Raw genomic sequence first — 53912 nt, 5'->3', positions numbered from 1 at the left:
CAGCCGGACAATCTCGTGCCCGCCGGCCAGCGCGGCCTGGGCGAACAGCAGGGCCCGGCGCGAGGAGGGCGCATGGGCAGCAGAAAACAGCGCAATGGCGAACTTCATGATGGACTCGATCAGCGAAACTGCGGCCATGATAAAGCTTTATTACGCCAGCCGCGAAACCCGGGTTTCACGCAGATACCTTTGTTGGAGCTGCCGAAGGCTGCGATCTTTTGATCTTGAAGAGCAAAATCCAAAGATCGCAGCCTTCGGCAGCTCCTGCATCAATTCGGAGTAATGCCGTAGAGATCGCAATACTCGATCCAGTCCATCCCCGCCATTTCCGCGACTTCCCGATGCACCTCAAGCCGTTGCGCCTGATAGTCCTCTGGCGATTCAGCGGTTAGCTGCAGCGTCAGCTCCCAGGCAAACAATCCCTGGCTTTCCGCCTCAGCCTCAAATGCTTCGTGCAAGCGCTCTTCGCGATACTGCGCCTGGGTTTCGCCCTTGGCCTGGGCCAGTAGCGGGTTGAGATGATCGAGGGTTTCACGCAATTCGGGTCGCGCCTCGAGAAACAGTTTCAGAGCCTGTTCATGTCGCTGGTCGCTAGGCGCCATGTAATTTCCTTGTGTGACGGATGACGGTAGGGTGCCGCAGCTGCTCGCGCGTGTCGCGCATAAAAACAGTAAAGCAGAACGATTTGCCGCGTTGCGGTGCTACAGTCCGCTTTTTTCACGATGAGCAAATGCAATGCGAATGCTGATGGTAGCGCTGGCGGCGGCCTTGTTGGCCGGGTGCGCCGGTTCGGTGATGAACGATGCTCGCACCAAGAGCCCTGACAAGGTCCTGACCTCCGACAAACCCGAAAAAGACGTCGCCCGCTGTGTGCAATTCGCCTGGCAGGACGAAGCGGTGTTCGGCGTCGACGCGGCAGCCTATCTGGAATCGCGCAAGTCTGGCGGCACGACGGTTTACACGCGTTCGGCGGAGTCGTTTGTCGATGTGATCACCGAAACGTCGGGCACGACGTTGAATTATTACGCGCAGCAAAATGATTTCGTCGCGATGCGGCGGATGGCCGCGATGGCGACCTGCCTCTGATTTTGCGTCGAAATGGCCAGTATTTTCGACAGGAGGCTCGCTCCCACATTGGAACGAAGTTCGACTTGTGGGAACGAGCTTGGTCGCGAAGACGGCGGCACATTCAATCGATCAGGCGCTTCTGAAAGTAGTGCCGCTTGTGCCCTGGTGGGTAATCAACGATTTCCCCAAACTGGCTGAAACCCAGCTTCTTGTAAAATTCCGGCGCCTGAAAATCGAAGGTGTCGAGCCAGAGGCCGTAGCAATTCTTTTCCTTGGCCAGGGCTTGCGCTTGAGCCATCAATTTCGAGCCGATCCCCTGTCCGCGACACTGTTCCGGCACTGACAGCAGTTCGATGAACATCCAGCGAAAAATCATTCGTCCATACAAGCCACCCAATATCGCGCCATTTTCGTCTTTGACCATCAAGGCGAACGGCTCGGATTTCGAGCCGCCGGTTTGTGCATCGTTGTACTCGATCAGCGGCTGCAGAATGGCCTGCCGCTGTTCCTCGGTAGGGTTCTGCGTCAACTCGATACGCAAATTCATGCATGACTTCCTTGTGTAATCGGACCGCCAGCCTAACGCGTCCGGGCAAGCGCCTCCAAGCCCTTCGACCAAACAAGCGGAACCGTCGATCAAGCGCTGGGGTCTAGGCTTTATCGCGTCTTTCCCTGAGCGCGATTGATGAGGAAATCCCGTGAATATTTTTGAAGCCCTGCGCGAAAGCCACGAGCGCCAGCGCACTTACGCCAAAGCTCTGATCGCGACCAGCGGTGACAGCCCTGAGCGGGTCGAGGCCTACAAGCAGCTCAAAGCAGAACTGCAAGCGCATGAAACCGCCGAAGAGCGGCACTTCTACATCCCGTTGATGGAAATCGACGAAGGCGTTGATCTGAGCCGCCACGCCATCGCCGAGCACCACGAAATGGACGAGATGATGGAAGAACTCGACGAGACGGAAATGTCCAGTCCGGCCTGGCTGGCCACAGCGAAAAAACTTTCGGACAAGGTTCATCACCACCTCGAAGAAGAAGAGCACAAGTTCTTCCAGATGGCCGGCAAGCTGCTCGACGACAAACAGAAAACACAGCTCGCCGGACAGTACGAAAAGGAGTATCAGGCGCAATTGTCTTGATCGGCCAAGGGCAGCACGTCATGTGCTGATGTGGATCGTCGCCAACACCGGCAACGCGTTTTACCAGGCCTTCGACGTCGACTTCCAGTAACAGCGGCGACTGAACCAGCCCGGTAGCGCTGCCGGGCTTTTTTTGTCGGTGCATTTGTTCGACCATGGCGGTCCACCCATGAAGACAGGATCAGATGCGATGTCCAACACAGCCGCACGGGTCAACATCGTCGACACTCAGGTGTTGTCCCACGATTGGTATCTGCTGAAGAAAATCACTTTTGATTACCACCGCAACAACGGCGAGTGGCAACGCCAGACCCGTGAGGTCTACGACCGGGGCAACGGCGCGGCGATTCTGCTGTTCAACCGCGAAAAGCGCACGGTGGTATTGACCCGCCAATTCCGCTTGCCGGTGTTCGTCAACGGCCACGATGGACTGCTGATCGAAGTGGCGGCGGGACTGTTGGAAGGTGCCGCACCTGAACAGCGCATTCGTGACGAAGCCGAGGAGGAAACCGGTTACCGCGTGCACGACGTGAAGAAAGTATTCGAGGCGTACATGAGCCCCGGTTCGGTGACCGAAAAGTTGCACTTCTTTATCGCCGAATACGATGCCGCCTCCAAGGTCAGCGACGGTGGCGGCCTGGAAGAGGAAACCGAAGAACTGGAAGTGCTCGAATGGAGATTCGATGAGGCGCTGGCAGCGTTTCAGCGCGGCGAAATCTGCGATGCCAAGACCATCATGCTGTTGCAATACGCGGCGATGAATAACCTGTTCGGTTGATGAAGGATCGCAGGCTTTAACGCATTTTCATGTGGGAGCTGCCGAAGGCTGCGATCTTTTGATCTTTCTGCCTAGAAAAGATCGCCGGTTTTACCGATCTGCGCCCACCGGCCGCCTTCAAGTATCAGCAAGCGTTCTTTGGCTTCAAGCCCTCCGGCAAACCCGGTGAGTTTTCCCGAAGCGCCGATCACTCTATGACACGGCGCAACAATGGAAATCGGGTTGCGCCCGTTTGCGGCGCCGACCGCTCGAACCGCCGCCGGATGGCCAATCTGCAAGGCGATCTGGCTGTAGGTGCGTGTCTCGCCAAACGGAATCGTCAGAAGGGCGGCCCAGACTTTTTTCTGAAATTCGCTGCCGACAAAGTCCAGCTCGAGATCGAAGCGATTCCGTGTCCCGGCGAAATACTCTTCAAGCTGGCGCGCGGTCCGCAACAGGATCGCACTGTCCGGCGCTTCGCTCAGCGGGCCGAGCCTTACCCGATTCGGTCTGTCGTTTTCCCAGAGGATGGCCGTGAGTCGACTGCCGTTCGCGACCAGCTTCAACTCACCCACGGGTGAGGGCAAGGTGATGAACGTGTAAGACATGACGGCGACTCCGGCTCAAGGCGATGACGTGGCTCAGCATACTGGCTGAACGGGGAGGCGCGATACGCAAAGCCGACCATACTGCTTGTTGCTCCTGAAGCGTTGCCTGCGTTTGGCGCAGCCCCCAACAACAAAAAAAGAGATCGACTCATGAAGTACGAACCTTTGGCCAGATCGCTCATTGCGACCACCCTGGCGCTCAGCTGTCTCATGGCTCACGCGGCGTCAGTGGCGCCGGTTGCGGCGCAAAACGGCATGGTGGTCACCGCGCAACATCTGGCGACCCACGTGGGTGTCGATGTGTTGAAGAGCGGCGGCAATGCCGTGGATGCAGCCGTGGCCGTGGGCTATGCGCTGGCAGTGGTCTATCCGGCTGCGGGCAACCTTGGCGGTGGCGGTTTCATGACCATTCAGCTGGCGGACGGGCGCAAGACCTTCCTCGACTTCCGCGAGAAAGCGCCTTTGGCAGCAACCGCCAACATGTACCTGGACAAAGAAGGTAACGTCATTCCAGACCTGAGCACGCGCGGTCACCTGGCGGTCGGCGTACCGGGCACTGTGTCCGGTATGGAGCTGGCCCTGAGCAAATACGGCACCAAACAGCGCAAGGAGATGATTGCCCCGGCAATCAAACTGGCTGAAGACGGGTTCGAGCTGCAGCAGGGCGATGTCGAACTGTTGGAATACGCGACGGATGTGTTCAAAAAGGACATGCGCGACTCGGGCTCGATCTTCCTCAGCAACGGCGAGCCGATGCAGGTCGGGCAGAAACTGGTGCAAAAGGATCTGGCGAAAACCCTGCGGACGATTTCCGACAAGGGCGCCGACGGCTTCTACAAAGGCTGGGTTGCCGATGCCATCGTCACCTCCAGCCAGGCCAACAACGGCATCATCACTCAGGCTGACCTCGACACATACAAGACTCGCGAACTGGCTCCGGTGGAGTGCGATTATCGCGGCTACCACGTGGTCTCGGCGCCACCGCCAAGCTCCGGCGGGGTGGTGATCTGCCAGATCATGAATATTCTCGAAGGTTATCCAATGAAAGACCTGGGCTTCCATTCCGCTCAGGGTATGCATTATCAGATCGAAGCCATGCGCCATGCGTATGTTGATCGCAACAGCTATCTCGGCGATCCGGATTTCGTGAAGAATCCGATCGAGCATCTGCTGGACAAGAATTACGCGACCAAACTACGCGACGCCATCCAGCCGCAAAAGGCCGGCGTATCGGCCGAACTCAAACCCGGTGTGGCGCCCCATGAGGGCAGCAACACCACGCATTATTCGATCGTCGACAAGTGGGGCAATGCCGTTTCGGTCACCTACACCCTCAACGACTGGTTCGGCGCGGGCGTTATGGCGAGCAAGACCGGGGTGATTCTCAACGACGAAATGGACGACTTCACCTCCAAGGTCGGCGTGCCGAACATGTACGGGCTGGTTCAGGGTGAAGCGAATGCCATCGCGCCGGGCAAGGCGCCGCTGTCGTCGATGAGTCCGACCATCGTCACCAGGGACGGCAAAGTGGTGATGGTGGTCGGCACGCCGGGTGGCAGCCGGATCATCACCGCGACCTTGCTGACCATGCTTAACGTCATCGATTACGGCATGGGCCTGCAGGAAGCGGTCGACGCACCACGCTTCCATCAGCAGTGGATGCCGGAAGAAACCAACCTGGAGGATTTTGCCGCCAGCCCGGATACGAAAAAGATCCTGGAAAGCTGGGGCCACAAGTTTGCCGGTCCGCAGGATCCCAACCACATTGCCGCGATTCTGGTCGGCGCGCCGTCACTGGGTGGCAAACCGGTTGGCAAGAACCGCTTCTACGGCGCCAATGATCCACGGCGCAACACTGGCTTGTCATTGGGTTACTGAGCGGAGTAAAAAGGGGCGGGCTCAAGCCCGCCCGATTCTCAAGGATTGATCAAGGAAGGCTCGACATGACCACCGCGTTACTGATCATCGACGTCCAGCAAGCACTGTGTGCTGGTGAATATGAATGCTTTGAAATCGCCCGCGTGATCGCCACGATCAATGATCTGAGCCAGCGCGCCCGCGATGCCGGCGTTCCGGTGGTGCTGATTCAACACGAAGAGCAGGACGGTCCATTCGTGCGCGGCGCTGACGGTTGGCAATTGGCCAAAGGTCTGCTGACTTCGACGACAGACTTGCGGGTAAATAAAACCACCGGGAATTCTTTCTACCAGACCGATCTCGGCAAGCTGCTGCCCAGCGAAGATTTTGAGCGGCTGATCATCTGCGGTCTGCAAACCGATTATTGCGTCAATGCCACCGTGCGCAGCGCGCATGAGCTGGGCTACGACGTCGTTGTTGCAGGAGATGCACATTCGACAGTCGATAACGGCACCATGAGCGCCGAAGACATCATTGCCCAACACAACAAGGATTTCGCGGCGCTCACTGGCTCCGTGGCGCGAGTCGACGTCAAACCCGCTGCCGACATCACCTTCTGATACGCACGCCGACAAGGATTGGGATCGGCCCAAATCCAGGAACACCTGAGATTTGGGCCGAGCGTACTGGCATACTTGCCGCCGTCTCAAGAATGGAATCTCCCGATGTTCGCCGTTTCCCTGCGTCACGCCGTGGCGCTGACATCTCTCGTATTCGCATGTTCTGCCCACGCCACCAGTTTCGATTGCAGCAGCGCCGCCAGCAAAACCGAAAAAGCCATCTGCGCGGATCCCTATCTCTCCAGGCTGGACGATAAACTCGCCGACCAATGGCGGATCACGCTGGGCAATGTTGCCGATCCCCAAATCCTCAAAACGGATCAACGCCAGTGGCTGAAAAACCGCAACGCCTGCGGCGGCCTGAGTGCGTGTCTGCGTCGCGAATACCTGATGCGCGTCACCGAACTCGAACATGCGGTCAAGCCGTTCAGTTGGGACGCTACCTGGCAACTGATCCCGCCCGGCACCTCGACCTCGGCGACGCTCGTCACCCAACGTCGAGATGCCACGCATATCGACATCGATATGTCAGCAGGCGAGGGCGCCAATTCCGGGGACCTGACCGGCGTAGCCATACTCAAGGATGGAACAGCCGTTTACGCCAGGGACGCCTGCACACTCACCTTCACGCCAATCAATGGCGTACTGAACGTCACGCAAACCGGTGCCGATTTCGATTGCGGCGGTGGCATGGGCGTGTATTACGCCGGCCGGTATGTCGCCTCCGTACAACCGCTGCAGCTGAACTACGATCTGCTCAGCCTGGGCCTGGCCCGCACCCCCGCAGAAGATCAGGCACTGCGTTCGCTGCTCAAAACCGACTACCAAAAACTGGTCGAGACGTCCGGCTCCTTGCAGGTCGGCGAGGCCTCAAAAGATGTGCCTGATGCTCAGGTTTCAGAAATGTGGATGCGCGGCCTCGGTGGTATCGGCATCCTGATGAGTACGGCCGACGCGCAAGTCTGGTTGATCTTCAAAAGCTACGATGACCGGGGCAAGGAACATCTTCGTTACTACACCAATGCGAAGCAGTGGAAGCGGCAGCTCCCTGACGTTCTGCAAGCCTGGTACGAGCGCTTCAAAAGCAATCAAACGCTGGAACTGGAATTCATGCCCTGACCAGACTGGAATCTTCGCACTCACTATTTTTCCCGTTCAGTCTTTCCATTATCCATTGCTGTCTCTAGAATTCGCCCGCTTCTGCGATGGAGGCGTATTGCCATCATCTGGTATTTCTTTAAGGGACGGACATCATGCAATTCGGGAAAATACTGGCGCTGGGGCTGGTTCTTGCGCTGGGTGGTTGTGCCAGCTTCACCAAAGACGAAGTGGCGCCGGTAACCCTGCCGTCGATGGCCAACTACGCCAACAAGCCAAACGTTTATGTCGATTTCGACTTCTACCAGGGCGAGCCAAAAAGTGCGTCCGCTGTAGAAGTGCCGCAAGCGCGCGACCAACTGAAACCACAGCTGCAGAAAATTCTTACCGACTCCGGCCTGTTTGGTCGGGTCACGCTGGATGAATTCCAGAAACAGCCGGGCGACTACAGCCTGCGCCTGAAAATGTACAACCATCCGCCGAATGCCGGTTCCATGGTGCTGGCCTTCATCAGTGGTTTCAGCATGATGATCATCCCGGCCTATGGCAGCGATCAGTACACCCTGAGCCTGGAAGCGCTGGATGGGCAGGGTCAGGCTGTAACGACGGCGAGCAACCACGACGCCATCGGTACGTGGATCGGCATCTGGTTCATTCCGCTGATGGCCAACACGCCGAAAGACGCCGTGAACGACACCTTCACCCGTCAGGTCAATGCGCTGCTCAAACAAATGGTTGATAACAACAACCTGAAGTACTCGGCGCTGGACGCCGGTATTCCCCGGGCGTGAAACAAAAAGAGCCGCCATCGCGGCTCTTTTTTTTGTGAGTTATTTCAGCGCCTGAATGAATTTCGGGTCGCTGTACAGTTCTTTGAGCAGATCACGCAGCATCGGGTTGTAGGCATTGACCGCGTTCGGGATCGCAATGAAACCGAAGAAGCTGCTGCTCCACTGGCTGCTGACATCTTTGGTCGCGTCATACACCACATCACTGCCGTTGAGCAGAGTGAAGCGTGCAGCGAGCTGGCCGTCGCCTGTGCCCATACCGGCGGACAGGTTGCTTTTCACCACGAGAACCTTCAATTGGCGCTCAGCCTGGGGGTCGAGCAGACCGGCCTTGCGCAGTTCTTCAGTGATGGCGTCCTGAATGTGCGCCGGGATGCTGCCGGACGGCGAGCGGACCGGGTTGGCGCGAACCACCAGCGAGCCTTCGCCTGATTCGGCGGTGACCTGCGGATGGCCGATAGCGTGCAGCGGCGGGGTCTGCTTGAGCTTCTGAACATTTTCATAGCTCGGCTCGTAGCGAGTCATGGTCATGCCACAACCTTGCAGCAGCAGCGCCAGCATCGGGATCAACAGCAGAGACTTCTTCACGGCAATACCTTGCACAGAACATAAAGGGGCGCGAATTATGGGCAGAGTGCCATCATTGAGCAACTGGGTTTTCCATTTCTGGCGCGAGCCAATCCACGTCAGCGTTTCACTGGCCCGAGGCCAAACAATTCCGTAACATTCGCCTCCCTCTTTTTTCGCGAAAACAGCGGCCGTGCTCGATGCCGCTCAATCAGGTAAGCCATGAAACCAATTCGTCTGCGCGCCGATGTCCTCGCCGGACTCACCACCTCGTTCGCCCTGTTGCCCGAATGCATTGCCTTCGCCCTGGTCGCGCATCTCAATCCGCTGATGGGCCTGTACGGCGCTTTCATCATTTGCACGCTGACGGCGTTGTTTGGCGGTCGACCGGGCATGGTCTCCGGCGCGGCGGGTTCGATGGCGGTGGTAATCGTCGCGCTGGTGGTGCAACACGGCGTGCAATATTTGCTGGCGACGGTGCTGCTCGGCGGTCTGATCATGATGGCGTTCGGGCTGTTGCGCCTGGGCAAACTGGTGCGCATGGTGCCGCATCCGGTGATGCTCGGTTTCGTCAACGGCCTGGCGATCATCATTGCTCTGGCGCAACTGGAGCATTTCAAAAGCGGCGAAGACTGGCTCAGCGGTACGCCGTTGTACCTGATGACCGGGCTGGTGCTGCTGACCATGGGCATCGTTTACCTCCTGCCGCGCCTGACCAAAGCGGTGCCGCCGGCACTGGTAGCGATCCTTGGCGTCGGCCTGCTGGTTTACCTGTTCGGCCTGCCGACCCGCACCCTCGGTGACATGGCGCACATCGCTGGCGGTTTGCCGACTTTCGCTGTGCCGGACATTTCGTGGAGTTTCGAAACGCTGCGCATCATCGCCCCGTACGCGATCCTGATGGCGATGGTCGGTCTGCTCGAAACCTTGCTGACGCTGAACCTGACCGACGAGATCACCGAAACCCGTGGTTACCCGGACCGTGAGTGCGTGGCGCTTGGCGCGGCGAATATGGTGTCCGGTGCGTTCGGCGGCATGGGCGGTTGCGCGATGATCGGTCAGACGGTGATCAACCTCAGCTCCGGCGGACGCGGGCGGTTGTCCGGCGTGGTTGCCGGTGTGCTGATTCTGTTGTTCATTCTGTTTCTGTCACCGCTGATCGAGCGTATTCCGCTCGCCGCGCTGGTGGGGGTGATGTTCGTGGTGTCGCAGCAGACCTTTGCCTGGGCTTCATTGCGGGTGATCAACAAGGTGCCGCTGCACGACGTCCTGGTAATCATCGCCGTGACCACCATCACCGTGTTCACCGATCTGGCCACGGCGGTGCTGTGCGGGATCATCATCGCCGCGCTCAATTTCGCCTGGCAGCAAGCGCGCGAGTTGTACGCCGATGAACATCTGGAGGCCGATGGCAGCAAACTCTATCGCCTGCACGGCACACTGTTTTTCGCCTCGACCACGCCGTTTCTCAACCAGTTCGACCCGGCCAACGACCCGGCCAGGGTCATTCTCGACTGCCGGCATCTGAGCTTTGTCGATTATTCGGCAATTGCCGCGTTGAAAACCCTGCGTGAACGCTACGCCAAGGCTGGCAAGCATTTACAGGTGTTTCATCTGTCGGAACGCTGCAAGAAATTACTCAAGCGCGCTGGCGTTGATCACGACTGACGCCGCTGGCGTGGCGTCCTTGAGCCAGGTCTTGCCGAGAATGCGTGAGACCTGTTCGGCGGAGTAGGGTTTGGCGAGAAACTCAAACCCTTCGTAACCGCTACGCGCCAGTTCTTCGCTGTAGCCGGAGGTCAGAATCACCGGCAGATCGGGACGGCGCTGGCGCAGCTCTTTGGCCAAAGCGACACCGGTAATGCCCGGCATGACCACGTCGGAAAACACCGCATCGAACGCCATGGCATCGCTGCCCGCCAGTTGCAGGGCTTCTTCGGCAGTGGTCGCCCATGCGGTTTCGTAGCCCAGATCCTGGAGGATCTGATTGGCGAAACGGCCGACGTCCAAATTGTCCTCGACCACCAGCACCCGGCGCTTTTCGCACGCCGGCTGCACCTCGCCATCGTCCTCTGTCTCGTCCACTTCTGCCTCGCCCGCCGGTACCTGCGGCAAGTACAAGGTGAACTCGGTGCCTTGGCCGAGCACGCTGGAAACATCGACATTGCCGCCCGATTGCTTGGCGAAGCCAAATACCTGCGACAACCCCAGGCCCGTACCCTTGCCGACCGCTTTGGTGGTAAAGAACGGTTCGAAAATGTGTTCGAGGGTGTGTGCGTCGATGCCAGCGCCGGTGTCGGCCAAGGCAATCGACACAAAGTGACTGCTGGAACCGGCGTGGCCGCGAATCGACGGCAGTGGTTTGTGGCATTCCAGGCGCAATTTCAATTCGCCCTGACCATTCATGGCATCGCGAGCGTTCAGCGCGATGTTGATCAACGCGGTTTCAAACTGGCTGAGGTCGACACGGATGTAGCAAGGATGATCCGGCCGCTCGACGCACACATGAATCTGCGCGCCAGTGACCGACTCGAGCATCTCGCCGATGTTGGCCAGACGTTCCCCGGCATCGACCACTTGCGGATTGAGCGGTTGGCGACGAGCGAAGGCGAGCAACTGGCTGGTCAGTTTGGAGGCACGCTCGACCGTGTCGGAAACCGCACGCATGTAGCGCTCACGCCGCTCCTGCGACAGGTTGGGCTGACGCAGAAAATCCACCGACGAGCGAATGATCGTCAGCAGATTGTTGAAGTCATGGGCGACGCCGCCGGTCAACTGCCCGATGGCTTCGAGCTTTTGTGACTGGCGCAACGCCGATTCGGCTTGAGCCAGACGCAGGCTGCGTTCCTCGACTCGTTGCTCCAGCGTGGCATTGAGTTCCGCCAGCGCGAGCAAGCCTTCGCGCACGTTGGCGTCGGCCCGCACCCGCTCGATGTGCGCCCAGCAACGTTCGGTGACTTCACTCAGCAGGGCCTGTTCGAAGCTCGACCAGATGCGCGGCTCTTTGTCATGGATGGCCATTAACGCGGTAAGGCGGCCTTGTTTGATCAGCGGCACACAAATGGTGGCGGTGATGCCGATGGCCTGGAACGTGGCGGATTCTTCAGGTGGTAGTTCGCTGCGATTGTCGTGGATAACCAGCGGCTCACCGGCGCGCAGCAGACGCACAGCCTTCTCACCGAAATCGCGCAACTGATAATGGCCGACGATGCTTTGCGAACCCGGCGCTGCATAGTCGCCGCGAATGGTAAAACCATCTTCATCGGCGTCCATGTCGGCGTAGGCGCAGTTGGACAGACGCAGTTGCTCAACCATCAGCCGCGTGCTCGCTGCCAGGATTGCCTGCGCATCGGTGGCATTGGTGACTGCGTTGCCAATCGCATCGAGGACGGCCAGTCGCCGGTTCAGGTAAACCGTCTGGGTCGTCTCGGTGACAGTGTCGATCATGCCGACGACTTGGCCTCGAGAATCACGAACAGGGCTATAGCAAAAGGTAAAGAACGCCTGTTCCGGGCCATTGCCGCGCTCGATCTGCAAGGCGAAGTTTTCGATGTAAGTGGCTTGGCCCGCGTACGCCGCATCGGCAATCGGACTGATTTCGTGCCACGCCTCTTGCCATATATCGCTGAACGGACGCCCCAGGGCGTGCGGCTTGTCGCCGAGAATCGGCACGAAGGCGTCGTTATAAAGGGTGATCAACTGCGGGCCCCAGACGATCGCCTGAGGGAAATGAGACGCGAGGCTGAGCGAGACGGTGGTCTTGAGTACATCGGGCCAGTCTTGCAACGGGCCGAGGGGCGAATTCGCCCAGTCGTGACGGCGGATCTGCCCGGCCATCTCGCCGTTGTCTTGCAACCAGTCTGTCATGAGGTTCGTGTTTTTCCGGGCGTCTGTCTGAGACAGAGACCTTCGCGCAGGGTGTTTGGTTTCAGCACACCAGGCACTTGTTTGCGCAGCAGATTCTCTGGACGGCCATCATGGCAGCAAAACCGATGGCTGGCGCAAAAGCCTGCTCTTGCGCCAGCGGATTTATCACGGTTTTTTGAACCACTGCTCAGGCATCGATTGCCGGGAAGTCGATATCGGTGAGTGCGGTGTTGTTCAGGTAGTTGGTCAGCGTCTGTAAGGCCACCAAGGCAATCACTTCGATGATCTTGCGGTCATCGATACCGGCGCCATGGGCAGCAGCGAGTTGTTCGTCGCTCAAGTGCCCGCGGGTTTCGGTCAATTGACGGGCCAGGGCGGCGTAGGCATTCAGTTCGCCGTGACGTGCCGCAACGATGTCCTGTGCCGAAAGCCCGGCCTTGTCGGCAAATACAGTGTGTGCGGACAGGCAGTAGTCGCAACCGTTGACCTGCGAAGTGGCGAGGTAAATCGCTTCTTTTTCCTTTGCGTTCAGTGAGGTCTTGCCGAGGATGGCCGAAGCTTGCAGATAAGTGTCGAGTGCCACCGGTGCCTGGGCGAGGGTGGTGAAGACGTTGGGCAGGAAACCGATTTTTTTCTTCACGCCTTCCAGTGCAGGACGGGTGACATCGGTGGCGGTGTCGAGGCTGATTGCAGGGATGCGGCTCATGATGATTCTCCTCAGTTGCGCTGCGAAGTGCAGCGGCGATGGAGAGATCTTAAAGACGGCCCATGGCGTGTTGGCGGCAAATCGTCGAGGATATGCGGCAGATCGTCCAGATATGCTTTTGGGAGTCAGCCATGGATCGCCTTTCCACACTACTCGGTCATTTCGGCGTGAACGCCGGCACTTTTCATAGCGGCGCGTTTTGCGGCGTCAGTGTTCACCAGGGCGAGCCGGTTGGGCATGTGCATGTTCTGCAGGCCGGGGCGTTGCTGCTCAAACCGGGCAACGAGCGGGAGATCCGTCTGGAAGAGCCGTCGCTGATTTTCTTTCCCCGCCCGTTCACCCACCGCATGTTTGCCGACGAGGCCATGGCCAGCCGGGTGGTGTGCGCCTCGCTGACCTTCGATGGCGGTTCGGGCAATGCCCTGGCAGCCTCCTTGCCCGACTATCTGGTATTGAAACTCACCGACATACCGCAATTGCGCAGCACTCTTGACTGGTTGTTCAACGAGGCGTTTGAAGGGCATTGCGGGCGAGTGGCGGTGATGGATCGCCTGTTCGAATTGCTGGTAATCCTGCTGCTGCGCCATCTCATCGGCAGTCGCGATCAGCAGCCGGGCATGATGGCCGGGCTGGCTGACCCGCGCTTGTCCAAGGCTTTGAACCTGATCCATGAACAACCGCACAAGCCGTGGAGCGTCGCCGACCTGGCTGCGGCCGCGAACCAGTCCCGCGCCGGTTTTGCCGAGCAGTTTCGTCGCGTGGTCGGGCAAACGCCGGCCAATTATCTGTTGAGCTGGCGGGTCAGCCTGGCCCAGAAACGTCTGCGCGAAGGCCGGCCGATTGCGCTGATTGCCGAGGAGGTCGGTTACGAAAGTCCGTCGGCGCTGGCCCGGGCCTTTCGGCGCAAGACCGGGCTCAGTCCTCGGCAATGGAAAACCGAACACTGAGTCCTATTTGGCAAATTTCTTTGCCCCAGCCACACACAAAATCACTCCTAGCGTCACGCCCAGCATGCTGGCGCTGACTTGCTCGCGCAACAACGTCGCCGCCAGTGCCAGACCGAAAAACGGTTGCAGCAGTTGCAACTGCCCGACCGCGGCGATCCCGCCCTGGGCGAGGCCGCGGTACCAGAACACGAAGCCGATCAGCATGCTGAAAAGCGACACGTAACCCAGGCACATCCACGCCGACAGGCTGATGTTGGCGAACGAGGCGGGCGCCAGCCACAGACTCAAGAGCACCATCAACGGAAAGGACAACACCAAAGCCCAGCAGATCACTTGCCAGCCGCCGAGGCTGCGCGACAGCTTCGCACCTTCGGCGTAACCGAGGCCGCAGGCCAGAATCGCCGCTAGCATCAGCAAGTCCCCCGTCGGTGAAGCGCTCAGCCCTTGGGACAAAGCGAAGCCCACCACCAGCGCGCTGCCCAGAATCGAAAAAATCCAGAACACCGGCCGTGGTCGTTCACCGCCGCGCAATACGCCAAATATTGCTGTGGCCAACGGCAGCAATCCTACAAACACGATCGAATGCGCCGACGTCACGTGCTGCAATGCCAATGCGGTTAATAGCGGAAAACCTACGACTACGCCCAACGACACAATCAACAACGACAGCCACTGCTCGCGAGCCGGTCGCCGCTGTTTGAACAGCAGCAAGAGCCCCACGGCCAACCCTCCGGCAATCGCAGCTCGCGCCACGGTCAGAAATGCCGGCTCGAACTCCAGCACCGCCAACCGTGTGGCCGGCAGCGAGCCGCTGAAAATCAGCACGCCGATGAAACCGTTGATCCAGCCACTGGTTTTTTCCAGAGCCGGGTTGGCCGCAGTCGATGTTGTGTGCATGTCGGTGGCGCTCAAAAGTGGCTTGTATTGCTGCGATGCTAGAGCCGAGAATCAGCACAATCAAAAAATTGTCATGGATACAGCCGGCATGCCCCGTTCTCGTTACAAGACATTGGTTGACCGATATGCGGCGGACATTCGCTGCGGCCGTCTGGCGCCGGGCATGCGATTGCCAACGCATCGGCAACTGGCCGCGCAGGAAGGACTGGCGCTGGCCACCGCATCACGGGTGTACGCCGAGCTCGAGGCGATGGGCCTGGTCAGCGGCGAAGCCGGGCGCGGCACCTTCGTCCGTGAAACATCGTTGGCGCCGGGGCAGGGCATCGATCAGAAAGACGTGGCGGTCGGCATGATCGACCTGAATTTCAACTATCCAGCGTTGCCCGGTCAGGCCGAATTGTTGCGCGTGGCGTTGCGCCAACTGGCGTTGTCCGGTGATCTGGAAGCGCTGCTGCGTTATCAGCCCCACGGAGGACGTGCCCACGAACGTGCTTCGGTCGCGCGGCATTTATCGGCACGCGGCGTGACGGTCGAAACGGGCCAAGTGCTGTTCGTCAATGGCGCTCAGCAAGGTTTGGCGGTGACCCTGATGGCCCTGCTCAAACCCGGCGACGTGATCGCCGCCGATGCGCTGACCTATTCCGGTTTCAAGGTGCTGGCCGAAGCGCTGCACCTGGAAGTGCTGGCGATACCGATGACGGAACATGGCCCGGATTTGCCGGCACTCGACAAGCTCTGTCGCCAGCGTGCGGTACGCGCCGTGTACAGCATGCCGACACTGCACAATCCGCTGGGCTGGGTCATGCCACTGGAACAGCGCGAGCGATTGGTCGCGATTGCCCGCAGGTATGATCTGACGCTCATTGAAGATGCCGCCTACGCGTTTCTGGTTGAGAACCCGCCGCGAACCTTGATCGATCTGGCACCGGAACGGACGTTTTACGTCTCGGGTCTGTCGAAAAGTATCGCCACTGGTTTGCGGGTCGGCTTCATCGCGGCGCCTCTCGCTCAGGTGCCTGCACTGGAGCGGGTCATTCGCGCGACAACGTGGAACACGCCCGGGGTCATGACCGCGATTGCGTGCGGCTGGCTCGATGACGGCACCGTCACGGTGCTCGAACAGCAAAAACGTGAGGATGCCATGGCGCGACAGGCCCTGGCGGCCGAGGTGCTGAAAGGGCTGCGCCGCATTGCTCATCCGGCCTCGTATTTTCTGTGGCTGCCGTTGCCAGAAGACGTGCGCGCCGATCAGATCGTGGTCGAGTTGATGCAGCAGCAGATTTCCGTGACTACCGCCGAGCCGTTTTCGCTGTCGACCAGCACGCCCCATGCGATTCGTCTGGCGTTGGGCTCGGTAGACATGCAGGTGCTGCGTCAGGCGTTGACCACCGTCAGAACGATCGTCGGCGCTTATCTGTAAACTGCGCCTACGCCATGAAAAGCCAGGTTTGGACTGTTCAATGAAATTCATCACAACACTGCTTCTCGCCTTGATCTGCAGCGCCAGCGCCCAGGCTGAGGGCGACCCTGCAGCCGGGGCGAAAATCTTTCCGCGTCTGTGCGGCGGTTGCCATCAGGTCGGTGACTCGGCCCGCCCGGGTTTTGGCCCGCAGCTCAACGGCATCATTGGTCGGGCTGCGGGGACTTCGGCCAATTATGTTTATTCCGATGCGATGAAAAATTCCGGGATTACCTGGGATCGGGCAACGTTGAAGGCTTATCTGGAGGATCCGAAAGGGGTTGTACCCGGCACGCGAATGATTTTCTGGGGGCTGAGTGATGAGGAGAAGCTGGAGAATCTGCTGGCTTATCTGCAGAAGTTCAGTGCTGAATAACTACGGGAACGCGCTGTTCCAGGGTGTTTGGGTAGTTTTGACCGGGTACATATCCATTGCTGCGGTAACGGCTGCTTAGGGTTTCGCCCTCACGGCGACTCACTTTTTTTACAAGCGCCCGGAATGCCGGCCCAGTAAAAAAATAAAGCAAAAAACGCTTGCTTCTGCGTTCGGCCCTCGCAGGCTCGGGTTCCTTCGCTGCGGGATCGATCCGCTCAGCCTTCCGAAGTCGCCCGTGGATCAAGATCAAGAGCAGGCGAGCTGACACTCGCCCTGATGGTTGACGCGATCTCTGTAGGAGCTGCCGAAGGCTGCGATCTTTTGCTCTCGCTCTTGTAGGAGTGAGCCTGCTCGCGATACAGGTTGACTCAATCCCTGTGGGAGCAGGCCTGCCAGCGATGGCGGCCGGCGAGCCGACCTGCCTCTGGCTGATATACGAAGTATCAGTGGGCATGAAACGCCACCTGATTGCGCCCCGCAGCCTTCGCCTGATACAGCTGCTGATCGGCGCGTTTGATCAGGGCTGTGTGGTTGTTGTCTGCCGGGTCTGCCAGCGCCAGGCCAACGCTCACCGTGACTTTTCCTGCGCCGGGAAAGTCCGCTTCGGCCACCGCCGCGCGGATCTTCTCGGCGACGACTTCCGGGGTGTCGGGTTGTGCCACTTCCGGCAGCAGCACGGCGAACTCTTCGCCACCGTAACGCGCGACGAAATCGGTACTGCGCACGCTGTTTTGAATCAACGTCGCCAGTTGCTGCAGGACCTCATCACCCACCGCGTGGCCGTGGCTGTCATTGATGCGTTTGAAGTGGTCGGCATCGATCAGCAGCAGGGCATATGGGCGCCCGGTGCGTCGGGAGAGCAGCGAATACTCAGTGATTTTTTCGTCAAAGCGACGGCGGTTGTAAACCCCGGTCAAGCCGTCGTGTGTCGCCAGACTCAGCAGCTCGGCGTTGGCCTGGGTGAGTGCGGCGGTGCGTTGCGCCACGGTGTCTTCCAGGGAAGCGTTGGCCTCCTGCAGTTCGCGTTCCTTGCCGAGCAGTGATTGCGTCATCGCATCGATGGACTGGCCGAGCTGAGCGATTTCCAGCACCGGATGCTGGAGCTGGAATTGCGCGCCGGCCTGATTGTTTTGCACTTGTTTGGCCGAGCGCGCGAGTTGTTCGATCGGGCGGCTCAGATACAGCGCCAGGTAATAAGCCACCAGCCCGAAAACGATGGCGGCGAATACGCCGAGTATCAGCAATTCGTATTGCAGCGTCCGCGCCGGTTGCAGGGCGGTCTCCAGTGGTTGACGAATAGCGATCGACCACGACAGCGCCGTACCCGATGGCGTCGGCACGGTGACCATGCTGGTCAGGAAACCGTTGGCCGCCGTCCAGCCCGGCAATACCGAATCGTTCATTGCCAGCTGCTGACCCATCAGCGCTTCGGGGTAGAGCACCTTGCCATCGTGGTCGACGATCAGCGCCTGTATATCCGGCGCCGAGTGTTTATGGGAAAACGCTGCGGATTCGACGATGCGGGTCACCCAGCTCCAGTGCGCATGTGCGCCCAGCACGCCGATCACTTGTCCTTCGGCGTTGTGAATCGGCGCGGCAAAGTCGATGAAGCGCAGCGGCTCACCATTGGGCAGGCCCGGCAACAACTTCGCCAGTAACACAGCTTCGTGCGGATCGCCTGTGTATTGCCGGCGCAAGCCGATCTGGAACCATGGGCGTTTTTGCACGGATTGCCCGACCAGCAAATCGTTGACCGCCTGACGGACGTTGCCTTCGGCATCGGTGACGCCCATCCACGCATACTCGGCGCGCGCCTGTGTACGCAGTTGCATCGACTTGAGAATGTTCGGGTTGTCCAGATCGCCACGCTCCAGATGCGGCGCGCGACTGAGCAGGTAGACCTCCAGTTGCCGCTCGCGCAATTGTTCGCCCAATAACGTCGCCGCCGCGCGCGCGGTATTCAGCAAGGCATTGCCGCTGGCCTGCTTCATTTGTTCGGTAGCGATGTGACCGACGTAAAAGCCCACACTCAATAATGTCAGCAGGGACAAACCGCCGAACCACAGGGTGAGATGGCTACGCAGACTGGCTTTGAACATGGGGGCGGGTGTCTGTCTTTATTGAAGTGGCGCCATGGTATGCGACATCGCCGACAGCCGGCCAGCGAACGGGTTCATGGAAACACAAAGAACATTGATGCTAATGCGCCATCATTTGCTAAGATGCGCGCCGCCCGCGAGACGGATCCCGGGCGTTCCCCCATGGAGTTTTACTGTGAAATACCTCAGCAAAGTAGTCGCTGCCGCACTGTTCGGTGTGGTCCTGGCAGGTTGCACCGGCGCCCCGATGAAAACCGCACATTACGACAGCAACCAGTACACCGTGGTTGGCCATAGCGAAGCCTCGGCTACCGGCCTGCTGTTGTTTGGCGTTATCCCGATCCGCCAGAACAGCCGCTTCGTGCGCGCACAAGACGCGGCCATCAAAGCCAAGGGCGGCGATGCGATGATCAACACGCAAGTTCAGGAAAACTGGTTCTGGGCCTGGGTGCTGACCGGCTATACCACCACAATCTCCGGCGATGTGGTCAAGCTGAAAACCGCGCAGTAAGCGCCGTTTGAATGCAAAAAAGCCCGGCTGATCAGGCCGGGCTTTTTCATGGGTGTTGCGGTAACGCGAATTGATTCAAGCCACGCGGCGTTCGATCAGACGATCCGAGCCACCTTCAGCCACACGGCGTTCGATCAGACGATCCGAACCACCTTCAGCCACACGGCGTTCGATCAGACGATCCGAGCCGCCTTCAGCCACGCGGCGTTCGATCAGACGATCCGAGCCGCCCTCAGCCACACGGCGTTCGATCAGACGATCCGAGCCGCCTTCAGCCACGCGGCGTTCGATCAGACGATCCGAGCCGCCTTCAGCCACGCGGCGTTCGATCAGACGATCCGAACCACCTTCCGCCACGCGGCGTTCGATCAGACGATCCGAACCACCTTCAGCCACGCGGCGTTCGATCAGCTTGTCCGAGCCGCCTTCTGCGACCAGGGTATGAACAGGGGCTGCTGCAAAAGCGTTAGCTGCGAGAACCGAGAAAGCGATGCCGAAGAGGGTTTGGCGTTTCATGATCGTGTGCTCCAGAAGGTTGTTTGTTTGTCTGGAGCCGATGTTACGCCGCGCAGCTTTTATGAGAACTTCATTGAGGTGATGATGAACATCGACGCCGATGATGTCTGCCAGCACCCCCTGTTCAGAGCGGTTTGGCCCGGATGCACAACTCGCCGCTGGCACGAATGAGTGCCAGATCATGTAGCGCATCGGCGGCCAGTCCGCTGCGGACATTGGCCAGCCAGGACGGGCAATTCGGGTCTCGCCGATAGGGCGCGAATTCGGCGTATTGCTGTAACAGATGCTTTTGCAGCTCATCCAGGCGCGGGCGGATCTGCCTGCCGAGGTCCGGACGCGGTGTCTCCGGTGCCGCACCTGCCGCTTGCCATTGTGCGAGCAGACCGTATTGCACCAGTTTGTTCGCCTCCATTTGCGCGGCGATCAGCTGTTCGACGTCATGCGGGTCGAGTTTGTTTTCGGCGGCCAGGGTTCGGGCATTGGCGATGACCTGCGCCTCACGCGGGCTGTCCTGGATCGGCTTGCCGCTGTCCCATTTGGTCAGCGCAACCGCATCACCAATGTTCAGACGTTCATTCAAAGTGGCCAATAGCTGTTTCAATGAAGAAGGCGCCGCAGTGGTTGCGCCTGCCTGGGCGCTGGCGGCGAGCAAGACGAGGAGTGAGCCAAACAGAAAATTTGCAACGTTACGCATGGACCGAGCCTCAATAGTACGTGTCGAGAGAAACGCTGATTTACCACAGCCGCACGTTGATACAAAGCCAAGCGTGCCACTTACACAAATGCAAAACTGAGGATCAGCACCAACTGGAAATGTTGATTGCACGCTGCACGCAACTCACCGAAGCTATCGTCAACCAGGCCTCCCGCCGTCGAGATGGACCTCCATTCAATGCAAAGCGCCACCTTCGCCAAACCCCTCTGGCAAACCTATCTACTGTTTCTCGCGCCGATGGTGGTGTCCAATTTCCTGCAGTCGATGTCCGGCACGGTCAACAGCATCTACATCGGCCAGATGCTCGGCACTCAGGCGCTGGCGGCAGTGTCCGGCATGTTTCCCGTCGTGTTTTTTTTCATCGCCCTGGTCATCGGCCTCGGTGCCGGCGCGGGCGTGTTGATCGGGCAGGCGTGGGGGGCACGCGAAACGCACAGAGTGAAAGCGATTGCCGGGGCGACGTTGCTGCTGGGGGTGTTGATCGGTCTGGTCGCGGCGGTGCTGGGCACCGTGTTTGCACGACAGGCACTGACGGGGCTGGGCACGCCGATCGATGTGCTTGACGATGCGGTGGATTATGCCCACGTCATGTTATGGATCCTGCCGTCGCTGCTGGTATTCGTGCTGTTCACCCAGTTGCTGCGCGGGGTCAGCGATACGCTGTCGCCCTTGCTCGCGCTGATCGTCTCTACCGCCGTAGGGCTGGCGCTGACGCCGGCGTTGATTCGCGGCTGGCTCGGTTTGCCGTCACTTGGCATTCAGAGCGCGGCTTATGCCGGGCTGGCCGGTAATCTGGCAGCGATGGCATGGTTGGCGTGGCGGCTGATCCGCAAGAGCCATCCACTTGCGCCCGATCGAGAATTCTTCGCTGCGTTGCGACTGGACCGGGTGATCCTCGGCAAGGTGTTGCGCATCGGCCTGCCGACCGGGGTGCAGATGATCGTACTGTCATTGTCGGAGCTGGTGATTCTGGCGCTGGTCAACCAGCACGGCTCGCAAGCGACGGCGGCGTATGGCGCGGTGACCCAGATCGTCAATTATGTGCAGTTTCCGGCACTGTCGATTGCGATCACCGCATCGATTCTCGGCGCACAGGCGATCGGCGCCGGACATCTGCAACGCATGGGTCCGATTCTGCGCACAGGGTTGCTGATCAACGTGTGTCTGACCGGTGGCCTGATTGTGCTGGGTTATCTGCTGTCGCACTGGTTGCTGGGCCTGTTCCTGACCGAAGACTCGACCCGGGCGATGGCCGAGCATCTGCTGCACATCATGCTCTGGAGCCTGCTGGTGTTCGGCTTCCAGGCCATTATCGGGGGGATCATGCGCGCCAGCGGCACGGTGTTGGTGCCGGTGGTCATTTCGATTATCTGCGTGGTCGGCGTGCAATTGCCGGCGGCGTATTGGCTAAACGGACAGTTCGGTTTGCAGGGCGTTTGGATGGCGTTCCCGGTCGCTTACCTGGGAATGCTGGCCCTGCAGACTCTGTATTACAAACTGGTCTGGAAACATCAGAAAATCGAGCGGTTGATATAGGCCCTGGCATAACGGCAGGTTGTTTGCTTAAGTCACCCAAGGCCCTTGACGGCGCGCGCCACCCGGAGAACTCCATGTCGATGCGATTGCTGCTGGTTGCCGCGTTTCATCTGTTCGCCACGACCGTCGCTCAAGCCGCTGAATACACTCGCGTGAACACCAGCGCCAGCCAGATCAGCTTCACCTACAACCAGATGGGCTCGCGAATGTATGGGACGTTCGGCAAGTTCGAGGCGACGCTGGACTTCGATACCGACAACCTTGCCAACGCCCGCACCACGTTGCATATCGATCTAAGCAGCATCGATGCCGGCAGTGAAGACGCCAATTCCGAGCTGGTGAAGCCGGCCTGGTTCGACACCGAGACATTCCCCCTCGCGGTATTCGAGTCCAGCCGCTTCACTCAGGTGGCCGAACACCGTTACCAGATCGCCGGTCATCTCACGCTCAAGGGCATCACTCGCGAGGTCGAGGTTGCGGTGCAGTTGAAACCGGACGACGCCGTCGGCATTTTCGACGGCGAACTGGTGCTCAACCGCGACGAGTTCGGCCTCGGGGCAGGGGAGTGGGCGGACAGCGTGGTGTCGCGAGACATCAACATCAAATTTCGGGTGGTCGCGCCGCAACAGTGACAGTTCAGTTGATCCTTGCAAGGTATGATGTCGCGGTTCGTCGACGGCTCTGATCATCGGCAACGTTTTTTATCGCCGGAGTTCGCCCATGCCACGCATCACCCATTACACCTCCCCATGTCCTGAAAGCGTCAACAGCCAGATCCTGCAAATGGTCGTCGACTACCTGACTGACATCAGCGCGGTAGGCCTCGGTCCGAGCAATCTGCTGTACAACGTCTATCAGTACGCAGTCGGTTACGAGGTGCATCTGTATCTTGAGGCGTTGAACGGCCAGAAGGGTACCGAAGTGGAATTGCTGGTAGCCACTGACGATGAAAATCCGGAGCAGGTGATCGGTTTTCTCATTTATCTGCCGGTGCAGGGCGATTGGGAGGCGTGCAGCGTCGCCTACATGGCGGTGCGCGAAGGCCATCGGCGTCAGGGTGTGGCGAGGGCGCTGCTCGCGGACATGGTCGGGCGCTATCCGCATGCGGAACTGGCCTGCAGCATCGGCAAGGTGCCGTACTTCGAGGCGCTGGGTTTTGAGGTGATCGGCCAGCGCGAGACTCAGGTGCTGATGAGCACGCGGCATTACCGCAGCAACGGCTTGCGCGGGTTTATCGACACGACGCCTATCTATCGCTCGCTGGAAGTGCAGCAGATTCACACCTATCTGCTGCAGAAGAATGGCAAGCGCGCGATGCTCGATGCAGAAAAACAACGCGACCGGCATCTTGACCAGACCAGTCGCCACGTAGAGGAATTTGTCCGTCAGCGCCTTACCCTGCATTGACCCCGTCTATACAAAGCCCTTGCTGTGCACTGCACAGCAAGGGCTTTTTTGTGCCTGCAATCTCAACCGAGCTTGACGTTCATGGTGATGCGCGCGGTGAAGACTTTCTTGCCCTCGGTATCGTGAATGTCGACATTGACGACCTTGTCGCCATCGCTTTGCCAATCCACACCTTCTGCGCTGGCCACGGCGGTGACGTCGGTTTTTGCCTTGGCCAGATATTCCACGGTCATGCCCTTTGGAATCCAGCGTGCGCCGGCGGGGATCGAGACGTCGGTCATCATTCCGCCGGCCAGTTCCGCCGCGTTGCACATGGCGATGGCATGCACTGTGCCGAGGTGATTGGTGATTTCCTTGCGAAACGGCACTTGCACGGTGGCGGCGTTCGGACGCAATTCGCTGATCAATGGATTTATGCTGCTGAAATACGGGGCGAACTGGCAGGCCATCTTGCTGAAAGCGTCCGGACCGACGCTGTTGAACATGCTCAGAGATTGACTCATGGGAAGCCTCAATGGAGTTTGCAGAATGATGTTCCGTTACAGAATTATGTTCTGTAACGGAACGGTATTCTGTTAGCGGCAAATCTGTCAACCTAGGCGCAATTTATCCACGGGCAAACTTCGCCTTGTTCAAACCCTTTTCGGACCCGAATCAGCATGGACACCACCGATCTACTGGAACGCAGCTACCCCGGCCGCCGCGCCGAGCTCAAGCGCGATATCTTTCGCAAGTCCTTGAACCTGTTCAACGAGCAGGGAATTGAGGCGACCACCATCGAAATGATTCGCGCCGAATGCGACACCAGCGTCGGCGCGATCTACCACCATTTCGGCAACAAGGAAGGATTGGTCGCGGCGCTTTTTTTCACCGCACTGGAGGATCAGGCGCGTTTGCGTGATGCGTATCTGGACGCCGCCGGTACCACCGAAGAAGGCGTGCAGGCGCTGGTCTTCAGTTATGTCGACTGGGTCGAGCAACAGCCGCAGTGGGCGCGTTTCCAGTATCACGCCAGGTTCGCCGTGACCAAAGGCCCGTTCAAGGAAGAGCTGGCCGAACGCAACAAGACGCGCAATCTGCGTTTGCGCCAGTGGCTGGCCGAATCAGGGCGCGCCGCCGAGCTCAAGGATTTGCCTGCTGAACTGCTGCCATCGCTGATCATCGGTCAGGCCGACAGCTATTGCCGCGCCTGGCTGGCAGGGCGGGTGAAAGGCAGCCCGACCGGCTATCGCGAAGTCCTCGCGCAAGCGGCGTGGTGTTCGATTCGCGCTGAGGCGTGAGTTACTCGAAATCTGTCGGGCATCCGCTGGTGCGCTGGAAAACCAGGGCCTTCAGGCCACTCTCCTGATCGACATCGGGAAACTCCGGCGGATTGTCCAGCCGATGATCGAAGCGCAGGCTTGGCGCTTCCTGTGTCACACCATCAATCAGAAAGTCCGAACCGAACGAGGGGTCGTTCATGCACGCCAGTACCGTGCCTTGCGCGGTCAGCAGTTCCGGCAAGCGGCGCAACACGCGTTGATAGTCCTTGGTCAGCAAAAAGCTGCCTTTCTGAAAAGATGGCGGGTCGATGATCACTAGATCGTACGGGCCGCTGCTGATCACCTTGCCCCAGGACTTGAAGAGGTCGTGGCCGAGGAAGCTGACCTTGCTCAGGTCGTGGCCGTTCAGACGATGGTTGTCGCGACCACGGCTCAAGGCCGCGCGGGACATGTCGAGATTGACCACGTGGCTGGCGCCGCCCTCGATCGCCGCTATGGAAAAGCCGCAGGTGTAGGCGAACAGGTTCAATACCCGTTTGCCCGCCGCTTGTTCGCGCACCCACTTGCGCCCGTAACGCATGTCGAGAAACAGCCCGGTGTTTTGCTTGCGACCCAGGTCGATGCGGTACTGCAAGCCACCCTCGATGATGGTCATTTCCTCGATTTCCTCGCCGATCAGCCATTCTGCCGTGCTCTGCGCCAGGTAACGGTGCTGAATCAGCAAAGTGTGCGCACCCGACTGTTGCCATTCGATCGAGGCGGCGAGTTGTAGCAGTGAATCCTTCAGACCTTGCAGTTGCTCAGGCGCCGGCTCCTTGAACAGCGACACCAGCACCACGCCCTGCAACCAGTCCACGGTCAGTTGTTCCAGCCCTTGCCAGCAGCGTCCGCGGCCGTGGAACAAGCGGCGGGTTTCGTTGGGTGCCGCTGCCAGCGCAGGCAGCAAATGGGCGTGGAGGGTGGCGAGGGCTTCAGGGGTCATGGATCAGAATCGGCCGGGCAAAGGGCGCGCATTTTAACCACAAATGAGCATTCTGGATGGGGACTGTGGCCCGAAAAACAATGCCTTGGCGAAATCTGCTGTATCAAAAGTGAATTTCTGCAAGGCGCGCTGCTCATACCTGATAAGCAGCGGTTTCAAACCGCTATTCGAAAATGTAATTCGGGGGAGTGCTGTTCATGTGCCCTACACCTACGTCGAGCGCGCACCTTCCTGGCGGGTTGATTCTGGTTGTCGAGGACGATCCGTTGATTCTGGAGTTTCTTTGCGAAATTCTCCAGGAGGAAGGGTTCAAGGTCGAACCGCAAACCAGCGCTGACGCCGCATCGCAATACCTGGAGCAACACGCGGCAGACGTTGCGCTGTTGCTGACCGACATCACCATGCCCGGCATGCTCAACGGCGCCGACCTGGCCAATCTGGTCGGCGACCGCTGGCCGGAAAAACCGGTGATGGTCATGTCCGGCTATGAGACGCCTGAGACCTCCGGGGTCAAGCATTCGGTGGCGTTCATCAAAAAGCCGTGGGCGATCGGTCAGTTGCTCGACTGTGTGGAAAGTGCGTTCAAATCCAAGGCCCCGCAGCTGCACTGACAAGTGCTACATTGCCGGGCCAGGCTGCCCGGCCATCTGTCAGAGGATTTGCTCTCTTGTCTGCACAAGCATCGGTTTTTGATCGCGCGTTCGGCGCTTTTCTGTTCGACATGGACGGCACCGTCCTCAATTCCATCGCCGCCGCCGAGCGCATCTGGTCCGCGTGGGCGGTGCGCCATGGCGTTGATGTCGAGACGTTTTTGCCGACCATCCACGGCGCGCGGGCGATTGACACGATCACCCGGCTGAATCTGCCGGGCGTGGATGCCGAGCAACAAGCGGCGTTCATCACCGCTGCGGAAATCGAAGACGTTGAAGGCATTGTCGAGATCCCCGCTGCGGCAGCGTTTCTCAACGCACTGCCGAAAAATCGTTGGGCGATGGTGACGTCGGCGCCGCGCGATCTGGCGCTGCGGCGGATGGCGGCGGCGGGGATTCCCGAGCCTGCGGTGATGATCACGGCTGAAGATGTAAAGGCTGGCAAGCCTGATCCGTCGGGTTATCTGCTAGCGGCGCGAAAGCTCGGTGTCGAGCCAGCAGACTGCCTGATTTTTGAAGATGCGGCTGTCGGCATTCAGGCTGCCGAAGCGGCGGGCGCAGCGCTGATGATCATCACCACAACGCATCAGCATCCGATCCAAACGGCTCACGCTACGCTGGCCAGTTACGATGCGATCAGCGTTGACGTCGACAACGATGGTTGGCTTCGCTTGAGAGAAATCTGATCTGCGGCAAAGATCGCTGATCGCTGTCACCGGTCGGCAGCTTATTCACTGACGCAACATCGCGACTACGCTGATCCATGCCTTGAAATCGTCGCCAGCGTCGAGCCTCTTAAAGGCATCGACCACCCGGCGATCCCTTGCCAACCGACGAGGTAAACGCATGAAGATCGATCTGAGTGGAAAACTGGCCATCGTCAGCGGCAGTACTGACGCGGATGTCGCGGAAGTGGCGCATCTGGTCACTTACATCGCTTCGCCGCTGTCCTCGGCCACCACGGGCGCAGCCTTGCGCGTTGATGGCGGTGTGGTCGACAGCCTGACTATCTGAATTTTCCGAAAGAGAGGTTTTATGCCTACAGCATCCGCAACTATCGACATCCCGGCCTCGGCCGATCAGGTCTGGCAATTGATCGGCGGCTTCAACACCCTGCCGGACTGGTTGCCATTGATCAGCAGCAGCGAGCTGAGCGAAGGCGGGCGGGTACGCAATCTGCAAACCGCTGACGGCGGTGTGGTAGTCGAACGTCTGCAGACCTTCGATAACGCGGCCAGAACCTATAGCTATTCGATTGAACAGGCACCGTTCCCGGCCAGTGATTACCTGGCGACGATCAAGGTTGAAGGCCAAGGGCAGGGCGCAAGGGTGACGTGGTCGGGACGCTTCAACGCGGTTGGTGTGAGCGATGAGGAAGTGGTGGCGTTTTTCAACGGACTCTACCAGGGCGGCCTTGATGCCCTGCGGGCCAACTACCCAACCTGAAACCTTACACGGCCCCTATGGGAGCGGGCTTGCTCGCGCTCCCACATTTGGTCGTATTTCAATGCTCAGGCCTGGCTGATCAGACTCGGCCGACAATCCAGCAGCAGTTTCGCTCCGCCCAGATCACTGCTGCCGACCTCAAGATTGAAGCCGTGCAGGCTGACAATTGCCGCAACGATCGACAGCCCCAAGCCAAAACCACTTTGCGGCTGGCCGCCCTCGGTGCGATAAAATCGCTGGAAAACTGCCTCTCGTTCAGCCTCGGGTATCCCCGGCCCTGAATCATGAACCTCGATCCGCGTGTGCCCACCTGCATTGACCCCGCGCAACATCACCGTGCCGCCGGGCGGGGTGAATTTGATCGAGTTGCTCAGCAGATTCGCCAGCGCTTCGAACAACAAAGCGCGGTCGCCATTGAGCGGCGGCAGCGTTTGCGGCATGTTCAGCTGGAAACGCAGATCGCCTTCCTCGGCCAGCGGCAGATAGAACTCGTGCAACTCCTCCAGCAACTGCGCCGGGTCGAGTTCGACGAAACCTGAGCGGCGCTGGCGATCTTCCAGTTCGGAAATCCGCAGCAAACCGCGAAAGCGCGCCATCAGCGTGTCCGCCTCAGCCAGTACCAGATCCAGTTGCGCCGCTTCTTGTGAACCTTCGCCCGCCTGTTGCTGCATCCGATACAACTGCGCGCGCAGGCGAGTCAGCGGTGTGCGCAAATCGTGGGCGATGTTGTCGCAGACCCCTTTGACCTCGTTCATCAAGCGCTCGATGCGCTCGAGCATGGCGTTGACGATGGCGGCGAGCATGTCCAGTTCATCGCGGCGATTGGACAGCGGCAAGCGGTGCGTCAGGTCACCGGCAACGATGGCCTGGGCGCTGTTCTGGATCGCGCGAATGCGCTGCAACGGTCGACGCCGCAGCAGATGCCAACCGGCGACCCCGGGAATAATCGTCAACGACACGCCCCAGAACAACGCGTGCAAAATGATCCGCGTCACCGCGAACAGCGAGCCGTTGTCACGCAGCAGCACCAGCCAGCGACCGTCGCGCGTCTGGGTGGCCACAGCATCGCAGCTGTCGTTCGGCAGGGTCGGGTCATCGGAATCGGCGCACTCGGCGAGCATATGGATCTTGCCATCCAGCGGCAGCCCTTCGGGGATTTGCTGGAGTGCACCGCCCAGGTAAACGCCGTCCGCGCTGAACAGACCATAGGCGTCGATACCACGGATATCGAAGGTCATGCTGGCGGCGAGCGCGTCTTCGAGTTGCTCGCCGCGAAAGTGCGAAAACAGATGCTGACGTTGCATCAACGAATGTTTGGCGAGCTTGTCGAGGTAGCCTGATACCTCGTAGTACATGACCCCCATGAGGATCGCGCTCCACGCCACAAACAGCGAGCTGTACAGCGCCAGCAAGCGGCTGCTGGAGGAGCGCCAGCCGTCAGACGGGTTCGGCAATGACATAGCCCGAGCCCCGTACGGTGCGGATCAGCGGAACGTTGCCGGCTGCGTCGATCTTCTTGCGCAGACGACCGATGTGCACGTCGATCAGGTTGGTGCCCGGGTCGAAGTGATAACCCCAGACCTCTTCGAAAATCATCATTCGCGAAAGAATCTGGCCGCTGTTGCGCATCAGGAACTCGAGCAGTTTGTATTCGGTCGGCAGCAGCGTCAGCACCTGCCCGGCGCGTCGGGCTTCGTGGCTGATCAGGTCCAGTTCGAGGTCGGCAACTTTTAGTGTGGTGGCCTGGGTGGCGACGCTGTTCTGTCGGCGCAGCAACACTTCGACCCGCGCGGCCATTTCATCGGTTGCGAACGGTTTGGTCAGGTAGTCATCGCCGCCAGCGCGCAAGCCGCGCACGCGCTCGTCGACATCGGAGAGGGCGCTGATCATCAGAATCGGCGTCGCCACGCCCATGGTGCGCAAGGTGGTGACGATGGCCAGGCCATCGAGTTCGGGCAACATGCGGTCGAGGGTGATCAGGTCGTAGTTGCCGCTGACGGCACGGTCCAGGCCCTCGCGGCCATTGTCGACCCAGTCGACGTCCAGCCCGTGGCTGCTGAGTTCGGCAACGATTTCCCGCGCGGTTACGGCGTCGTCTTCGATGGTCAAGATACGAGTCATAGACAGGCCTGCTGATCGGTTCAAATGCAATGGCAGCATTTTGCCAAGAAATTACCGTGACGCTTTAAATTAACTTTCATCTTCGTCGCTGCGGTAAATCAGAACTGATCGGATTTGACCCTCCGTCATCAATGCAGAAAACCCGCAGCGGCTAGCCGTTTATTGCAAATTGCACGGAGTGGCGAAGTTCAAAGTTTATAACTTATTGAAAAGAAACGATTTATCCAGGCGTGGTAACTGGCACGGTCACTGCAATTCCTCTCATGACGAGTTGTAACACCATTTTTCATGCCTGGAGCAGTACAACAATGAATAGATCCCCTGATGGCTATTATCCTGCCGTGGAAGAGTCGAGCAGCGTGTCGGGCGTGTCCTGGGGCGCGATCTTCGCAGGTGCTGCGGCGGCGGCCGCACTGTCGATGATTTTGGTACTGCTCGGGTTCGGCCTGGGCTTTTCGGCCGTTTCACCGTGGGCCGGAGAGGGCGTCAGCGCCAAGGGCCTGGGCATTTCGACGATTGTCTGGCTGGCGGTGACCCAGATCATTGCTTCCGGCATGGGCGGCTACATTGCCGGCCGTCTGCGCGTGAAGTGGGCGAACATGCACGGCGATGAAGTGTATTTTCGCGACACCGCCCACGGCTTCCTCGCCTGGTGCGTTGCCACTTTGGTAACCGCTGTGTTGGTGGTGGGTTCGGTCAGCAGTGTCGTCAGCGGCGGTGTGCAGGCCGGTGCCAATGTTGTCGGCGGTGCCGCCGGGGCGATGAGCCAGGCCGCCGGTTCTGCCGCAGCCAATACTGACAGCGATCAGTACGGCTACTTCGTCGACAGCCTGTTCCGTGATGATCGTCCTGCTGCCGTCAGTGACGACGCCGCACGCGGCACCGTGACCCGAATCTTCGCCCAGAGCCTGGCCAACGGTCAGCTCAGCGCCGAAGACCGTACCTACCTCGCGCAACTGGTATCGCAACGCACCAATCTGAGCCAGGCCGATGCCGAACGCCGTGTCGACGAGATTTACGCCAACACGCAGAAAGCCATCGCTGACGCCAAGCTGAAAGCCCAGCAAGCTGCAGACACCGCCGCCAAGGTCGCGGCCTACACCTCGCTGTGGATGTTCGTTGCGCTACTGGCCGGTGCGTTCTTCGCCAGCCTCGCAGCCACCTTTGGCGGTCGTCGTCGCGATGCGGTCGAGTACGTCGAAGTCGACACCTATACCACTACCACTCCGGTCCGTTAAAAAAGGAGAGTCACCATGCGCTCACTACTGTTGTTCTTCCTCGGCGTACCGATCCCGATCATCATCCTGATCGCTCTGTTCGTACACTGATTCCCTCTGAGGCAGGATGCCTCTGCCGCTTTCATCTTCGGGTGAAAGCGGCTTTTTGCTTTCTGCGGGGGCAACAGCGAAAATCACCGCGCAAAGCGGGCGGTCCGCTTTATCTCTTTAAGGATGATTGAGTTGGACAAGAAGGAAACCAAACGTCAGGTCGGCGCAATGCTGGATGCCGGACATTCCCGGGCCGAAACGTTCAAGGCCCTGGCGGGTGGCAAAGTGAAGGATAGAGTCTTAGCGACCTGGATCGGCGCACACCCGGATCCAGTCCTCAGAAAAAGGCATTCGGTCAAAGTCAATGTGCTGGTCACGCTGATCAGCATGATGGGGCTGCTTGGAACGATTGCCGGCCTGCTTCAGATCAATGACGGCGGCATCGCTATGGCACTGTTCATGGTGTTGATTATTGGCGTGATTCCGTTTTTGTTTGCGTGGGGGTTCTACAAGGGAATAGCGCTGGTTTACACGATCTATATCACGTTCACGATCAGCCAGATTCCGCGGGAATTTGTAGGTTTCAGCGAAGAACCCGTGTCGACTGTGCTCGGTGCACTCTTCATTCTGGCCATGGTGTTTTACGCGGCATGGGTCAAATCGCTGTTGTTCCCTGACCTTGCATTGGTCGGCGCAAAGAAGATCAACGGCCAGTTCGTCTTCTCCGACTGATCGTTGCACGTCCCGCCATTTTCACTGGCCTGGGTCAATATTTTGCGCGGCTGTATCGCCTACCGTAATTGACCCAGGCCTTTGCTGAGGTATGAGCTACAGTGCTTCTCGCGCACCTTGTTGCGCTGACGAAGTATCCGCGTCGACGTTGAAAGCAGAGCCATGAAAACGTCGACGAGGCGTAGTGCAGCAAGGAGCTGTCACAACCTCAACTGAATCTTCACGGACGAACACCGTAATGAACTGCCTAGAAAGAACCTTCGATATCCAGCCCTTGGTGCAGGCGGACATGACCGTGCACATCAATGGCCAAGCGGTCAGCGCCGCCATCGGCGAAACCGTCCTCAGCGTCATCCAGTCCCTCGGCGTGCGCCAGATCGCACGCAATGATCACAACCAGATCAGCGGCGCCTACTGCGGCATGGGCGTGTGCCAGTGCTGTCTGGTAAAAATCGACGGTCGCCACAAGCGCCGCGCCTGCCAGACCGTGGTGCGCGACGGCATGCAGATTGAAACCCGAGTCAACCGCGTCGTTGGGCGGGAGGTCGTATGAGCCTGCAACCGATAATCGTCGGCGGCGGGCCGGCGGGTATGGCAGCGGCCACCGAACTGGCGCGCCACGGGGTGCGTTGCACCTTGCTCGAGGAGGCTTCGCGCCTCGGCGGCGTGGTCTATCGAGGGCCGTTGCGTGATGGCGTGCAAATGGATTATCTCGGCCCGCGCTATTGCGAAGCGCTGGACAAGTTGCACGGTGAGTTTCAGCAGCATTCGGCCCTGATCGACGTGCGCCTCAACCATCGCGTGGTCGGCGCCGAAGGCACCCGCGCGCTGGTGGTGCTCGACGGCGATGAGCAGCTGCACGAGATGGCTTATCCGCAAGTATTGCTGGCCGCCGGCTGCCATGAACGCAGCGTACCGTTTCCCGGCTGGACGTTGCCTCTCGTCATCCTGCTTGGCGGCCTTCAACTGCAGATCAAGAGTGGCGTGGTCAAGCCGCAAGGGCCGGTGATCATCGCCGGCACCGGGCCGCTGCTGCCGCTGGTGGCGACCCAATTACATGCCTCTGGCGTGCGCGTCGCTGGCGTTTACGAAGCTTGTGCGTTCGGCAAAATCGCCCGCGAGAGTCTGGCGTTGCTGAACAAGCCGCAACTGTTCCTCGACGGCTTGAGCATGCTCGCTTATCTCAAATTGCATGGCATTGCGATGAACTATGGTTGGGGGGTGGTGGAGGCCCATGGCGAAGGCGAATTGAAAAGTGTCAGCGTCGCGCCGTATTCGGCCACGTGGGGGGCGGATCTGTCGCGGGTCGAGCGCTTCGAAGCGCAGACGCTGGCGGTCGGTTACGGTTTTATTCCGCGCACGCAATTGAGCCAGCAGATGGGCCTTGATCACGGCTTCAGCGACGACGGTTACCTGCGTGCCATCGCCAATGTCTGGCAGCAAAGCAGCGTGGCGCATGTGCATCTGGCCGGCGACATGGGCGGGATTCGCGGCGGTGAAGCGGCGATGTTGGCCGGCAGGATCGCCGCTACTTCAATCCTGCTGCAGCGCGGTGTGCTCGACGTCGAACTGGCCCGTGTGCGCCGCGACCGCTACGCGAGCAAGCTCAGAGCTATCGTGCGCTTTCGTGCAGCAGTGGATCGCTACACCGAGCGCGGTGTTGGCCAGACTGCTTTGCCCGCAGCCGACACAGTGATTTGCCGCTGCGAACACGCAACTCGCGCCGACATCGATCTGGCGCTGAAGCAGGGCGTGCAGGACATCGCCAGCCTGAAAATGCGTACTCGCGTGAGCATGGGCGATTGTCAGGGACGGATGTGTGTCGGCTATTGCAGCGACCGCCTGCGGCAGGCCACCGGACGCCAGGATGTCGGTTGGCTGCGCCCACGTTTCCCGATTGATCCAGTGCCTTTTTCCGCGTTTCAGTCCTTCGGTAAGGAGGGCGCTTGCCATGAGTAAGTTCTACGACGTGGTCATTGCCGGTGGCGGCGTGATCGGCGCGTCCTGCGCCTACCAATTGTCCAAACGCAAAAACCTCAAGGTGGCGCTGATCGATGCCAAACGCCCCGGCAACGCGACCCGCGCCTCGGCTGGTGGCTTATGGGCGATCGGCGAGTCGGTCGGCCTCGGCTGTGGGGTGATCTTCTTTCGCATGATGTCGGCCAATCGCAAGCGCGCAACCCAGGGTGCGGCGGTAGCGGTGGACGCGAGTACGCCGCACATCTTGCCGGAATCGTTTTTCGATTTTGCTTTGCAATCCAACGCGCTGTACCCGGCGTTGCACCGTGAGCTGAAAGACAATCACGGCATGGATTGCAAGTTCGAGAAGACCGGGCTGAAGTTCGTGATTTATGACGACGAAGACCGGCTCTACGCCGAGCACATCGTCGGCTGCATTGCGCATCTCGCCGATCAGGTGCGCTGGCTCGATCAGGCGGCGTTGCGCGCAGCGGAACCGAGTGTCAGCCATGAGGCGCAAGCGGCGCTGGAGTTTCTCTGCGATCATCAGGTCAGTCCGTTCCGCCTCGCTGATGCCTATCTGGAGGGCGCGCGGCAGAACGGCGTCGACATCTTCGTCAACACCAACGTCACTGGCGTGTTGCATCACGGCACGCGCGTAACCGGCGTGCAGACGGCCGAGGCGGGGGTGTTTCATTGCAAGACGCTGATCAACGCCGCTGGTGCCTGGGCGGCGGACTTGAGCGAGTGGGCGACGGGGATTCGTATTCCGGTGAAACCGGTGAAAGGGCAGATTCTGCTCACCGAACGCATGCCGAAAATCCTCAACGGCTGCCTGACCACCAGCGATTGCTACGTGGCGCAAAAGGACAACGGCGAAATCCTCATCGGCAGCACCACCGAAGACAAAGGCTTCGACGTCACCACCACCTATCCGGAAATCGCCGGGCTGGTGCAGGGCGCGGTGCGCTGCTTGCCGGAGCTGGCGGACGTCAATCTGAAACGCACCTGGGCTGGACTGCGCCCGGGGTCGCCGGATGAATTGCCAATCCTCGGCCCGATGCGTGGGGTGGAAGGTTATCTGAATGCTTGCGGGCACTTCCGCACCGGGATCCTGACGTCGGCAATCACCGGTGTGTTGCTGGACAAACTGGTGAATGACGAGCCGCTGCCGCTCGATATCGCACCGTTTCTGGCGGATCGGTTTGCAGTTGCAGCCGTCGAGCCAGCATCCGCGGTGGAACTGGCCTGACCCAATCCCCTGCAGGAGCTGCCGAAGGCTGCGATCTTTTGATTTTGCTCTTAAAAAACAAGATCAAAAGATCGCAGCCTTCGGCAGCTCCTACAGGGGATTCGCATGCATCAGCTGTCGCGCGCTTCTTCTTCGAGCTGATCGGATTCGAACAATTTGGCCAGTTCCGCCCGGGCTTCCTGGGCGGTCTGCAGGACTTTGGCGGCGTCATCGTAGACCGCGTGTTGCGCCTCCAGCACCTGTTCGTCGTGATGCTTGAAACGCTTGATCCTCGCATCGGCCTGGGCCTGCGTCAGACCGAGGCCGACCAGCGTGCGCCGGCTCATTTCCAGGCTCGAATAATAGGTCTCACGAATCGCTTCGGCGCCGACATCAACGAGGCGATGGACATGCTGGCGGTTGCGCGCGCGGGCGATGATTTTCATGTGCGGATAGAGCTTGTGCACCACTTCGGCAGTTTTGATGTTGGTCTCCGGATCGTCCGTGGCGATGACGAAATATTCCGCCTCGCCAACCTTCGCCGCATGCAGGATTTCCGGGCGCATCGGGTCGCCATAGAACACCGGCACACCGCCGAAGCTGCGTGACAGCTCGATGGTTTCCACCGAGGTGTCCAGCGCGACGAACTTGATGTTCTGCGCGCGCAGAATCCGCGCCACGATCTGACCCATCCGGCCCATGCCGGCAATCACCACGCGCGGCGCTTCGGTGTCGATCTCGCGGAATTTCTCCGGCACTTCCACCGGCTGCACTTTCGGGCTGACCAGGCGTGCGCAGATCAACAGCAACAACGGCGTCAACGCCATCGACAGGGTAATGGTCAGCACCAGCAAGTCGTACAGACGCGGCTCGAACAAGCCTTGATCGCGGCCGATCTTGAACACTACAAACGCAAATTCCCCGCCAGCAGCCAGAACGATGCCGAGGCGGATCGCGCTGATCTTGTTCAGCCCGCCCGCCAGGCGCCCGACGACAAACAGCAGCGGCAATTTCAGGCCGATCAGCAGCAGGGTCAGGCCTAACACGGTGCTCGGGCTACTCAACAACAAGCTGAGATTGGCGCCCATGCCGACGCTGATGAAAAACAACCCGAGCAGCAGGCCCTTGAACGGTTCGATCTGCGCTTCGAGTTCATGCCGGTATTCCGAATCCGCCAGCAGCAGACCGGCGAGAAAGGCCCCCAGCGCCATCGATACGCCGACCAGATCCATCAGCCACGCCGTGCCGATCACCACCAGCAATGCGGTGGCGGTGGACACTTCCGGCAGACCGGTTTTCGCCACCACGCGGAACACCGGACGCAGCAGATACCGCCCGCCGATCACCACCACGGCGATGCCGCCGAGCACCTGCAGGCTGTGACGAATATCGTCGGCGGTGCTGGTGTGATGATCGACGCCGGCGAGCATCGGCACCAGGGCAATCAACGGAATCGCGGCGATGTCCTGAAACAGCAGAATCGCAAAAGCCAGCCGCCCGTGAGGGCTGGTCAGCTCCTTGCGTTCGGCGAGGCTCTGCAGGCCAAACGCTGTAGATGAGAGCGCCAGCCCGAGGCCTAGCACAATGGCGCTGTTGAGCGGCTGGCCGAACACCGTCAGTGCCAGCACACCGATCACCGACGCGGTCAGCAGCACCTGCGCCAGACCGACGCCGAACACCGATTTGCGCATCACCCACAAGCGCCGCGGCGACAGTTCGAGGCCGATGATAAACAGCAGCAACACCACGCCCAGCTCGGAGATATGCGCAACGCTTTGCGGGTTGCCGATCAGGCCCAGCACCGATGGGCCGATGATCACGCCGGCAAACAGATAACCGAGCACAGCGCCCAGTTGCAGACGTTTGGCCAAAGGCACGGTGAGCACCGCCGCGAACAGAAACACGACAGCGGCTTGCAACAGATTGCCTTCATGGGGCATGGAACGACTCCTGACTACGGGTACGGCGGGGCGACAAGGATAAGGGTTGATCGGATGTCAGATCCACCAAAGATCCCCTGTAGGAGCTGCCGAGTGCAACGAGGCTGCGATCTTTTGATCTTGCTTTTACCTTCAGAGAATCAAGATCAAAAGATCGCAGCCTGCGGCAGCTCCTACAGGGTATTTCCGGTGCCGCTGTAATAATTTGCATCAACTGGTTACATTTATAACCCCTGCGCATCAATTTCCGGAAACGCCATGGCCATCAACTTCGATCTCAACGACTTGCAAGCCTTTCGCGCGGTGGTCGAGCAGGGCAGTTTCCGCAAGGCTGCCGATACCGTGCGCCTGTCGCAGCCAGCGCTGAGCCGGCGCATTGAAAAGCTCGAAGACGCACTCGGAGTCAAACTGTTCGAACGCACCACGCGCAAGGTCAGCCTGACCCAGGCCGGGCGCGGCTTCATGCCCAGCGTCGAGCGCTTGCTGGATGATCTCGACATCGCTTTGCTCGGCATCAGCGAAGTGGCCTCGACCCGCTTGGGCCATGTCACCGTCGCCTGCGTGCCCTCGGCGGCGTACTACTTCATGCCCCGCGTGGTCGCGCGCTATCACCAGCAGTTTCCGCGGATCAAAGTCAAAGTCCTCGATTCCAGTGCGCACGATGTATTGAGTGCAGTGGTCAACGGCGAGGCGGATTTCGGATTGAGTTTTCTCGGCACGCAGGATGCCAAAGTCGAGTTCGAACCGCTTGTGCAGGAGTGCTACGTTGTAGCCTGCCGCCGCGATCATCCACTGGCCGGGCGCAGCAGCGTCAGCTGGGCCGAGTTCTATCAGCAGGATTACATCGCGCTGGACAAGACTTCCGGCAATCGCTTTCTGCTCGATCAGGCCTTGGGTGGGGTGGTGCCGCAACGTCAGAGCATCTGCGAGACGCGCCATGTAACGACGATGATCGGGCTGGTAGAGGCGGGTTTGGGCGTGGCGGCGGTACCGTTGATGGCGATGCCCGGGCCGGATCATCCGATCCTGACGCGGGTGCCGCTGACCGAGCCGCAGGTGATGCGCAGTGTTGGCATCATCAAACGCCGGGATCGCACGCTGACCCCGGCGGCATTGGAACTGGAGCGGCTGATCGTGGAAATGCGCGTCCAGCCGCCAACGATCAGCGCTTGACCGAATCCAGCCCGGTGGCCTGCACGTCAGCCTGAGCGGCGGGTGCAGCGAGGTAGGCGAGCAGGGCTTTGGCCTCTTCTGGATGTTCGGCCTTGACCGGAATGCCAGCGGCAAAACGCGTCACCGACTGTACCGATTCCGGAATCTTCGCGACGAAGCTCACGCCCGGCACCGGCAGCAATTCACTGACCTGCTGGAAGCCCAGCTGATAGTCGCCAGTGGCAACCACCGAACCGACCGGGATCCTGGCAATCATCTTCGCTTTCGGTTTCAGCTGATCTTCGATGCCGAGTTTCTTGAACAGCTGCTGCTCGATGTACACGCCACTGGCGCTGTCGGAGTAGGCCACCGATTGCGCATCGAGCAGGGTGTTCTTCAGGCCGTCGACGCTGCTGATGTCCGGTTTCACCGCGCCTTCGCGCACCACCATGCCGATCCGCGAATCCGCCAATTCAACGCGGGACGCCGGGTCGACCTTGCCTTGTTTGATCAGCTCATCGAGGGCGTAGCCGACCATGATCACCACGTCGGCGTGCTCACCGCGCGCCAGACGATTGGGGATCGCTTCCGGCGCCTTGCCCATCGACGGGCCGAGACTGGTGGTCAGGGTGTTGCCAGTGGTGGCCGCGAATTTTGGTCCCAGGATCTTGTAGGCGGCAGTGAAACCACCCGACGTCATCACGCTGAGTTCTTCGGCCTGGGCCGCGAAATTGAAGGCGAGACCGGCGAGCAGGGCGGTGACAGTAAAGAGTCTTTTCATGGCGAGTTTTTCCTCAGGCCGCGACAGGTTGCAGACGACCACCGGCACGGCGGTACAGATAAAGCGTGGCGCACAGCGCGCACAGGGCACCGATGCTCATCCAGTAACCTGGCGCGGCTTTGTCGCCGGTGTACTGGATCAGGAAGGTCGACATTGCCGGGGTGAAACCGCCGAAGATCGCCGTGGCCAGGCTGTAGGCCAGGGAGAAACCGGCAACGCGTACTTCAACCGGCATGATTTCGGTCAGCGCCGGAATCATCGCGCCGTTGTACAAGCCATAGATGAAGGACAGCCACAGCAGCGACAGCAGCATGTTGGTGAAGCTTGGCGCCTGTACCAGGAACGACAGCGCCGGATAAGTCGTGGCCAGCGCCAGCAAGGCCATGCCGATCAGCACCGGACGACGGCCGATACGGTCGGACAACGCACCGCCAATCGGCAGCCAGAAGAAGTTCGACACACCCACCAGCAGCGTCACCAGCAGCGCGTCGGAAGTGCTCAGGTGCAGCACGGTTTTACCGAAAGTCGGCGCGTACACGGTGATCAGGTAGAACGCGGTGGTGGTCAGCGCGACCATCAACATCCCGCCGAGCACCACGCCCCAGTTCTGGCCGAGGGTGCGGAACACTTCGCGCATGCTTGGACGGTGTTTGCGCGCGGTGAACTCTTCGGTTTCCGCCAAGTTACGACGCAGGAAGAAGATGAACGGGACGATCATGCAACCGACGAAAAACGGAATGCGCCAGCCCCACGCGGCGACGGCTTGCGGCTCCATCCACTGATTCAGACCGTAGCCCAGTGCAGCCGCGACAATGATCGCCACTTGTTGACTGGCCGACTGCCAAGCGGTGAAAAAGCCTTTGCGACCCGGCGTGGCGATCTCTGACAGATACACCGAAACACCACCGAGTTCCGCACCGGCGGAGAAGCCTTGGAGCAACCGGCCGATCAGTACCAGCGCGGGAGCGAACAGGCCAATGGTTTCGTATCCGGGCACGAGCACAATCAATATCGTGCCGCTGGCCATGATCGACAGGGTGACGATCAGGCCTTTGCGCCGGCCGACATCATCGATGTACGCGCCGAGCACGATGGCGCCCAACGGGCGCATCAGGAAGCCTGCGCCAAATACGGCGAAAGTCATCATCAATGAGGCGAACTCGCTGCTCGCCGGGAAGAACACCGCCGCGATCTGCGTGGCGTAGAAGCCGAACAGAAAGAAGTCGAACTGTTCGAGGAAGTTGCCCGAGGTCACCCGGAAGATGGCACCGGCCCGCGAGCCGTTGGTAGGGATTGAGGCTGTCATAGAAAAGTACTCCACCGCTTTTATGACGTGCGCTACGCAGAAGCGGCGCACGGTTTTTATTGAGGTGGATGGTGGCGCAGATGTAACAATCTGTTAATTGCATTATTGGCATGGATTGATGCGTTGGGCGGATCAATGGCTTCAGTGCTTGGCGCCTTTGTGGGAGCGGGCCTGCTCACGATAGCTGTGTGTCAGGCGCCAGTGCTGTCGGATTATCAGTCGGTCTAAGCCGTAGCCGCCACGGCACCCTGTTCGCGAGTAACTTCCGTTGCGCCGTTATCAACCTGCACCGGGATACTCAAAAACGGCGGTAGCGGACAATCGAGCAGGTCGGCAACCGCCCGGAACAGCTCCGCCTCGGCCACGGTGATCACGCCGTCGTGCATTACGCAGCGAGTCATCGCATCGAGCAGGGCGGGGCGCTCTTCCGGCATGAGATGGCGCAGACGATTGAGCGCGGTTTCCAGGCCGATCAGCTCTTCGAGATCCTTGCGTATCTCTTGCGGCTGTTCGAAGGCAAGCCCCTGCCAGGCGGATTGCAATGCCTGTGCGGCCGCCGCTTGATCGTTTTGTCCGGCACGGGCCAGCGCGCTCAGCAGCGCCAACAATTCTTCGGCGCACTGGAACAGGCCAAACTTGAACTGCACCGGTGCCGCGCCCAGCACATTGCGCTCGACGATGCGCAACAGCGTCCATTCAAGCAGTTCGGTTTCGTTGTCGGCTTCAATCAGCGCGATCAGGTTGGCATCGACTCTGGCGAAACTTTTGCCGAGCTGTTGCAGGCTCGGCGTTGCCAGATCGAGCAACGGCAAACGCAGCCCGGGCTGCAGCGATAACAGCGGATTTTGCAGCAGCTCCAGTTGCTCGAATACCGCATCGTCGACGCTCCCTCTCAGTGTATCGAGCTGCATGCCCAGTACAGGCGCCGAGCGTGACAACAACAACCCGTAGACGATCGCTTGGGCGCCGTCGACGCTGCGCGCAGCCTCTCTGAGAACCTGCGGAATATCGCCGAGCACACGGCGCGCCTCAATCAAATGCTCTGCCTGCGGCGCGCCGATCGCCGCAACGGACGCCTGTGCCGCACTCAGGTCGTACAGCGCCGCCATGGCGGCAGCCGGAACACCGCCAAATGCATCCGATATCGGCAGGTCGGGTTTGGCCTGCAGTTCCACCGCAGGCGCGGCGATTTTCACGAAGCTGCCATCCCATTGCGCATCAACCCGGCGTATCCGCTCGCTCAAATCCGGATGCGAGGCCATCAGGTCGAACGAAGACGTGCCCGAACCGAAATACAAATGGCTGAATTCGGCAGCACGCGCGGCATTGAGTGTTGCGCCCAATTCATAGCCGCCGATTTTCTTCAGGGCACCGGCGATGCTTTGCGGGTTGCGCGTGTATTGCACAGCCGTCGCATCAGCGAGGAACTCGCGCTGCCGCCCGATCGCTGCCTTGATCAGGTTGCCGAAATACGACCCGGCAAATCCTGCAACGCACAGGACAAAACCGACCAGCGCGCTGAATGCGACAAATTTGTTGCGGCGCGCGGCTTCTTTGCCCACCGCGTCGGTGCCACGCAGGATGTAACTTCCAGTCAGCCCGAGCACGAGGATGCCGTGGACGATTGCGATCAACCGCGTGTTGAGGCGCATGTCGCCGTTGTAGATGTGGCTGAACTCATGGGCAATGACGCCTTGCAACTCCTCGCGCGTCAGCAGGTTGATCGCGCCCTGAGTCACGCCGATCACCGCGTTTTGCGGTGTCATACCTGCGGCGAAAGCGTTGATGCCCAGCTCCGGCAACAGATAGACGGGGGGAACGGCCGTGCCTGAGGCGATCGCCATCTCTTCCACAACGTTGAGCAGGCGCTGCTCTTCCAGGGTTTGCGCGTTATGGTTGATCAGCCGGCCGTTGAGGCCACGGGCAATGACTTTGCCGCCGGCCGACAGCTCGGAATGTTTCGCCGTGCTGCCCAGCAGCACGACGCTGATCACCACCGCTGACACATATCCGATCAGCTCCCAGCTCATCTCCAGATCGAAGAGAACATTGCCGTCGCCATCCTCCACAGGAATGGTCATCAGCACGCAGGAAACGGCTATCAGACTCAGGACGGCCAATCCCATCAAAACGATAAGCAGCAGGGTGCGACGCTTGGCCTGGCGCTGTTGTTGGAAAAAATTCATGGTGCCATCCGTTGGCTGGGGTCAGAACGAAACCTGTGGTGCTTGCTGAATCGCGGCGCTGTCGGCGAACGTCAGCACCGAGGCATCGGCAGCATGGCCGAAAAGCGGCGCGAACAGCGCAGCCGGAAAACTCTGCTTGAGGGTGTTGTAGGTCATCACCGCATCGTTGTAAGCCTGGCGAGCAAAACTGACCTTATTCTCGGTGCTGCTCAGCTCCTCGCTCAATTGCTGCATGTTCTGCGAAGCCTTGAGATCCGGATAGGCTTCGACCGTCACGTTCAAACGGCCCATCGCATTGCTGAGCGCGGTGTCCGCCTGCCCGAGCTGGACGATGTTCTGCGCATTGCCCGGCTGCGCCTGAGCTGCCTGCAGGCCTGCAACCGCGTTGTTGCGCGCGGCAATTACCGCTTCCAGCGTCTCGCGCTCGTGGGCCATGTAGCCTTTGGCAGTTGCCACCAGGTTGGGGATCAGGTCGTAGCGACGCTTGAGTTGTACCTCGAGTTGCGCAAAGGCATTGCTGATCTGATTGCGGCGGGCAACGAGCCGATTGAAGAGCTGGATGGCGTAAAGGGCGAGGAGGCCGGCGACGACCAAAAGGATGATGAGAGTGGTGTTCACGGTGATGTCCTTATTCACACGGTTGAAAGGGGCGCGGCATCTTAGCGCAATACAGGGGTCGTGTGGCAGCAGGCCATCTTTTGCCACAGGCCAGGTCGGCAGCGTCAAGCTGTCCGCCTGCCCCGCGAGAAAAACAAGGAATGTTTCCCGCGCCGCGCAGTCGGAGTTCAGGTACTACTCATCTGAAAGAGGTTCACCGATGAACAGCAAAACCCTAATCGCCAGCCTGGCCCTCGTTGCGGGCATTGCCGGGATCACGCCCATTGTTCAAGCGGCGCAAACCTCCACCGACCCCTCAGTGCAATCGCCGACCAGCGACCGCCAACTGAAGGTCAACGACCGCGCACCGGAAATGTATCAGCGCGAAGACAAGGCGCTGAAAAACTGGAAAGCCAAAGGCCTGAAAGCACCGATCGAACAGGCGCAGTGGGTGCAGATCAACGACAAATACGTGATGGTGATGATCACCAACGGCACGATTGTCGAGATGCAGCCGGTTGAGAAATAGCTGATACAGCGGGGAGCTTCTATACAAGCTCCCCCTTGTCCCACAGATTCACCAGCTCCCCAGGCGCCCGGTCCTCTGGCACCTTCAACACCATTTCCCCGGACTGATAGCGCACTTCAATCTGGTAGAAACGCTGATCCCCACGGCCCGATTCGCTGCTGTCCAGTGGCAGGCAACCTTCGAGCACCGAGCAGATCCTTGAGCGCTGATTGATATCGCATTGCGCGAATTCGATTTCCCGTGGGCGGCTCAGGCTGTGAATCGCTGCAACGCCACCCTGGCGAGATACGCGCAAAACGGAATCTTTATCCAGCTCGGGTAGCGTTTTCATACGGTCTCCTCGGATTATTCGATACCGACTTGCGCCCAGGCTTGCTGCACGGTGTCGGCTGCTTCGGCGCCAAAGCGCTGGCCGGCGTGGTCGACGGTCAGTTTTGCGAACGCGTCGAACGTTGCCTCCTGGCTCAAGCGGTTGTCGCACAGCGTGTCGTACCAGATTCGTCCGGCCTTTTCCCACGCGAAGCCGCCAAACGCTCGGGCTGCCAGGTAAAACGCGCGGTTGGGAATGCCGGAATTGATGTGCACACCGCCATTGTCTTCGCTGGTGAGGACGAACTTGCGCATATGGTCCGGTTGCGGATCTTTGCCCAGCAACGGGTCGTCATATGCTGTGCCAGGGTGCGACATCGAGCGCAGGCCCTTGCCCTGAATCTTCGGCATCAGCAGGTCGGCGCCGATCAACCAGTCGGCCTGCTCGGCGGTTTGCCCGAGGGTGTACTGCTTGGCCAAGATGCCGAAGACATCCGACAGCGACTCGTTCAGCGCGCCGGACTGATTGGCATAAATCAGCCCGGCCTCGCTCTCGGTGACACCGTGGGCCAGTTCATGGCCGATGAAATCGAGCGAGCGGGTGAAGCGCTGGAAGATTTCGCCATCGCCGTCACCGAAGACCATCTGCGCGCCGTTCCAGAATGCGTTCTCATAACCCTGGCCATAATGCACGCTGCCGATCAGGGCAAATCCCTGATTGTCGATCGAATCGCGCCCGAGCACTTTCCAGAAGAAATCATAGCTGGCGCCCAGCGCGTCGTAGGCCTCATCGACCGCCGGGTCCCCCGATGCCGGCTGGCCCTCGAGGCGCACCGGCATGCCCGGCAAGAGCATTTTGTTCTGTGCATCGTGCACGCTGCGCCGGGCCAGGCCAGGCTTGCTCGCCTCCGGCAGAATCGCCCGCGCCGGCGGCTGCGAAGGGCGGCCGGGGTTGGGCAACAGGCTGCGCACATGATTGAGTGTCTGCATCGCGGCACTGCGCTGCGGTTCCGAACCGTGGGCAATGATGCGGTTGAGGATGTAGGGCGGGATGAAACTGCGCAGCAATCGGGAGTCGGTCATCAAAGCATCCTTGTCGTCATACGATGTCGATACACATGTGAGCGGCAACGCGTGTTTTCGGTTCCATGGATTGCCATCGTCGACGGATTCTGCGAAAAACGCCGTCCGCGAACACCTCGACAGAGCCTACGACATGACAGACGAACTGCAAATCATCGACCTGCAACCCGGCGACGGCAAAGCCGCAGTCAAAGGCGCGCTGATCACCACCCAATACACTGGCTGGCTGGAAGACGGCACGGAATTCGACTCGTCCTGGAGCCGGGGCAAACCGTTTCAGTGCGTGATCGGCACGGGTCGTGTGATCAAAGGCTGGGATCAGGGCCTGATGGGCATGCAGGTCGGCGGCAAACGCCAATTGCGGGTGCCGGCGCGTCTGGGGTACGGCGAGCGGACCATGGGCAAGATCCCGCCGAATTCGAATCTGGTGTTTGAAATTGAGTTGTTGGAGGTTTTGACGCGCGAGGATTGAGGTCTGAGGAACGTGCGTCTGGACGAAGCAACCCTCATCCAAACGCTTTCAACTTCGGATGCTCAGGTGAACATCTCTATATCGTCAATTGCGTCCTCAATGACGCCCTGCAACGAGGGCATCCGACCCCTTAAGTTTTCGAGCGCCGGCAAAACGGTTTCGGTATTCAGTCTTCCATGTCGACGAGCGATATGGCCCAGGGCGGTGATGGCAGAGGCAGCGATCGCTTCGGTTTCGCTGGAGAGGTACTTGGCGCAGATTTCCTCTGCCCAACTGCCATCGGGTTCATTCAAGCCAATGGAGATCAGTGCGCAAATGACATCCTCCTGAGCGCCGCTGGTCAGTAATCGTACGGATTCATCATGATCTATTGACGGGTCTTGGTAGGTGAGGCTCACTTTCTTGCTCCCAGAATATTGCCCTTGCTGTCTACTTTCCTGGCTTTGATCAATGCGTTTTTCATGTCTTGATGAAGCTTATCCCATGGCCTTACGTGTCCGTGGTAGACCTCACCACCAGTGCGATCAAAAACGACCAACTCATTGGCATCGGGATCCACTCCAATCCTGCGCGTAGATGTAGGCTTTACCTGAACCGAACTCTCCAAAGCCTTCTGCCCATTCGAAGGGCCCTTGCTCTTGTGGGGAGTGTCTTTTTTTCCATGGTAACTGGCAGCGTCGAACTCAAGTGCCAAGACAATGTAAAGGGGCTTTATTCCCGAGCCAGCCGGAAAGACCAGAATAAAGTCCTGATATTCAGGCGGGTAAACCGGATTGACGATGATTTTGTCCGCCTGCTCGGTCGGCGGGTATATCCAGATGTATGGAACCTGCGGCGCACCCTCCAACGGCGGAATTGCCGATCCGCCTGATGAGTCTACAGAGGGAGTCCAGAGTAGGGTCGACCCATTGCCAAAATCTGCGACGTACGAGGCGCCTTGCTTGACGAACTGGACGACAGGAATCATTTCCCAATCGCTGCGCGTTTGAGTGTTGTATCCGTATCCTTTCAACGTCCCATCGGGCTGCTGTTCTACATGCAATCGAACCCGAGTCCGGGCTGTCTCGAGCGACTGTAGTTGCTCTTCTGTGTAGAGAGCACTATCGGCGAGACTCGATGGCCACAGCAGCGCAACCAACCCGAGCAACCCGCCTGCGACGACACCGCCGGCGGCCAGGCTTGTGGTACTTGCGGCGGCAGTGCTGGTGCTCAGACTGCCAGAGCTGCCGAGAGCAAAAGCTCCGATCGACGCCTGCAAACTGGTCGCGCCAATTGTCTTGAGTGCAATATTCCCGGCCGAGTCGCGTTCACGCCCCCCTAGCAAGGACAGCGTTCCATAATCCGAAATTTTCCCGACCGGTATAAATCCGGATGGATTGGCATCATTGATAACACCGTTCGGCAGCTTGCAACTTTTCACAAACACACAGCCGCTTATATTTTGCTGTCGCGGTATGACCTGGTTGCCAAGACGATGTTCGTGAGCCTGCTGCCGCGCCAGCATGTCTTCATAAGCGGCATGCGCGGCCTCGCGCGCAGCAAGTTCGCTGGCAGTCATGTAGCGGCTGGTGATGTGGTGTTCGTCTCCCTCTGGCGGGTTCTGGATCCGGGGGATGTCTTTCTTGCGAGCCATGAGCGTCCTTGTCCGCTGTTTAAAAACGAAGCGGACGCTAAAGCTACGAAGGAGTGATGGATGTAGGACGCGTCTGAAAGTGTTGCGGTTGTCAGGACTGCAAAAAGATCAAATCCATGGCCAGACAGGTCAACAAATCGCCTTACCCTACCGCCCAAACCGCTCCCGATAAACCGACGGCGGCACGCCCACCACACTGCGGAACGCCGCTCGAAAGCTCTCCACCGAGCGATAGCCGCAGCGCTGGGCGATCTGCTCGGTGTGTTGGTGAGTGCTTTCGAGCAATTCTCGCGCCCGCGCCAGGCGTTCATGTTGCAGCCACGCCTTGGGCGTTTGCCCGCTGGCTTCGGCGAAGCGCCGCAAAAAGGTGCGCTCGCTCATCGCCGCTTCACTGGCCAGATCGCGGACTTCCATTGGTTCGTGCAGGCGTTCGCGGGCCCATTGCATGACGCGCGACAGGTCGCTGCGTGGGGTCGGGCTGACCGGCGTTGGGATGAATTGGGCCTGGCCGCCGGTGCGTTGCGGCGACATGACCAGGCGCTGCGCGACGGCGTTGGCAACCTGCGTGCCGAAGTCGCGGGTTACCAGATGCAGGCAGGCGTCGATGCCGGCGGCGCTTCCGGCGGAGGTGATCAGTTGACCGGCGTCGACGTAGAGCACGTCCGGATCGACCTCGATGGCCGGGAAGCGTTGCGCCAGTTCGCTGGTGTAGCGCCAGTGGGTGGTGGCCCGGTGACCGTCGAGCAAGCCGCTGGCAGCGAGGACGAATACGCCCGAGCAGATCGACAGCAACCGCGCGCCTCGGGCATGGGCCTGACGCAACGCGTCGATCAGCGCTGGCGGTATTTGGGCGTTGCGATCGCGCCAGCCGGGAATGACGATGGTGCGCGCTTCGCTGAGCAGTTCCACACCGCCATCGGCTAACACTTGAATCCCGCCCATGGCGCGCATCGGGCCTTGATCGACTGCGGCAATCGCATGCTCGTACCAAGGGAAATCGAACTCCGGTCGGGCCAGGCCAAAGATCTCCACGGCAATGCCGAACTCGAACGTGCAGAGGCCATCGTAGGCGAGAATGGCGACGAGATTGGGCTGAGTGAGCATTTGGCGGAAAACTCCCGGTCGGTGTCTTGCGCGCCACTGTAGCGACAAGCGCCGGCTCGATAAAGTCTGTTCATACCCCACAGACAAAGGAGCAACACTGCATGACCAGCCTGGTTCGCGAAATCCCTGCCGCCCCCTCGGCGATTGCGCTGATGCATTTCAGCAATCGTCTGACCTTCGAAACTGATTGCTCCGACGTGTTCAGCAGCCACGAGGCCGGGGAGGTCGATTTTGTTCTGGTGGACGTGCGCGGCCCATTGGCGTTCGAACGCGGCCATGTGCCCGGTGCGATCAACATCCCGACACGCTTGCTCACGGCGGAACTCTTGGCCGATTACCCGAAAAACACCGTGTTCGTAGTCTATTGCGCCGGGCCGCATTGCAACGGTGCGAACAAGGCGGCGGTGAAGCTGGCGGCGCTGGGTTATCCGGTGAAAGAGATGATCGGCGGCGTCACCGGATGGCTCGATGAAGGTTTCGAACTGAGCGCGGCGTCAGTCGCCAATACACCTGTCGCCTGCGAATGCTGACGTTTCTGTAGGAGCTGCCGGAGGCTGCGATCTTTTGAACTTGATCTCAAAAAAACAAGATCAAAAGATCGCAGCCTGCGGCAGCTCCTACAGTGGAATCAGCGTTTTTTGCTCTGAAAACAGTCTTGTCCTGCAGCCTTCGCACCACCACGGCGCACGCGCTGACCCTCGTCAATGCGTGCGCCGATGTTCTGTAAGTATTTGTCGCTTAAAAACAATTGCCCCTGTGCGCGTCGCCATAGACTGCCGGCCACTTCGGTTTTTGCTGTTAGAACGCCATGACCGAATGCTGACTCGAAAGCTGCCAATAAAAGCCTCCGCACGGGAGTAATAAATGAAAAAGCTAGTGATGTTCGGTGCCCTGGCACTGTCGATGTTGTCCCTGACCGCTGTGGCTGAAGACGCCAAGCCGATCCGCATCGGTATCGAAGCCGGGTACCCGCCATTCTCGATGAAAACCCCTGACGGCAAACTCACTGGTTTTGACGTGGACATCGGCGATGCACTGTGTGCGCAGATGAAAGTTAAATGCACGTGGGTCGAGCAAGAGTTCGACGGTCTGATCCCGGCACTGAAAGTGAAGAAGATCGACGCGATCCTGTCGTCGATGACCATCACCGACGACCGCAAGAAAAACGTCGATTTCACCATCAAGTACTACCACACCCCGGCACGCTTCGTGATGAAGCAAGGCTCGGGCGTCAAAGACCCGCTGACTGAACTCAAGGGCAAGAAAGTCGGCGTGCTGCGCGCCAGTACTCACGACCGTTATGCGACCGAAGTGCTGGTTCCGGCCGGAATCGAACTGGTGCGCTACGGCTCGCAGCAGGAAGCCAACCTCGACATGGTGTCCGGGCGTATCGACGCGATGCTGGCCGACTCGGTCAACCTCAGCGACGGTTTCCTGAAAACCGACGCCGGCAAAGGCTTCGAATTCGTCGGCCCGACCTACGAAGACGCCAAGTACTTCGGCGGCGGCGCTGGCATCGCGGTGCGCAAGGGCGATACCGCACTGGCTGAGCAGTTCAACAAAGCCATCACCGAAATCCGCGCCAATGGCGAGTACAAGAAAGTCCAGGACAAGTACTTCGACTTTGACGTATACGGCCATTAATACGCCGTGAGAAAAAGTGGCCCCGTTTGCGCGGTGGCCACTTTTTTTATGCTTTCTTTCTACTGATAGAGATCCATTGTGGGAGCGGGCTTGCCCGCTTCCACAGGGGATCTGTGTGATGCAGATATGAGGAGTTAACCATGCAACGCATCGACCACGTTCTGCCCTGGAGCCATTTGGGCAGTGAGCGCTCCCTCAGCGTGTTCCGCTACGGCGCCGGCAGCCGCAAGGTGTATATCCAGGCCAGCCTGCACGCCGATGAACTGCCGGGCATGCGCACCGCGTGGGAACTCAAGCTGCGCCTGAGCGAACTGGAGCAGCAGGGCCGCTTGCAGGGCGTCATCGAGTTGGTGCCGGTGGCCAATCCGATTGGCCTGGATCAGCATCTGCAAGGCAATCACATGGGCCGCTTCGAATTGGGCAGCGGCAAGAATTTCAATCGCGCATTCGTCGAGCTCAGCGCGCCGGTAGCGGCACTGGTTGGCGAACGCCTGGGCGCGGATGCCGAGGCCAACGTCACGCTGATTCGCCAGGCCATGGCTCAGGTCTTCGATGAATTGCCGGCGCCGGCCTCGCAACTGCAAGCTTTGCACCGCTTGTTGCTGCGCCACGCCTGCGACGCCGACGTCACCCTTGATCTGCATTGCGACTTCGATGCGGCGATTCATCTCTACGCACTGCCGCAACACTGGCCGCAGTGGCAATCGCTGGCGGCGCGGCTGAAGGCGGGCGTGGCATTGCTCTGCGAGGATTCCGGCGGCAGCTCGTTCGATGAGTCGTGCTCGACGCCGTGGTTGCGTCTGGCCAAGGCATTCCCGGACGCGGCGATTCCGGCGGCGAATCTGGCGACGACGCTGGAGCTGGGCAGCATGGGCGACACCCGCGTCGATCAGGCTCAGGCCAACTGTGAAGCGATTCTGGGCTTTCTTGCCGAGCAGGGGTTCATCAGTGGTGAGTGGCCGACCGCGCCGAGCGAATGCTGTGAGGGCCTGCCGTTCGAAGGCACTGAATACCTGTTCGCCCCGCACCACGGCGTGGTCAGTTTCCTGCGCAATGCCGGCGAGTGGGTAGAGCAGGGTGATGCGTTGTTCGAGGTGGTCGATCCGCTGCAAGATCGGGTGACCACCGTGCGCGCCGGCACCAGCGGGGTGCTGTTTGCGATTGATCGCGGGCGTTATACCGAACCGGGAATCTGGCAGGCGAAAGTGGCGGGTAGGGTGCCGTTTCGTACCGGCAAGCTGACGAACGACTGACAGGCGCGGTGAATGTGCCGGCCTCTTCGCGAGCAAGCTCGCTCCCACAGACAAACGCATTTTACCTGTGGGAGCGAGCTTGCTCGCGAACGGGCCATCAGCCACTTCACAAATTTGGATCCTCTTCCAAGGATGTTAGGCTCCCCGGCGAACCCGACACTCTGTGAAGGAACGCTGCAATGCTGAAAATATTCACCCTTCTAACGCTGCTCGCATCCACCGCCGTCCACGCACAAACCACCGTGCAATCCGACCTGCCGCTCAAATACCTCGAACAGGTCCACGCCGACGCAGAACCACGTCCGCTGGTGATTTTCATGCACGGCTACGGCAGTAACGAGGCCGATCTCATCGGCATGAAATTTCAGCTGCCGGCGCAGTACAACTACCTGTCGGTGCGCGCGCCGATGACGTTGGGTGAAGGACGTTTCCAGTGGTTTCGCAAGAAGGGTGAAGGTGCCTACAACGGCGAGACTGATGATCTGAAGGTCAGCGGTCAGAAGCTGCGGGACTTTATCGCCCAGGCGGCGAAGAAATATCACGCCGCGCCGGACAAGGTGTACCTGATCGGCTTCAGCCAGGGCGCGATGATGAGCTACGAAGTGGGCCTGCGCGCGCCAGCAGCCGTGGGCGGATTCGCTGCGTTGAGCGGGCGCTTGTTGCCGGTGCTCAAGGCCGAACTCAAGCCCGGGCAAGCGCCGTTGCCGCTGAGCATTTTTATCGGCCACGGCACCGCCGATGATCCGGTGCCTTACCGTCACGGAACCGAGGCCAATGCGCTATTGCACAAGCTCGATTACCAGCCCGAGTTTCACGCGTATCCGGGCGTTGGCCACAGCATCAGTGCTGCCGAGTTGCGTGACCTGAATGGCTGGTTGCAGCGGCTCAATCCTTGACGATGGCTTTGACCAGGGCATCGTGACCTTTTTTGTCGCTGGCGCGGGAAATCACCTGCACCAACGCCATCTTCGTCCCCGAGCCGGCCAGCAATGTGGTGTTCAGCGTCTGGCCACCGCCCTGGGTGGCGGTGCTGTCAACCTGACGCAGTCCGAGGCCGGTGCCTTTCTGGGTCAGGCTTTTCTCGCTGAGTTTGTTGAAGTCCGGGAGAGCCTTGCGCTGATCGTCGATGAAACTCGACACGCTGCCGTCGAGAAACTCACCGTCGTTGTCCTTGACGTTCTGCCCAGCCGGGATCTGGTTTTCGGCGGCGATGACCACGGTCTTGGTGGTCTGGTTGGTGTACATCGTGCCCTTGGCCCCGCTCGGGCTGGCGGGCAGCGGGTCAGCGACAAAGCCTTTGGGCAGGACGAAGGCGAATTTGCCGTCGAGCAGCGTAACCTTCTCGGTTTTGACCTTTTCCTTGGCGGCGTGCGCGTTGATCGCGGCGAAACCGGCGACGGCCGCCAGCATCAGGACGACGGCTTTTTTGCTCAACAATGACATCTGAAATCTCCGGGAAATGGTCGCGCGAGGCGGGCGATCATCCCACGGAGCGTGCCGGGCGTTCCAGCGCGATTCGTCCGGGCGGTTATTGCGCTTGCGCCTTCGCCGCTGGCCGCGCCAGCAGACGCCGGGTCACGCCGAGCATCGCTACCGACACCGCTACGCCTACCACGAAGCCGCTCAGGCCCATGCTCGGCAGCGTCAAGGCTGACACCAGGCAGAACGCTGAGAATGAATACATGCCGGTCGCCGTTGCGCGCAGTAACGCAGCGGTAAACGCCGGGCCTCGCGTTTGTTGCGAAAACACCGCCATGACGCTGCCAAGTACGGGGAACACCGCGAGCAGGCCGCTCCAGCGCTCCCCGACGGTGCTGGCGAGCATCGTCACCACCAGTGTCAGCGCAGCGCCGGCAATCATCCGCCAAATCAGTTTGTCCGACTTCGGCGCTCGCCCGTTCAACGCCGGCTGCACCTCGGGAAACAGGTACGGCGATGCAAGCAGCGCCACCGCCGCGGCAATTACCGAAAACGGCAAGGATGCCGGGATCACCGACAACACCGCTGCCAGCACGCCCCAAACCGCCAGCGAAACCGTCAGTGCCCACGGCCAATCGGCGCGTTGCGCGACCTGCGCATAGGTGACGCAGAAGGCGATCATCGCGAACATTGCTGACAGCGCCGCCACCGCAGATTGCGCGGCAAACTGCGGGCCTTGTTCGACCGCGAGAAAAAACAGAATGGGCCCGACCACGACCGGCAATCCCGACAACCACCCAGCCACGCTCGGGCCCCAACGTTTGCCCGCCAGAGAAATCAGCAGGAGAAAACCGGGAATCAGCAGCAGTTTGAGGATCAGCACGCGGGTCTCTCCGTTGGGTCAGGGTGGGTACGTTAGCACTGCGCTTGGGAGATTGCTGCCTATGTGTGCAAAGTTTGTATACAAAATTTCAAGCGTGAATCCGGCTATGCTTCGAACATTCAGAGCGTGGCGCAGAGGATACGGCGATGAGCAGAACACCCAAACTTGTCCGTGGCTGCTGTGGCATCGGCTTGTGGGCGCTGTTGCTCACGCCGACATGGGCCAATTGGCAAGACGCCGTGCCCGGTGCGCAAATCATCGGCAGCGGCGATTTCAGCGTGTTCGGCTTCGATGTTTACAGCGCTCGTTTGTGGAGTGCCGCACGACCTCTCGCGGACGGCCAGCCTTTTGCGCTGGAGCTGATCTATCGCCGCGCGATCTCGCGCGACGATCTGGTCAGCACCAGCGTCGACGAGATCAAGCGCCTGGCCGGCC

Annotated in this window: 60 protein-coding genes and 2 pseudogenes (2 of these 62 only partly in view); 34 read left to right on the top strand and 28 right to left on the bottom strand. The window is 59.8% G+C overall.

What is annotated here, in order from left to right; genetic code table 11:
* Both tusD and ACIGDJ_RS03470 read right to left on the bottom strand, forming a co-directional pair.
* On the bottom strand, window positions 1-108 hold the 5' end (the start) of the coding sequence (gene tusD / locus ACIGDJ_RS03475; protein WP_101162707.1) for a sulfurtransferase complex subunit TusD. Its footprint begins 285 nt before the window's first position; only the first 108 of its 393 coding nucleotides appear in the window; the start codon lies at window positions 106-108; its stop codon lies off the left edge, out of view.
* 161 nt (window positions 109-269) lie between these two features.
* Window positions 270-602: a DUF6388 family protein gene (locus ACIGDJ_RS03470; RefSeq protein ID WP_101162624.1), complete on the bottom strand. Its 333-nt coding sequence runs from the start codon at window positions 600-602 to the stop codon at window positions 270-272.
* A 133-nt stretch (window positions 603-735) separates the two neighbouring features.
* On the opposite strand from ACIGDJ_RS03470, the gene ACIGDJ_RS03465 reads away from it, so the two are divergent.
* Window positions 736-1086 carry a hypothetical protein gene (locus ACIGDJ_RS03465; RefSeq protein WP_397478329.1) on the top strand — a complete coding sequence of 117 codons (351 nt, stop codon included), beginning with the start codon at window positions 736-738 and terminating at the stop codon, window positions 1084-1086.
* 103 nt (window positions 1087-1189) lie between these two features.
* Here the strand turns inward: ACIGDJ_RS03465 and ACIGDJ_RS03460 are convergent, their stop codons facing one another.
* The gene (locus tag ACIGDJ_RS03460) at window positions 1190-1615 is read right to left on the bottom strand and encodes a GNAT family N-acetyltransferase (RefSeq protein ID WP_313002946.1); all 426 of its coding nucleotides are present in this window, start codon (window positions 1613-1615) and stop codon (window positions 1190-1192) included.
* 151 nt (window positions 1616-1766) lie between these two features.
* Here ACIGDJ_RS03460 and ACIGDJ_RS03455 point away from each other — a divergent pair, with 151 nt between their 5' ends.
* The 3 genes and pseudogenes from ACIGDJ_RS03455 to ACIGDJ_RS03445 all read left to right on the top strand — a co-directional run bounded on the left by ACIGDJ_RS03455 (window position 1767) and on the right by ACIGDJ_RS03445 (window position 2982).
* On the top strand, window positions 1767-2204 hold the full coding sequence (locus ACIGDJ_RS03455) for a hemerythrin domain-containing protein (RefSeq protein WP_101162621.1): 438 nt from the start codon (window positions 1767-1769) through the stop codon (window positions 2202-2204).
* Window positions 2205-2220: 16 nt separating this feature from the next.
* A pseudogene (locus ACIGDJ_RS03450) lies at window positions 2221-2295 on the top strand (chitin-binding protein); the annotation flags it as partial.
* 99 nt (window positions 2296-2394) lie between these two features.
* Window positions 2395-2982, top strand: a complete 588-nt coding sequence (locus ACIGDJ_RS03445; protein ID WP_101162620.1) for an NUDIX domain-containing protein — start codon at window positions 2395-2397, stop codon at window positions 2980-2982.
* A gap of 71 nt (window positions 2983-3053) precedes the next feature.
* Here the strand turns inward: ACIGDJ_RS03445 and ACIGDJ_RS03440 are convergent, their stop codons facing one another.
* Window positions 3054-3569, bottom strand: a complete 516-nt coding sequence (locus ACIGDJ_RS03440; RefSeq protein ID WP_397478328.1) for a methylated-DNA--[protein]-cysteine S-methyltransferase — start codon at window positions 3567-3569, stop codon at window positions 3054-3056.
* 150 nt (window positions 3570-3719) lie between these two features.
* Here ACIGDJ_RS03440 and ggt point away from each other — a divergent pair, with 150 nt between their 5' ends.
* From ggt to ACIGDJ_RS03420, 4 genes are all read left to right on the top strand, one after another.
* Window positions 3720-5447 carry a gamma-glutamyltransferase gene (ggt, locus tag ACIGDJ_RS03435; RefSeq protein WP_101162618.1) on the top strand — a complete coding sequence of 576 codons (1728 nt, stop codon included), beginning with the start codon at window positions 3720-3722 and terminating at the stop codon, window positions 5445-5447.
* A 65-nt stretch (window positions 5448-5512) separates the two neighbouring features.
* Entirely contained in the window at window positions 5513-6046 is a 534-nt protein-coding gene (locus ACIGDJ_RS03430; RefSeq protein WP_397478327.1) for a cysteine hydrolase family protein, read from the top strand.
* A 105-nt stretch (window positions 6047-6151) separates the two neighbouring features.
* Window positions 6152-7165 carry a lysozyme inhibitor LprI family protein gene (locus ACIGDJ_RS03425; protein ID WP_397478326.1) on the top strand — a complete coding sequence of 338 codons (1014 nt, stop codon included), beginning with the start codon at window positions 6152-6154 and terminating at the stop codon, window positions 7163-7165.
* A 134-nt stretch (window positions 7166-7299) separates the two neighbouring features.
* Window positions 7300-7935, top strand: coding sequence for a hypothetical protein (locus tag ACIGDJ_RS03420; RefSeq protein ID WP_101162615.1), 636 nt, complete (start codon window positions 7300-7302; stop codon window positions 7933-7935).
* 39 nt (window positions 7936-7974) lie between these two features.
* On the opposite strand, the gene ACIGDJ_RS03415 is transcribed toward ACIGDJ_RS03420, so the two are convergent.
* Window positions 7975-8520, bottom strand: a complete 546-nt coding sequence (locus ACIGDJ_RS03415; protein ID WP_101162614.1) for a hypothetical protein — start codon at window positions 8518-8520, stop codon at window positions 7975-7977.
* A gap of 201 nt (window positions 8521-8721) precedes the next feature.
* Here ACIGDJ_RS03415 and ACIGDJ_RS03410 point away from each other — a divergent pair, with 201 nt between their 5' ends.
* Window positions 8722-10167, top strand: a complete 1446-nt coding sequence (locus ACIGDJ_RS03410; RefSeq protein WP_101162613.1) for a SulP family inorganic anion transporter — start codon at window positions 8722-8724, stop codon at window positions 10165-10167.
* Here ACIGDJ_RS03410 and ACIGDJ_RS03405 read toward each other — a convergent pair.
* Both ACIGDJ_RS03405 and ACIGDJ_RS03400 read right to left on the bottom strand, forming a co-directional pair.
* A complete protein-coding gene (locus ACIGDJ_RS03405) occupies window positions 10135-12366 on the bottom strand; it encodes an ATP-binding protein (RefSeq protein ID WP_397478325.1) in 2232 nt (743 codons plus the stop codon). The genes ACIGDJ_RS03410 and ACIGDJ_RS03405 overlap by 33 nt on opposite strands.
* Window positions 12367-12553: 187 nt before the next feature.
* Window positions 12554-13072: a carboxymuconolactone decarboxylase family protein gene (locus ACIGDJ_RS03400; RefSeq protein WP_101162611.1), complete on the bottom strand. Its 519-nt coding sequence runs from the start codon at window positions 13070-13072 to the stop codon at window positions 12554-12556.
* Between the two features lie 131 nt (window positions 13073-13203).
* Between ACIGDJ_RS03400 and ACIGDJ_RS03395 the strand changes: the two genes are divergently transcribed.
* On the top strand, window positions 13204-14019 hold the full coding sequence (locus ACIGDJ_RS03395) for a cupin domain-containing protein (RefSeq protein ID WP_397478324.1): 816 nt from the start codon (window positions 13204-13206) through the stop codon (window positions 14017-14019).
* Between the two features lie 3 nt (window positions 14020-14022).
* On the opposite strand, the gene ACIGDJ_RS03390 is transcribed toward ACIGDJ_RS03395, so the two are convergent.
* The gene (locus tag ACIGDJ_RS03390; protein ID WP_397478323.1) at window positions 14023-14916 is read right to left on the bottom strand and encodes a DMT family transporter; all 894 of its coding nucleotides are present in this window, start codon (window positions 14914-14916) and stop codon (window positions 14023-14025) included.
* An 88-nt stretch (window positions 14917-15004) separates the two neighbouring features.
* Between ACIGDJ_RS03390 and ACIGDJ_RS03385 the strand changes: the two genes are divergently transcribed.
* Together ACIGDJ_RS03385 and ACIGDJ_RS03380 are read left to right on the top strand one after the other, a co-directional pair.
* The gene (locus ACIGDJ_RS03385; protein ID WP_397478322.1) at window positions 15005-16336 is read left to right on the top strand and encodes a PLP-dependent aminotransferase family protein; all 1332 of its coding nucleotides are present in this window, start codon (window positions 15005-15007) and stop codon (window positions 16334-16336) included.
* Window positions 16337-16376: 40 nt separating this feature from the next.
* Window positions 16377-16751: a c-type cytochrome gene (locus tag ACIGDJ_RS03380; protein WP_397478321.1), complete on the top strand. Its 375-nt coding sequence runs from the start codon at window positions 16377-16379 to the stop codon at window positions 16749-16751.
* 443 nt (window positions 16752-17194) lie between these two features.
* On the opposite strand, the gene ACIGDJ_RS03375 is transcribed toward ACIGDJ_RS03380, so the two are convergent.
* Complete coding sequence (locus ACIGDJ_RS03375) at window positions 17195-18850, bottom strand: diguanylate cyclase (RefSeq protein WP_101162606.1); 1656 nt, start codon at window positions 18848-18850, stop codon at window positions 17195-17197.
* 175 nt (window positions 18851-19025) lie between these two features.
* On the opposite strand from ACIGDJ_RS03375, the gene ACIGDJ_RS03370 reads away from it, so the two are divergent.
* Window positions 19026-19361, top strand: coding sequence for a hypothetical protein (locus tag ACIGDJ_RS03370; RefSeq protein WP_101162605.1), 336 nt, complete (start codon window positions 19026-19028; stop codon window positions 19359-19361).
* Window positions 19362-19436: 75 nt separating this feature from the next.
* Here the strand turns inward: ACIGDJ_RS03370 and ACIGDJ_RS03365 are convergent, their stop codons facing one another.
* Window positions 19437-19877 (bottom strand): phage infection protein, encoded by a 441-nt coding sequence (locus ACIGDJ_RS03365; RefSeq protein ID WP_101162604.1) that lies wholly within the window; start codon window positions 19875-19877, stop codon window positions 19437-19439.
* Window positions 19878-20001: 124 nt separating this feature from the next.
* On the bottom strand, window positions 20002-20571 hold the full coding sequence (locus tag ACIGDJ_RS03360; RefSeq protein ID WP_101162603.1) for a chorismate mutase: 570 nt from the start codon (window positions 20569-20571) through the stop codon (window positions 20002-20004).
* Window positions 20572-20769: 198 nt separating this feature from the next.
* On the opposite strand from ACIGDJ_RS03360, the gene ACIGDJ_RS03355 reads away from it, so the two are divergent.
* The 3 genes from ACIGDJ_RS03355 (at window position 20770) to ACIGDJ_RS03345 (ending at window position 23535) form a co-directional block, all read left to right on the top strand.
* Window positions 20770-22128 carry an MATE family efflux transporter gene (locus ACIGDJ_RS03355; protein ID WP_101162602.1) on the top strand — a complete coding sequence of 453 codons (1359 nt, stop codon included), beginning with the start codon at window positions 20770-20772 and terminating at the stop codon, window positions 22126-22128.
* 74 nt (window positions 22129-22202) lie between these two features.
* The gene (locus ACIGDJ_RS03350; RefSeq protein WP_101162601.1) at window positions 22203-22760 is read left to right on the top strand and encodes a YceI family protein; all 558 of its coding nucleotides are present in this window, start codon (window positions 22203-22205) and stop codon (window positions 22758-22760) included.
* 88 nt (window positions 22761-22848) lie between these two features.
* Complete coding sequence (locus ACIGDJ_RS03345) at window positions 22849-23535, top strand: GNAT family N-acetyltransferase (RefSeq protein WP_397478320.1); 687 nt, start codon at window positions 22849-22851, stop codon at window positions 23533-23535.
* A gap of 62 nt (window positions 23536-23597) precedes the next feature.
* Here the strand turns inward: ACIGDJ_RS03345 and ACIGDJ_RS03340 are convergent, their stop codons facing one another.
* Window positions 23598-24038 carry a hotdog fold domain-containing protein gene (locus tag ACIGDJ_RS03340; RefSeq protein WP_042609257.1) on the bottom strand — a complete coding sequence of 147 codons (441 nt, stop codon included), beginning with the start codon at window positions 24036-24038 and terminating at the stop codon, window positions 23598-23600.
* Window positions 24039-24194: 156 nt separating this feature from the next.
* Here ACIGDJ_RS03340 and ACIGDJ_RS03335 point away from each other — a divergent pair, with 156 nt between their 5' ends.
* Window positions 24195-24815 carry a TetR/AcrR family transcriptional regulator gene (locus ACIGDJ_RS03335; RefSeq protein ID WP_397478319.1) on the top strand — a complete coding sequence of 207 codons (621 nt, stop codon included), beginning with the start codon at window positions 24195-24197 and terminating at the stop codon, window positions 24813-24815.
* A gap of 1 nt (window position 24816) precedes the next feature.
* On the opposite strand, the gene ACIGDJ_RS03330 is transcribed toward ACIGDJ_RS03335, so the two are convergent.
* A complete protein-coding gene (locus ACIGDJ_RS03330) occupies window positions 24817-25779 on the bottom strand; it encodes a class I SAM-dependent methyltransferase (protein ID WP_397478318.1) in 963 nt (320 codons plus the stop codon).
* 197 nt (window positions 25780-25976) lie between these two features.
* Between ACIGDJ_RS03330 and ACIGDJ_RS03325 the strand changes: the two genes are divergently transcribed.
* The 4 genes and pseudogenes from ACIGDJ_RS03325 (at window position 25977) to ACIGDJ_RS03310 (ending at window position 27875) form a co-directional block, all read left to right on the top strand.
* The gene (locus ACIGDJ_RS03325; RefSeq protein ID WP_312998451.1) at window positions 25977-26390 is read left to right on the top strand and encodes a response regulator; all 414 of its coding nucleotides are present in this window, start codon (window positions 25977-25979) and stop codon (window positions 26388-26390) included.
* Window positions 26391-26446: 56 nt separating this feature from the next.
* Window positions 26447-27115: an HAD-IA family hydrolase gene (locus ACIGDJ_RS03320; protein ID WP_397478317.1), complete on the top strand. Its 669-nt coding sequence runs from the start codon at window positions 26447-26449 to the stop codon at window positions 27113-27115.
* 223 nt (window positions 27116-27338) lie between these two features.
* Window positions 27339-27443: pseudogene (locus tag ACIGDJ_RS03315) on the top strand (oxidoreductase); the annotation flags it as partial.
* A gap of 21 nt (window positions 27444-27464) precedes the next feature.
* A complete protein-coding gene (locus ACIGDJ_RS03310; RefSeq protein ID WP_101162594.1) occupies window positions 27465-27875 on the top strand; it encodes an SRPBCC family protein in 411 nt (136 codons plus the stop codon).
* 65 nt (window positions 27876-27940) lie between these two features.
* Here ACIGDJ_RS03310 and ACIGDJ_RS03305 read toward each other — a convergent pair whose 3' ends face one another.
* Both ACIGDJ_RS03305 and ACIGDJ_RS03300 read right to left on the bottom strand, forming a co-directional pair.
* Window positions 27941-29335, bottom strand: coding sequence for a HAMP domain-containing sensor histidine kinase (locus ACIGDJ_RS03305; protein WP_312998458.1), 1395 nt, complete (start codon window positions 29333-29335; stop codon window positions 27941-27943).
* A complete protein-coding gene (locus ACIGDJ_RS03300; protein WP_039762250.1) occupies window positions 29313-29996 on the bottom strand; it encodes a response regulator transcription factor in 684 nt (227 codons plus the stop codon). The genes ACIGDJ_RS03305 and ACIGDJ_RS03300 overlap by 23 nt, the downstream gene beginning before the upstream one ends.
* A gap of 308 nt (window positions 29997-30304) precedes the next feature.
* Between ACIGDJ_RS03300 and ACIGDJ_RS03295 the strand changes: the two genes are divergently transcribed.
* The 5 genes from ACIGDJ_RS03295 (at window position 30305) to hcnC (ending at window position 35207) form a co-directional block, all read left to right on the top strand.
* The gene (locus ACIGDJ_RS03295) at window positions 30305-31234 is read left to right on the top strand and encodes a hypothetical protein (RefSeq protein WP_016775227.1); all 930 of its coding nucleotides are present in this window, start codon (window positions 30305-30307) and stop codon (window positions 31232-31234) included.
* Window positions 31235-31456: 222 nt separating this feature from the next.
* A complete protein-coding gene (locus ACIGDJ_RS03290; protein WP_397478316.1) occupies window positions 31457-31996 on the top strand; it encodes a hypothetical protein in 540 nt (179 codons plus the stop codon).
* Between the two features lie 238 nt (window positions 31997-32234).
* Window positions 32235-32549 carry a (2Fe-2S)-binding protein gene (locus ACIGDJ_RS03285; protein ID WP_312998467.1) on the top strand — a complete coding sequence of 105 codons (315 nt, stop codon included), beginning with the start codon at window positions 32235-32237 and terminating at the stop codon, window positions 32547-32549.
* Window positions 32546-33955: a cyanide-forming glycine dehydrogenase subunit HcnB gene (hcnB, locus tag ACIGDJ_RS03280; RefSeq protein ID WP_397478315.1), complete on the top strand. Its 1410-nt coding sequence runs from the start codon at window positions 32546-32548 to the stop codon at window positions 33953-33955. The genes ACIGDJ_RS03285 and hcnB overlap by 4 nt, the downstream gene beginning before the upstream one ends.
* On the top strand, window positions 33948-35207 hold the full coding sequence (hcnC, locus tag ACIGDJ_RS03275; protein WP_397478314.1) for a cyanide-forming glycine dehydrogenase subunit HcnC: 1260 nt from the start codon (window positions 33948-33950) through the stop codon (window positions 35205-35207). Before hcnB ends, hcnC begins: the two co-directional genes overlap by 8 nt.
* A 110-nt stretch (window positions 35208-35317) precedes the next feature.
* Here the strand turns inward: hcnC and ACIGDJ_RS03270 are convergent, their stop codons facing one another.
* Window positions 35318-37126, bottom strand: a complete 1809-nt coding sequence (locus ACIGDJ_RS03270; protein WP_312998473.1) for a monovalent cation:proton antiporter-2 (CPA2) family protein — start codon at window positions 37124-37126, stop codon at window positions 35318-35320.
* A gap of 258 nt (window positions 37127-37384) precedes the next feature.
* Here ACIGDJ_RS03270 and ACIGDJ_RS03265 point away from each other — a divergent pair, with 258 nt between their 5' ends.
* Complete coding sequence (locus tag ACIGDJ_RS03265; RefSeq protein WP_101162587.1) at window positions 37385-38299, top strand: LysR family transcriptional regulator; 915 nt, start codon at window positions 37385-37387, stop codon at window positions 38297-38299.
* On the opposite strand, the gene ACIGDJ_RS03260 is transcribed toward ACIGDJ_RS03265, so the two are convergent.
* From ACIGDJ_RS03260 to ACIGDJ_RS03245, 4 genes are all read right to left on the bottom strand, one after another.
* A complete protein-coding gene (locus tag ACIGDJ_RS03260) occupies window positions 38289-39059 on the bottom strand; it encodes a substrate-binding domain-containing protein (protein WP_397478313.1) in 771 nt (256 codons plus the stop codon). The genes ACIGDJ_RS03265 and ACIGDJ_RS03260 overlap by 11 nt on opposite strands.
* Before the next feature lie 13 nt (window positions 39060-39072).
* Window positions 39073-40365 (bottom strand): MFS transporter, encoded by a 1293-nt coding sequence (locus tag ACIGDJ_RS03255; protein WP_397478312.1) that lies wholly within the window; start codon window positions 40363-40365, stop codon window positions 39073-39075.
* A gap of 224 nt (window positions 40366-40589) precedes the next feature.
* Window positions 40590-42551, bottom strand: coding sequence for a M48 family metallopeptidase (locus ACIGDJ_RS03250; RefSeq protein ID WP_101162584.1), 1962 nt, complete (start codon window positions 42549-42551; stop codon window positions 40590-40592).
* A 21-nt stretch (window positions 42552-42572) separates the two neighbouring features.
* A complete protein-coding gene (locus ACIGDJ_RS03245) occupies window positions 42573-43169 on the bottom strand; it encodes a LemA family protein (protein ID WP_397478373.1) in 597 nt (198 codons plus the stop codon).
* 199 nt (window positions 43170-43368) lie between these two features.
* Here ACIGDJ_RS03245 and ACIGDJ_RS03240 point away from each other — a divergent pair, with 199 nt between their 5' ends.
* Window positions 43369-43677, top strand: a complete 309-nt coding sequence (locus tag ACIGDJ_RS03240; RefSeq protein ID WP_101162583.1) for an RcnB family protein — start codon at window positions 43369-43371, stop codon at window positions 43675-43677.
* Window positions 43678-43696: 19 nt separating this feature from the next.
* Here ACIGDJ_RS03240 and ACIGDJ_RS03235 read toward each other — a convergent pair whose 3' ends face one another.
* Complete coding sequence (locus ACIGDJ_RS03235) at window positions 43697-44008, bottom strand: protealysin inhibitor emfourin (protein ID WP_101162582.1); 312 nt, start codon at window positions 44006-44008, stop codon at window positions 43697-43699.
* 14 nt (window positions 44009-44022) lie between these two features.
* Window positions 44023-45069 (bottom strand): M4 family metallopeptidase, encoded by a 1047-nt coding sequence (locus ACIGDJ_RS03230; RefSeq protein WP_397478311.1) that lies wholly within the window; start codon window positions 45067-45069, stop codon window positions 44023-44025.
* Window positions 45070-45202: 133 nt separating this feature from the next.
* On the opposite strand from ACIGDJ_RS03230, the gene ACIGDJ_RS03225 reads away from it, so the two are divergent.
* Window positions 45203-45541, top strand: coding sequence for an FKBP-type peptidyl-prolyl cis-trans isomerase (locus ACIGDJ_RS03225; RefSeq protein ID WP_397478310.1), 339 nt, complete (start codon window positions 45203-45205; stop codon window positions 45539-45541).
* 62 nt (window positions 45542-45603) lie between these two features.
* Here the strand turns inward: ACIGDJ_RS03225 and ACIGDJ_RS03220 are convergent, their stop codons facing one another.
* From ACIGDJ_RS03220 to ftrA, 3 genes are all read right to left on the bottom strand, one after another.
* On the bottom strand, window positions 45604-45939 hold the full coding sequence (locus tag ACIGDJ_RS03220; protein WP_397478309.1) for a hypothetical protein: 336 nt from the start codon (window positions 45937-45939) through the stop codon (window positions 45604-45606).
* Window positions 45936-47174: an S-type pyocin domain-containing protein gene (locus ACIGDJ_RS03215; protein ID WP_397478308.1), complete on the bottom strand. Its 1239-nt coding sequence runs from the start codon at window positions 47172-47174 to the stop codon at window positions 45936-45938. The genes ACIGDJ_RS03220 and ACIGDJ_RS03215 overlap by 4 nt, the downstream gene beginning before the upstream one ends.
* 147 nt (window positions 47175-47321) lie before the next feature.
* Window positions 47322-48278 (bottom strand): transcriptional regulator FtrA, encoded by a 957-nt coding sequence (gene ftrA, locus ACIGDJ_RS03210; RefSeq protein WP_397478307.1) that lies wholly within the window; start codon window positions 48276-48278, stop codon window positions 47322-47324.
* Window positions 48279-48379: 101 nt separating this feature from the next.
* Between ftrA and ACIGDJ_RS03205 the strand changes: the two genes are divergently transcribed.
* Window positions 48380-48808, top strand: a complete 429-nt coding sequence (locus tag ACIGDJ_RS03205) for a rhodanese-like domain-containing protein (protein WP_101162577.1) — start codon at window positions 48380-48382, stop codon at window positions 48806-48808.
* A gap of 98 nt (window positions 48809-48906) precedes the next feature.
* On the opposite strand, the gene ACIGDJ_RS03200 is transcribed toward ACIGDJ_RS03205, so the two are convergent.
* Window positions 48907-49116, bottom strand: coding sequence for a hypothetical protein (locus ACIGDJ_RS03200; RefSeq protein WP_312998506.1), 210 nt, complete (start codon window positions 49114-49116; stop codon window positions 48907-48909).
* A 26-nt stretch (window positions 49117-49142) separates the two neighbouring features.
* On the opposite strand from ACIGDJ_RS03200, the gene ACIGDJ_RS03195 reads away from it, so the two are divergent.
* From ACIGDJ_RS03195 to ACIGDJ_RS03185, 3 genes are all read left to right on the top strand, one after another.
* Window positions 49143-49922: an ABC transporter substrate-binding protein gene (locus tag ACIGDJ_RS03195; RefSeq protein WP_101162576.1), complete on the top strand. Its 780-nt coding sequence runs from the start codon at window positions 49143-49145 to the stop codon at window positions 49920-49922.
* Between the two features lie 140 nt (window positions 49923-50062).
* Entirely contained in the window at window positions 50063-51175 is a 1113-nt protein-coding gene (locus ACIGDJ_RS03190; RefSeq protein WP_397478306.1) for a succinylglutamate desuccinylase/aspartoacylase family protein, read from the top strand.
* Window positions 51176-51354: 179 nt separating this feature from the next.
* Window positions 51355-52071, top strand: coding sequence for an alpha/beta hydrolase (locus ACIGDJ_RS03185; RefSeq protein WP_397478305.1), 717 nt, complete (start codon window positions 51355-51357; stop codon window positions 52069-52071).
* On the opposite strand, the gene ACIGDJ_RS03180 is transcribed toward ACIGDJ_RS03185, so the two are convergent.
* Together ACIGDJ_RS03180 and ACIGDJ_RS03175 are read right to left on the bottom strand one after the other, a co-directional pair.
* A complete protein-coding gene (locus ACIGDJ_RS03180; protein WP_071172855.1) occupies window positions 52061-52618 on the bottom strand; it encodes a hypothetical protein in 558 nt (185 codons plus the stop codon). The genes ACIGDJ_RS03185 and ACIGDJ_RS03180 overlap by 11 nt on opposite strands.
* 85 nt (window positions 52619-52703) lie before the next feature.
* Window positions 52704-53477, bottom strand: coding sequence for a hypothetical protein (locus tag ACIGDJ_RS03175; RefSeq protein WP_101162572.1), 774 nt, complete (start codon window positions 53475-53477; stop codon window positions 52704-52706).
* A 146-nt stretch (window positions 53478-53623) separates the two neighbouring features.
* Here ACIGDJ_RS03175 and ACIGDJ_RS03170 point away from each other — a divergent pair, with 146 nt between their 5' ends.
* Window positions 53624-53912: the 5' portion of a chalcone isomerase family protein gene (locus ACIGDJ_RS03170; RefSeq protein WP_101162571.1), read on the top strand. The gene runs 248 nt beyond the window's last position; the window shows 289 of its 537 coding nt (coding positions 1-289); its start codon is at window positions 53624-53626; its stop codon lies beyond the right edge, outside the window.

The sequence above is a fragment of the Pseudomonas sp. NPDC079367 genome, from assembly GCF_044542195.1.
GTDB lineage: Bacteria > Pseudomonadota > Gammaproteobacteria > Pseudomonadales > Pseudomonadaceae > Aquipseudomonas.
Note: the sequence above shows the minus strand (reverse complement) of the source record. Positions and strands in the feature narration are given on the sequence as shown.

Coding starts and splice junctions, on each gene's coding strand:
- ACIGDJ_RS03465 (WP_397478329.1), top strand. CDS start 736: ATGCGAATGCTGATGGTAGCGCTGGCGGCGGCCTTGTTGGCCGGGTGC.
- ACIGDJ_RS03250 (WP_101162584.1), bottom strand. CDS start 42,551: ATGAATTTTTTCCAACAACAGCGCCAGGCCAAGCGTCGCACCCTGCTG.
- ggt (WP_101162618.1), top strand. CDS start 3,720: ATGAAGTACGAACCTTTGGCCAGATCGCTCATTGCGACCACCCTGGCG.
- ACIGDJ_RS03265 (WP_101162587.1), top strand. CDS start 37,385: ATGGCCATCAACTTCGATCTCAACGACTTGCAAGCCTTTCGCGCGGTG.
- ACIGDJ_RS03285 (WP_312998467.1), top strand. CDS start 32,235: ATGAACTGCCTAGAAAGAACCTTCGATATCCAGCCCTTGGTGCAGGCG.
- ACIGDJ_RS03195 (WP_101162576.1), top strand. CDS start 49,143: ATGAAAAAGCTAGTGATGTTCGGTGCCCTGGCACTGTCGATGTTGTCC.
- ACIGDJ_RS03255 (WP_397478312.1), bottom strand. CDS start 40,365: ATGACAGCCTCAATCCCTACCAACGGCTCGCGGGCCGGTGCCATCTTC.
- ACIGDJ_RS03400 (WP_101162611.1), bottom strand. CDS start 13,072: ATGAGCCGCATCCCTGCAATCAGCCTCGACACCGCCACCGATGTCACC.
- ACIGDJ_RS03300 (WP_039762250.1), bottom strand. CDS start 29,996: ATGACTCGTATCTTGACCATCGAAGACGACGCCGTAACCGCGCGGGAA.
- ACIGDJ_RS03380 (WP_397478321.1), top strand. CDS start 16,377: ATGAAATTCATCACAACACTGCTTCTCGCCTTGATCTGCAGCGCCAGC.
- ACIGDJ_RS03405 (WP_397478325.1), bottom strand. CDS start 12,366: ATGACAGACTGGTTGCAAGACAACGGCGAGATGGCCGGGCAGATCCGC.
- ACIGDJ_RS03215 (WP_397478308.1), bottom strand. CDS start 47,174: ATGGCTCGCAAGAAAGACATCCCCCGGATCCAGAACCCGCCAGAGGGA.
- ACIGDJ_RS03185 (WP_397478305.1), top strand. CDS start 51,355: ATGCTGAAAATATTCACCCTTCTAACGCTGCTCGCATCCACCGCCGTC.
- ACIGDJ_RS03335 (WP_397478319.1), top strand. CDS start 24,195: ATGGACACCACCGATCTACTGGAACGCAGCTACCCCGGCCGCCGCGCC.
- ACIGDJ_RS03395 (WP_397478324.1), top strand. CDS start 13,204: ATGGATCGCCTTTCCACACTACTCGGTCATTTCGGCGTGAACGCCGGC.
- ACIGDJ_RS03440 (WP_397478328.1), bottom strand. CDS start 3,569: ATGTCTTACACGTTCATCACCTTGCCCTCACCCGTGGGTGAGTTGAAG.
- ACIGDJ_RS03225 (WP_397478310.1), top strand. CDS start 45,203: ATGACAGACGAACTGCAAATCATCGACCTGCAACCCGGCGACGGCAAA.
- ACIGDJ_RS03205 (WP_101162577.1), top strand. CDS start 48,380: ATGACCAGCCTGGTTCGCGAAATCCCTGCCGCCCCCTCGGCGATTGCG.
- ACIGDJ_RS03295 (WP_016775227.1), top strand. CDS start 30,305: ATGAATAGATCCCCTGATGGCTATTATCCTGCCGTGGAAGAGTCGAGC.
- ACIGDJ_RS03345 (WP_397478320.1), top strand. CDS start 22,849: ATGCCACGCATCACCCATTACACCTCCCCATGTCCTGAAAGCGTCAAC.
- ACIGDJ_RS03230 (WP_397478311.1), bottom strand. CDS start 45,069: ATGACCGACTCCCGATTGCTGCGCAGTTTCATCCCGCCCTACATCCTC.
- ACIGDJ_RS03325 (WP_312998451.1), top strand. CDS start 25,977: ATGTGCCCTACACCTACGTCGAGCGCGCACCTTCCTGGCGGGTTGATT.
- ACIGDJ_RS03425 (WP_397478326.1), top strand. CDS start 6,152: ATGTTCGCCGTTTCCCTGCGTCACGCCGTGGCGCTGACATCTCTCGTA.
- ACIGDJ_RS03365 (WP_101162604.1), bottom strand. CDS start 19,877: ATGAAACGCCAAACCCTCTTCGGCATCGCTTTCTCGGTTCTCGCAGCT.
- ACIGDJ_RS03410 (WP_101162613.1), top strand. CDS start 8,722: ATGAAACCAATTCGTCTGCGCGCCGATGTCCTCGCCGGACTCACCACC.
- ACIGDJ_RS03235 (WP_101162582.1), bottom strand. CDS start 44,008: ATGAAAACGCTACCCGAGCTGGATAAAGATTCCGTTTTGCGCGTATCT.
- ACIGDJ_RS03430 (WP_397478327.1), top strand. CDS start 5,513: ATGACCACCGCGTTACTGATCATCGACGTCCAGCAAGCACTGTGTGCT.
- ACIGDJ_RS03310 (WP_101162594.1), top strand. CDS start 27,465: ATGCCTACAGCATCCGCAACTATCGACATCCCGGCCTCGGCCGATCAG.
- ACIGDJ_RS03180 (WP_071172855.1), bottom strand. CDS start 52,618: ATGTCATTGTTGAGCAAAAAAGCCGTCGTCCTGATGCTGGCGGCCGTC.
- ACIGDJ_RS03240 (WP_101162583.1), top strand. CDS start 43,369: ATGAACAGCAAAACCCTAATCGCCAGCCTGGCCCTCGTTGCGGGCATT.
- ACIGDJ_RS03470 (WP_101162624.1), bottom strand. CDS start 602: ATGGCGCCTAGCGACCAGCGACATGAACAGGCTCTGAAACTGTTTCTC.
- ACIGDJ_RS03340 (WP_042609257.1), bottom strand. CDS start 24,038: ATGAGTCAATCTCTGAGCATGTTCAACAGCGTCGGTCCGGACGCTTTC.
- ACIGDJ_RS03390 (WP_397478323.1), bottom strand. CDS start 14,916: ATGCACACAACATCGACTGCGGCCAACCCGGCTCTGGAAAAAACCAGT.
- ACIGDJ_RS03420 (WP_101162615.1), top strand. CDS start 7,300: ATGCAATTCGGGAAAATACTGGCGCTGGGGCTGGTTCTTGCGCTGGGT.
- ftrA (WP_397478307.1), bottom strand. CDS start 48,278: ATGCTCACTCAGCCCAATCTCGTCGCCATTCTCGCCTACGATGGCCTC.
- ACIGDJ_RS03270 (WP_312998473.1), bottom strand. CDS start 37,126: ATGCCCCATGAAGGCAATCTGTTGCAAGCCGCTGTCGTGTTTCTGTTC.
- hcnC (WP_397478314.1), top strand. CDS start 33,948: ATGAGTAAGTTCTACGACGTGGTCATTGCCGGTGGCGGCGTGATCGGC.
- ACIGDJ_RS03330 (WP_397478318.1), bottom strand. CDS start 25,779: ATGACCCCTGAAGCCCTCGCCACCCTCCACGCCCATTTGCTGCCTGCG.
- ACIGDJ_RS03350 (WP_101162601.1), top strand. CDS start 22,203: ATGTCGATGCGATTGCTGCTGGTTGCCGCGTTTCATCTGTTCGCCACG.
- ACIGDJ_RS03360 (WP_101162603.1), bottom strand. CDS start 20,571: ATGCGTAACGTTGCAAATTTTCTGTTTGGCTCACTCCTCGTCTTGCTC.
- ACIGDJ_RS03260 (WP_397478313.1), bottom strand. CDS start 39,059: ATGAAAAGACTCTTTACTGTCACCGCCCTGCTCGCCGGTCTCGCCTTC.
- ACIGDJ_RS03460 (WP_313002946.1), bottom strand. CDS start 1,615: ATGAATTTGCGTATCGAGTTGACGCAGAACCCTACCGAGGAACAGCGG.
- ACIGDJ_RS03305 (WP_312998458.1), bottom strand. CDS start 29,335: ATGTCATTGCCGAACCCGTCTGACGGCTGGCGCTCCTCCAGCAGCCGC.
- hcnB (WP_397478315.1), top strand. CDS start 32,546: ATGAGCCTGCAACCGATAATCGTCGGCGGCGGGCCGGCGGGTATGGCA.
- ACIGDJ_RS03385 (WP_397478322.1), top strand. CDS start 15,005: ATGCCCCGTTCTCGTTACAAGACATTGGTTGACCGATATGCGGCGGAC.
- ACIGDJ_RS03445 (WP_101162620.1), top strand. CDS start 2,395: ATGTCCAACACAGCCGCACGGGTCAACATCGTCGACACTCAGGTGTTG.
- ACIGDJ_RS03375 (WP_101162606.1), bottom strand. CDS start 18,850: ATGTTCAAAGCCAGTCTGCGTAGCCATCTCACCCTGTGGTTCGGCGGT.
- ACIGDJ_RS03190 (WP_397478306.1), top strand. CDS start 50,063: ATGCAACGCATCGACCACGTTCTGCCCTGGAGCCATTTGGGCAGTGAG.
- ACIGDJ_RS03355 (WP_101162602.1), top strand. CDS start 20,770: ATGCAAAGCGCCACCTTCGCCAAACCCCTCTGGCAAACCTATCTACTG.